The following is a 57,671-nucleotide window of genomic DNA, read 5'->3' on the forward strand; positions in this document are numbered from 1 at the left end:
CCCCGAGCATAAAACCGATAACAGACGCTAAGCACCCACAGTTGTTGCCGTAGAGCACGTAGAAAAAATTTTTCTCTAATAGAAAACAGCTTAGATCATCAGTTATTTAGGTAATCTATGCATTGGTATGAAGAGACTTTCAGAAAAAAAAAGCGAACCATAAATGATCCGCTTTTAAATGTAATATATGATAATAAAAATCTAAACTCTGACTAATTCCTTTTCTTTCAATCCTGAAATAATTGACTTATATGTATTCAATACCAAACCTACGTCCACTGAGTATGAAATGTATTGTACTCCTATTTCCTCCCATTTCTTTGCGCTATGCACACTTTCGACAAAGGTTCCGACAGCTTTACCTTTACTTTTAGCAAGGGTGACTGCCTCTTGCATCTTGTTTACCACTTTTTCATGATTGACTTGACCTGGCACTCCACATGATTGTGATAAATCATATGGACCAAGAAAAATTACATCAACATCAGTATCTAATATTTCTGGAAGATTCTTAATCCCCTCAAGTCCTTCTATATGAACTATAGATATTACGCCTTCATTTGCGGTACCAAAGTGATCTACTTTGTCTATGTTGGTGTAATCTGCAGCTCTTACATATCTGCACATACCTCTCTCTCCTTTTGGATGAAACATGGTTGCGTTTACAACACTCTGTGCGTCAAGCTTTGTGGATATTTGAGGAACTTGAATACTTCTTACTCCAATATCCAATGTACGAAGAATAAGTGTCTCGTTATTTTCTGTTACACGTACGACAGGAATTATACCTCTAGCCTCCGCTGTTCTTACCATGTTTTGAGCTGACTCAACACTGATCGGCCCATGTTCCATATCAATAATAATGAAATCAAACCCAGCCAGAGCTGCCAGTTCCACCATAGTAGGATCAGAAATTTTGCAAAATGGTCCGTAGACCGTTTTACCTTCTTTCAAAGCCTGTTTTATTTTATTCACTTTCATGATAATCTCTCTTTCATTACTGCATCTTTACAAGGCACACAAAAACTGTCATATCATCACCAATCAAAACACCAAGGATGATGAATATCAACAATTCATTTGACCTTCAACTTGTACTATTAAGCCTCTGCAGCTTCCTTTTTTACTGTACTTTCTACTTTTTTTAGTGGTGCAACTGTAACTCTCTTCTTAATTAGATAGTCATCTAAAGCATAAGTTGAGCAGTCAACTCCTAGTCCACTATTTTTAATCCCTCCATGTGGAAGGTTTATATCAAATCTTACTCCGTTAGTTAAGACCTCTCCAAACTCTAGGTTATCAACGAAGTAATTCAATGTATCCTGACTCTGAGAGAATACATAAGATGCTAATCCTGCATCCGTGTTATTAGCTACCTCTAAAGCTTCTTCTTTTGTTGTAAATGGAGTGATAATAGCTACGGGACCAAAAATCTCCTTTTTAAGAATCTCGGCTCTATTGTTATCAAGTCTTATTACTGTTGGTTTATAATAAAATCCAGGTCCTTCAACTTCCTCTCCTCCAGATAATACAACTCCTCCTTGGGTAACTGCTTCCTGAACAATCCCATGAACTTTTGTTACTGATGCTTTATTAGCTAAAGGCCCCATGTCTGGCCCATTTTCTCTTCCGAAACCTATTTTTGCACTTTCAAACTTTTCTTTGATACCAGTTATGAAATCATCTATTACTGATTCATGTACAAAATATCTATTTGGTGCCACACAAATCTGACCTGAGTTTCCCATCTTCAACCCTGCTCCAATTTCTACTGCATCCTCCATATTTGCATCTGGAAATACTACAAACGGAGCATTTCCTCCACATTCCATACTAAAACGCTTAATGGAAGATTTAGTACTCTGCTCAATCAATTTCTGGGCAGTTTCTGTTGAACCAATCATAGTTACAAGCTTAGGAATAGTACTTTCACATAAAGGAATCCCTACGTTATTTCTATCACCAGCCATAACTGTCACTACACCAGATGGAAACCCTATTTCAGCACACATTTCACCAATCATATAAGCAGATAATGGCGAAAACTCAGAAGGTTTCAATATCACAGAACAACCTGCTGCTAAAGCTGGTCCTAGTTTAAAGCCTAGATTTAATAAAGGGAAATTATATGCTAAAAAGGCAACAGAAACACCTAATGGTTGATGCTTTAAGTAGTGAGTATGAGTCCCTGCCCTATCCTCTATCTCAATATCGTCTCTAGTTTTAATTTCCTCAGAATAGAACTGCAAAGAATCTGTTATACTCGTCAAGTCCTCTTCAGAGCTTTCCCAAGTTTTACCCATCTCATGCATAATAGCTTCTCTCAATAGATCGCTGTTTGCCAGTATTTTATTTCTCAACTTAGCAATCCAATCAAGCCTTTCTTCTAAGGGGAATTTAGACCAAGACTCAAATCCCATCTGTGCCGACTTCAACGCTCTTTCAGTATCTTCTGCACTTGCCCAAGCAATTGTTGCACAAGCTTGTTCATCTGCAGGACAGACAACTTCAAACTTCTCCCCATTAGACGCATCAACTAACTGACCGTCAATATATAATTTTTTATATCCAAATTTCATCTCGTGTTATTTCAATGGTTTAATGAATCATCTAAGAGTCTATTATTCTTCTTCTTTTGAAGTGAAAAGAGTTAATCGAACGCTCTAATTCGTTTCCTCCTCATACATATTCCTCTTTTGTTTCTGCAATTAAATATCTGTTCAATTCGTCTTCATTTACATCTACACCTAACCCTGGAGCACTTGGTACAAACAGTTGTCCTTTCTCCATCTGAATTTGATGAGCCGTAACATCATCCCTAAGAGCATTCTCAGTTCTATCCAACTCCATAGTTGGTTTTTCATCATACATTCTCCCAGGATTCTTATCAAGGTTAGCAACTAAATGTACTGCTGCGCTTATCGCAATCCACGTACCCCAAGAGTGAGGTACCAAGTTTTTGTGGTATACAGATGCTAATGTAGCAATTCGTTTAACTTCTGTTATCCCTCCTGCCGCAGCAATGTCTGGTTGTATAATATCTACACTATCATTATCCAGAAGTCTTTTAAATCCATGCTTATAATATTCACACTCCCCTCCTGCAATCGGAATAGTAGTATTTTCCCTCAGCCTTTTATAGCCTTTATAGTCCTCAGGAGAAACAGGTTCTTCAAACCACCCTATATTATACTTTTCAGCCTTACGAGCTAAGTCAACAGCTTCTTTATAATCATAGGCATGATTAGAATCGATCATTAACTTCATATTACACCCTATAGCTTCTCTAATAGCTGATATATACTCAAGATCTTCATCTATGCCGAGTCCAACTTTCATCTTCACAGACTTAAATCCCTCTGCCTTATACATTTTAGCCTCCTCTACCAATTTATTCTTGAGGTCTGGTACTCTTTCGAAATACAAACCCGTAGCATATGGCTCTATTACAGGGTTTTTAACCCCTCCTAACAACACTGAAACTGGTTGGTTCAACAACTTACCTTTGGCATCCCAAAGTGCAATATCAATTGCACTTAAAGCAGCAGTAAAAGACCCACTTCTAGCATAATCCATTGACCTTAAATACATTTCTTGCCAAACAGATTCAGTTTCAAGAGCATTTTTTCCTAAGATAAAAGGCGCAAAAAATTCTATACCTGCCTTGACAACTCCTGCGGGTCCATACCCTTCTCCCCAACCATAAGTTCCATCTTCAAGCAATACCCTAACTATACAAATCTTACGTGTATCATATTCCCATTGAGAGAAATAGAATGGTGAGTCTAGTTTGTTGACTAAAACAAATGGTTCTATCTTCTGTATTTTCATATCTTGTTTGTTGACATAATGTACATAGTAGTATGCCCTAATTCTAAATCCTTACCGAATGATTAAAATGTCTAACCTTTACCGTTATTCTATATTCGGTTGTTCACTACTAGGCCATAACAATTGTCGCAACAATGATCAATGCAATACCAAATAGCAGTACCTTAAAAGGCTTAGCCACACCATCCCATTCACCAGACCTGTATGCCCAAACATTACTTACAATCAAACCTCCACCCATTAACATAGGCCACCCTATCACTGGACCAATATCTCCCATCATTGAAACACCCTGACCGTAAATTGCTAATGCTCCAAACCACGTTAATGCTGCTATTATGGACCAAGTATATGCCTTACCAGATTTTAGGGTAGCAAAAGACCCCCAGCTATTATTTTTAAACAGTAAGAATATGGCGTAAAATGCATTTATTGCAAACCCTCCCCATAATACTACTACCCACACGGCTAAACTTCCATTTCTTAGATTAGCTCCCATGTCTACATCGGTTTGATCTTTAGCCATTACATCGGCGGCTATATCCCTTATTGGGAGGCCTTCAGAGAATCCTATTCCAAGCATAGCAGACATCACCCCACTAATTATAGCTATGATCAATCCAACTTTTAAATTAGACTGATTACTATCTCCTGTCATTTTATCCTTCATGATCCCTGCGTATGCAGCTACGCCTACACCAATTAATAACAATGCATCTCCTCCTAGTACTTTTGGTAATGCCGTCATATCAGGCTGCTCCATTGTAAAATATGGAATCAAACTGCCTACTATAGCACAAAGTCCCAATACAATCCCATAGGTTAAAGACATACCAATATATGGTACACATTTACCAAACATTATACCTCCAATTCCCCAAGCAGCACCGAAAATCATAGCATACATCTTCACATCAGCTGGGGTTGCCGCTATGACATCAAATAAATTTGGAACAAATGTCATGGCTGCCAAGATGGGTAGTAAAATCATTGCTGTAGTAGCATGTACCAGCCACCATGCTTCCCACTTGAGCGGTTCCGTATACTTCATACCTAACCCGAATGTTCCTTGAAAGAAACTAGCAAACACTAGTAAAGTCAGCCCAAATGCAAAAGAATCCATATAGTTATTATCTTATCTCTTACCGACTATTATTTGGATAGTCAATATCATCTTAATTTATCTCTTCCAAAAGTCGGAGATATTTGATTCGATTAATCCTCAGATATTAACAATGATCAGTCAGATATTATCCTTCTTACTATCTTGATAATTAATGACAGTTTACCAATACCCTATAATTTGTTTGACTAAAAATACGTCGGTTAATTACTGTCTATTGAGTTAGAAGAAGACTGCCAAAAACTAACGACATCTAAAAATCACATTCATTTATCTATTTTCGAGATTAAGTTTAATTTGAACCTAAACTAAACAGCCCGCATAAAAATATGAGGGCTGCTTAGTTTAACTACTGTATCATTCTTTGATTACCTATTGGTATCATAATATACCTGAAAGTCATCAACATAATATGTCAGATTAGATGACGCTGTTTTACCAGCAAAATTACCATACTGTAACATACAACGGATACCACTGAAATTAGAACCATCCTCATCAAAGGTAACAGGTATATCTACCTCCACCCAGCTATCTGTAACTCCACCTGTGATTGTATTAAGGTTCAAATCAGCTCTGTTGAAAGACACTCCTTGCAAAATAATTGCAATACCATTATTGGTATCCAAATTAACATTTGTAGCAGAACCATCTATATAGATGTAAAACTTTACAGTTCCTGATCTTGGAGAAGCAATAGACCCTGGTACATTTGTTAATGGCACTCCTTGTGTTTCAAAGAAAAAATTAGATCCTCCTGTTCCTGTCTTGATACATTGATTACTAGCTATGCCATGACCTGACCCTGGAGCTCCTACTCTCTTCCAAACAGCAGCATGTGGATAATTATACAAAAGTGCCTGTTCACTATTATCTTCCTTTGCCATCTCAAATCCGGTATTAAATTCAGAATCGGAAAGTGTTGACTGATTCTCTAAAAACCCTTTAGTCACAGTCACATCTGAAATCATCTGCATTGTCCTCAACCCGGAAGCGTTAGTAATACCTGTACCTGAATAAGTAATCTTTACATCATCATCAAAATATATTGGTTCATCAAGAGTAAGATGAATTATAGAATTTTCAACTTCAAAAGCAGTAGGTATAATATTCAGGCTAGTATAGCCCTTGCCAGAATTAGAAATATTAATACTAAAATCTGTTAAATCTCCAGTTTCTACAACAGGAGCTCCATTAAGCTCAATTGATACAATAGATGAAGATTCTGTAATATCAAATTCACTCACTGATATACTACCAGACACTAAAGGCTTAGTAGAAGGTGAAACATTCACAATGAGCGGAATGAATTTTTCTACCTCTGCTTTAGGGTTATTTCTAAAAGTCCTAAAACTCCCAACTTGAAACGTTCCTAAAGAAGAGTAAGCAAACTCTAGTAGAGCTGTTGTCTCATCATATTCATCTTCAGTACCTATTATCCATTCTCTACCTGAAGGCTCACCTTGAACAGACATATCGACAAAAGTAATTACATCACCATCTTGTACGTCTAAAGTGATCCAATCTGAAGGGTCTCCAGAAGGAAAATCATCTCCATTCACTTTTAAAACTTCCTCACCGTCAAAGAATACTGCAAACTCTGCTTTCAGAGTGTCATAGACTTTAACTGCTATAGCAGTATCAATTATCCATAGTCCTAAACTTTCATCAAATTCTGAAGAAAAAACTCCATCATATTCCCCGGTAGCCTTGCTGTATTCTTGAACACTTGCAACAGAATCTTTATAAGTATTGTACAGTCTTACATAAGTATCTCCAGGTTCTGAAAAAAGAACATTCGCTACAATTTCTTTCGAAACAGTGTCGAGTTTTGAATTGATTTGAGCGTACAAATCCTCTTCTATCTCGGGTTGTTGTTTCAAGAAATGATTTCCTTGCTCTATTCTCCATTCATGACTTGTAACCCCTATAGAAGCATCCAAAAAAGGATAATACTCATTAATAGCAACACGAATCGGTCCTCCTTCTTCATATTGTTCCTGTACTCTCCACCTTGCTGTAACTAGCTCTCCATCACCTGGTGCAACATACTCGTCTTCAACACATCCCAATAGGGCTGCAATAAAGAAGGTAGCATAAACTATATTCAATATTTTATTCATCTCTATTTGGTTTAAAGTGAAGTGTTCGTTTCAAGTTCAGTCTCTGGTATCGGGAAGTATCCATAGGGTTCCGATGCAAACTTCAATGCCGCATCTTGAAACTCTTTCTCAACTACGTTCTTTGTAGCATCTACTGGAGCTGTTCCTTTCATGATCACACACCCTGTAAGGTCGGGAAAAGCAGTAATTGTTGGATAGGCCGTTTGCAAATCTTCTACCCACCAATCTTCTTCACTAAGTGCTTGGTACCTTTCGCCAGCAACTCCCCATCTTCTTAAATCATTTACTCTTTCAAATACTCCATCTAGCCCTATTTCTAATGGACGCTCATGATACATGATAGTATCCATAACCATCTCAGGAGTATAAGCTTCTCCATCATAAGTTCCACCAGTACCACTCACGTCTGTTCCTCTCAAGACTAATTCCCATCTAGACCTAATCACGTTGATCAAATCCAATGCCTTCTGAGCATCACCTGTCTGAGCATAGCACTCTGCTAACATCAAATAAGCATCAGCAAATCGATATAGAACAACATTTTTATCTGAATACCAATTCTCTCCTCTTACATTGTCTAACTCATTTTCCAGTACATCCCAGTTACTATACTTTCTGAAATACCCTACTGTACGTGTATTGAAAGAAGCTGCATTAGCTACGATTGGCTGGCCATAATATCCTGGAAAGGTATCCATTGGTAGAGCTGCCATAGCTTGAGCACGTAAGGATACTATTCTATTCCCATAAGTAACCGCATCGACTTCTTCATTCTTATAGGCATATGCTAACCACGCTGACATAGTGACCTCACCTGAGCCCCCTCCAAAAGGAAATGAAATACTATTATTGTTTCTATTAGCTCCAGGTGAATGAAATCTTGCCCACCTATTATGAGAAGCAGCTTCATGAAACCTCAATAATTCTTCACCTTCCAATTCGTATGTAATTTCAAGTATCGATTCTACATTATGCTCACCAGTAGTACCGTAGACATACAACCTATCATCACCCGTGAGTAAGTCGAATCCAAACTCAGCTTTCCTATCAATTAAATCTTCCAATACAGTAATGGCTGAATCGTACTGATTTTCATATAAATAGCTTTTTGCAAGAAGTAAGGCAGCAGCTCCTTTCCTAACTCTTCCTACACTTTTACCTGCCTCGGCATATTCAAAAGGTAGCAAATCATAAGCTCTCTTAAAATCATTTCTAAAGAATGCTAATACTTCTTCAGAACTAGATAGAGAAGAATTAAACTCCTCTCCTAATATATTATTATCTCTAATTATGATTCTACCATTATTAAAGTTTGAGTGAAGGTAAAAATGCATCAACCCTCTAAAGAAAACAGCTTGTCCCATTTGGCTATTCCATTCAACGGTATTTAACTCCTTTACTTCATCTGGTAAATTCTCCAAACCACTAATAGCTTGATTTGCCCTCTGTATAACAGTATACCATGCCTGCCATCTATTACTTATTTGGCGGGTACTTGCGTTATAAGTATGACTATACCACAATTCATTATTTGCGTTTACAGCATTTCCATTTCTATTATTCAACGGAGAAGTTAAATCCGACCTATGGTTTTCCCATTGTCCTGCCGTTACGTAGTGATTTAGCATTGCATTGTATACAGACGTTACCGTCCTGTCTGTCTCATCAAGATTAGACCAAAAAGAGTCTTGAGTTACACGATTCGGGTTTTCTTGATCCAAATACTCTTCACAGGCTACAATTGTTGCAGCCAATATGATCATTATTATTGAATATAATTTTGATTTCATCTTATTACTGGCTTAAAAGTTTAATTGAATACCTCCCATATAAAGTGCTGATATCGGATAATTGGCACGGTCGAGACCGCGAGTGGCCAACTGATTATTCCCACCACTATCAGGCACACCTGCTACTTCAGGGTTGAATCCATCATAATTTGTAAACGTAAGTGCATTCTGTGCAGAAATAAAGACCCTCAATCTTCTAACATTTACTTTTTGAACTATTTTGTTAGGTACAGTATACCCTAAAGTAACTGTCCTTAACCTAAGAAACGAGGCATCTTCTATCCATGTATCTAAAGCATATCTGTAGTTGTAGTTGCTGGTTCTGAAATCAGCATATGGTGGAACATCAAAGTCTGGATTCTCTGGGCTATAGGTATAAAGCAAATCCTTATGAACACCTCTACTATAAGCGTAGGCCTTTCCCCCATTAAAAACTTCATGTCCCACAGAAGCATACCAGTTCATTGTGAAATCAAACTGCCTCCATTTAAGGTCAACATTCAAACCGACTTCATAATCTGGCATCGCGCTACCTCCGTACGTTAAATCATTGCTGTCTATTGTACCGTCTTCATTAACATCAACAAGTATCCTAGATCCAAAATCAACGTCATCAGGATTGATTTCCTGTTGCTCCGCCAGTTGCTCTTCAGTCCTTACTAAACCGTCAGTTTTATAGACCCAGTAAGAACCAGCTTCATGTCCCAAAGCCAATACAGAAAGAAGATCAGAATTTCCAGGAACAGTACTTCCAGATAATGGTGCAACCTCTGTATCGCCACTAAGCTTGGTCATCTTATTTCTCATCCTAGTGAATGTTCCGTTCAAGTTCCAACTAAAATCTCCTACTCTATCCCGATAGGTGAGAACTAACTCTATTCCTTTATTCTCCATACTACCAACATTTTGGATTACAATATTGTTACCAGCTGCTCCTCCAGGGTCAGTATTGTACGCACCGGCAGATAGAGGAATAACTACTGGAAACAGCATGTCTTCGTTAGTTCTCCAGAAATAATCAGCGCTGAACAAAAACTTGTTTTTGAACAACCCAATATCAGTACCTACATTGGTTGTAATAGATGTTTCCCATTTCACTTGATCATTTGCATACCCTTCTGATACTGCTCCTGGCTGAAGGTTTGAAGCTCCAAAAGGATAATCAAGGTTAACAGTATTAATCGTTGGAGAATATGAATAAGGCCTGATTCTTTCGTTTCCTAATTCACCGTATCCTGCTCTTAGTTTAAAATTATCGGAAACAGAGGATAGTGCTGACCAAAATTCCTCATCTGCTACATTCCATGAAGCAGAAAATGAATTAAATGTACCCCATCTGTTTTCTTCGGAGAAGTTTGAAGAACCATCTCGTCTGACTAAAGCCATGAGATTATACTTTTGTTTATAGTTATACTCTAGCCTTCCTACAAAACTGGCCATATTTATTCTATAATCATCACTGGCAGGGGCTGCAGAAGACCATACCTGAGAGGTGCCGCTAGCATTATCAAACGTCCTAATTAAGCTATTATTTACTCCGTCTACCGTCGCATAAAAAGTTTCATTGGTTCTTTGATCAATATCAACTACACCTGTTATTGTAAAAGTATGTCCTTCAACTTTTTTATTATATGACAATGCCGAATTGATATTCCTTGTAGTCATCCTTTGAGTCAATCTTGACACTTCACTTTGTGACGGCTCTGTCACAATAGCGCCAGTTTCTATATCCTGTTGGTAGATTGGAGGCTCAAACCACCTACTTATTCTATTAGTGGTAGATACTCCAAATACAGTATTAGAACTGAAACCATAACCAATATCGTAGCCAATATTCACACTACCATTAAAACGTTCTCTTGTCAAATCAAGGTCTCGTCTAAGTGCGCTAAGAAAATTAGACTGCCTATCACGTGCATCGGTATTACCTGTACTACTATCCCATTCTACTACGTCCGTTCGATAATCAACCAACGGCAAGAAAGGTTTATATTGTGTCGCCCAAATTAACAGATTACCGACGATCTGATTTTGCTGCTCAGAAGCATAAGCCGCACTGGCCATCACATTCCACTTACCTTTGTTGTACCTAGTGGTAAAACGCGTATTGTACCTTCTAAAACCGGAATTGAATATTGACCCTTCATTGTCATACATCCCCAGCGTAACATTATATCCTATATGCCTAGAGCCTCCAGATAAATTAACATTATAATTTTGGGTAGGAGCGTAATCATTAAGAATCAATTTTTTCAAATCTGTCTCGTTACTTGCCCAAAGTGTCCCTTGCAAACCTGTTAATGGGTTATTCGCACTTCTGTCATAGAGATTAGCATTTTCAATAAACTGATATTGTTCTGCAGTACTCATGGTAGGAACAAAAACTGACTCATTGATTTTTTTCACACCATAAGTTGCTTGAAGGTTGACTGTCATATTACCTTCTTCAGGTTGACGTGTGGTAATTAGTATTACCCCTGCGGCACCCCTTGCTCCATATACAGCTGCAGATGAGGCATCCTTCAGTATATCTATACTCTCAATCTCACTTGGAGCAAGTCTTGGATTACCATCTTGTGGTACACCATCAACAACATAGAGGGGTTCATTCGAACCTGAAATGGTTGTCAACCCTCTAATTGTAATACTAGAGTTTGCACCTGGAGCTCCACTTTGAGAAGTCACATTGACACCTGCTACTCTTCCTTGAAGTGCATTACCTAAATCACTGGTAACAAACTCTCGAACCTCTTCACCATCTACACTTGCAACAGCACCTGAGATTACTTTCTTAGTCTGTTCACCATATCCAATTTTAACAACCTCCTCAAGTAACTTGGTATCTGGTTCAAGTCGAACGTCTATTACAGACGCATTAGCCAAATGTTCTACTTGTTTCATTCCTATAAAGGAGAAAACCAGTATATCATTTTCTTCAGCCTCTATACTGTAGTTACCATCAATATTTGTAACAGTACCTTTAGAGGTTCCTTTGATGATGACACTTACCCCTGGTAAGCCCGATCCATCATCAGCGCTGGTTACATTCCCTGTCACTGTGGCCTTCTGAGCGATTGCTGTTACACTCATCACTAACATCACACATAGCAACAAATACGCATTCCAGACTCTTCTTAGTCTCTCATCATTCATATCATAGTCTTAGTTATAGTAAATAAACTTTTATGGCTTTCAGCCTTCGTAAAGATCATTTAGTAACATCCTCCTATGTTTTGAATAAATCCCAAATGTTTTTGAAATCGTAACAAACCGCCTCCAACACCTTTAAACCACGATTTATACACATCTCGGTCTCATTTTATTTATAATCTACACACTAATTCTGTTGTTCCGTGTATGCATTCAAACAAATAAAAATCAGATTGTTACCATTAAATAACACTTCATTGCTTATCAAAACATTTCGAGTACCGAATTAAGAGTGTTGTATTCATAATACTTTAATGCAACAACATTGTTAGATATTATTATCTAGCTACAAGGTTTGAAATTAAACTCATTATACATACCTGACCTCTTTCTCAAGTCTTCATAACAAAAAACAAGATAAGGGTCCACTATGTTATTTATCTGGTGATATGAATTTACACTTTTTCAATCAATCTTGCTTTCCATATTGACTTGGAGATACTCCATAGTACTCTTTAAATAAAGTACTGAAATAAGCTCGGTTTTTGAATCCAGTCTTATAGCATACTTCAATCACTGTAAATTCTCCAGATATCAAGTACTCAGCAGCCTTCTTTAGACGATAAGACCTTACAATCTCTTTAGGAGTTGTATTCGTAATTGCTTTCACCTTTTTAAAGAATTGATTCCTATTCATATGCAACTCCCGAGTAAATTGGTTGAGATCCATCTCTTCGTTGTCAAGATTATCTTCCATCAATTTATATAACTTCTCAAGAAAAATCTGATCGCTTTCACTTTGCTGCTTCTTTTCTAGGGAAAGTGGAAAATCTACTTTAAATCTCTCTCTAAGCTTTTTCCTATTGAGTAGTATATTTTGTGTAACAGCAAGTAAATGTCTCATCTCAAAAGGTTTAGTTATATAAGAATCTGCCCCCATATCTAATCCTTCAATTCTTTCATCTATGGATGATCTAGAAGTCAACAAGATGACTGGAATATGACTGGTACGAATATCTGCCTTTACATTCTTACAAAGTTCCAGTCCGTTCAGCTCTGGCATCAATATATCACTAATAATGATATCTGGCCATTCTTCTTCTAATGCATCCATACACTCACGCCCGTTTGAAAACGAAACTACTCTGAAATAATCCCTCAGAACTCCTTCTACAAACCCTCTGAGATCATGATTATCTTCTACAAAATAAATTGTAGAAGTATTAAGAGAAGAGTCCATAATTAGATTGGCTAAGTCAAAAGTATCGATTTCTACTTTTTGCTTATCTTCATGACTTTCATCTTCAAGGATCTCTTTTATTCTTTTTTCACTGAACTTATCTTCACGGCTCACTTTGACAGGCATGAAGACAGAAAATTTTGCGCCTTCACCATATTTACTATTCACCTCGATCTCACCAAAATGCATTTCTACTAACATTTTAGTTAATTCCAAGCCTATACCTGAACCTACAGAATATCCATCCCCTTGCTTAGATTGATAAAATCTTTTAAATAGGTTATCAATATCTTCACTATGAATACCTTTACCTGTATCCTCTACTTCAAAGAAAAACCCCTTCTCCGTTAGCCCATACCGAATTGTAATGCTGTCTCCTTTCTTTGTAAACTTGAAAGCGTTATTCAATAGATTATTGAGCACCACTTCCAACTTTTGCTCATCCGCCATTACAAAAAGCTGATTTGCCTCTCCGTCAAGGATCAAATCCTTTCCTGTATCTCTAGCTAGTCTCTCAAAATCCTGTTTTATGTTTGTTATAAAATCAGTGAAATCGAAACTTTGCATATTGAGTTTAAGAAGATTTTGCTCACCTCTTCTTAGGTCATGCACTTGATCCACTAGTTGAAACATTTTCTTAGACTGACGATGGACTAAGTCTATATGATTAAAAGCATCTTGATTATTCTCAAGCATTTTACGTAAAACGGTAATAGCCCCTGAAATCAAAGTAAGGGGTGTTCTGAATTCATGAGAAATATTCATAAATAGTTTGATCCTAGCTGAGTCAAGCTCCACTGCTCGTTTTTTCTCTAACTGCTCAAGTTCAAGGTTGTACTCTAGCTTATTAAAGCTCAACAACACTCTAAATATTATAAATCCTATAACTATGCATAATACAAAATATATTACATATGCCAATGTTGTCTTCCACCACGGGGGATTAACGATAATTTCCAACCTTCTCAGGTCTGACCATTCTTTTTTACTATTTGAAGTAGCTACTTCAAATATGTAATGTCCAGAAGGTAACATACTAAAATTGGCCTTTTTGTTTTGAGAAGATGTTACAAACCACTCTGTATCCTCTGGCAATAATCGATATTTAATCAAATGACTTTCTGCATTAGAATAATGAAGAGATATTAATTCGATAGACAAACTATTTTCATTATAATCAAGCTCTAACACTTCAATATCGTCTAAAGGCTTACTAAGTATCACCTTCTCGTATAATGGCTGGCCTACTTCTATCGGTACATTAGATATACTCAATTCTCCAAATCTTAATTGTGGAGCTCCTTTATCTTGTGCAATGTGTACAGGATCCACATAACAGACACCATTATTTCCGCCAAACAGCATTCTATTATCAGGTAAATTGATAGATGTAATCTCAAAGCTTGATGGTATCAACCCATCTTCTAAATTAAAATTCCTAAACTTTCTTGTCTTCAAGTTGAATTGATTGATCCCCTTATTGGTCGCCACCCAAAGATGTTCGTCTCCATCAAACAAAAAAGACCTGACGTCATAATTGTCTAAGCCATCCTGTTCTGAATAAGTCTTAAACTTTAGATTCCTATTCGATTCAATTACTTGACTAATACCTCCTTGTTCCGTACCGATCCAGAGTTCTCCTGAAGGCAACCTCATAATAGACGATACAAAATAACTGGGAAGCGAACTTTCATCTTTCTTTTCTGGTATAACATTAACTACTTTTGAATCATACAATTCTCCAGTTGTCTCAATCCGAAATAAACCGTCAGATCTAGTTCCTACCCATATTACCCCCTTTTTTTCAGGGTCTGGATATACTACACTAATAATAACTCCTTCTTTGCCAAGAAGCTCTAGCTCTTCTACAGACTCAATCTGCTGCCCTTTAAATCGAAGACGATATAGTGTAGACAAACCTCCCACCCAAAGCTCTCCCTCATCTCCTTCTCCAAAACCTTCTACTCTATCTACAGCAATATTTCCATAATCACCCTCAATGAGTTGAGTCCATCTGTGTTCATTCTTTCTTTTGAAGTATATTCCTCTGTCCCATGTACTCAACCACAGCATGCCTCGCGAATCCAAAAATGCGTGCTTAACAGGTTTAGCAAAATTCTCAAGAGGACTTATACTGCTGTTTTTTACATTAAGTAAATGAGCTCTATTCTCATACATGGCTAGCAATACTAGACTATCATTAACTACAACTGCTTCTCGAACATTGCTCGAAACGTTACTTCTCAACTTAGAGCCTTCCAAATCATTATAAACAAATACCCTATCTGTTGTACTAAATCTAAAAAGCCCCTGATTAAAGCTACCAACCCAACCTCCACTGGAAGTATTAGAAACTATACAGCTCAGCCTCGTGAATTTATTTTTAAAACTAAAGTCCCTTCGTTGAAAACTATTGTATCTCATATTCTCTGGATCAGGAATCATAGTTAGATGATTATTTCGTTTCATCAACCACATCTTCCCTTCCTTATCCACATCAATGTTGATGAAATCATTCACTCCAAGTACTTTATGCAAGTATTTGAATCTAGGCTTTGCATTATTTTCAAAGCTTGTCAATTCTACCATACCTAGAGACCATCCTTGTAATACATACATAAACTGTTTGTGATCAAAAACAATATCAGATGCATAAGGCACATCGTCTTCTACAATTTGTTCAAATTCTATTTTATCAACATCAAAAAGGAATAGTCCTCTATTGGAAGCTATTGTCATGAACTTAGAATTGACAGCCATACAAGCTCGAGGTAAAAAAGTTCTTTTATCCACTGAATCTGGTACGTATGAACCTAAAAAAACATATCGCTCTGCATCGAACAATAACAGTCCTTCTGATTTTGTAAGGCAAATCACATAATAACCTAATTGAGCAATCTGTGTAATGACTGGCCCAGGACGACCTTGTGCGGATTTTTCACTAGTATATATTGTTTTGAATCGTCCCGTGCTATACTCATAAAGAGAGAGTCCTCCTTCAGTCCCAATAAGTATATTATTGTTCTGATCCTGAAATAATGATGATACTCTATTGCTCGTTATTAGCGTATCCTTATGTCCATTTCGATACTCTTTAAACTCATACCCATCATATTTATTGAGGCCATTAAATGTCCCAACCCAAATTAACCCTTTGTGATCCTCTAAAATACATGTCACTCCAAAATGAGAGAGCCCATCCTGCATTGTCAAATGCCTAGATATCCCTATTGCTTCATCGCTAGTCTGAGCAATTATTGTGAAACTCAAAAAACCAAAAAGGGTTAGGATAAATAATCGTATCATCATATCAATTATCTCGAAAAGGGTTATTACTTCCTTTCTATAATTTACCCCCTATGCGATTATTTATCAAGTTAATACTTAAAAGATAGATTGGATTGGACTTAGGAAACCATAAAGAGGTAAAAGAACTCTAGAGCATTATAACAAACTTAATCCAACTCCATCCTTCTTGTTTTTCAATTTGTACTCTATGTTTTTGAACGCGTGTATAAATACGTTTACCTCCTCAATGAACAACATTAATTACTACAGTTATTCATCATAAAAACAACACTTAAATTATCAAATCAGACATCATTGTGACATTATCTAAACCTCTCACTTTTAACCTGAACTACCTTGCTTACTTGAATCTGCCTGTATTTTTATTACAACTATGATGATAAGACAATGAAGAAAAGAATTGTGTTTACACTGATGACAATGGTCATATGGAGCTGTATTAATACTAAGGCACAGGTTCCACATTCTGATCCAGAAAATAAAGGAAACTGGGTACTCAACACAGACCTTAGTGATGAGTTTGAAAGTGACAGATTGGATGAAACCAAATGGCTCATTCAAGGACGAAATGGACAATATCAATCTAATTGGGAAGGTAGACAGCCATCAGAATTTTCCACTGATAACGTACGACTAGAGTGTGGTAAACTAAAATTACAAACGCGATGGCAGCCAGAATATGAATTTACTCCTGATGATTGTACTCGCTTAAACAATGGTGATGAGTATTGCTATGGTTTAGATGCAGATGGATCGACAAGACCAATCACTACAGCTGCAGTAATCAGTCGTAGACAATTTTTACATGGCTATATGGAAATCAAATGCAAAGCTGCAGATGCACCTGTTACCAGTTCGTTTTGGACCACTGGTCGCAATACAGAACTGGACATGTTTGAGATGTTTGGTGATCATATTCAACCAAATAAAGAAAATAAAGGCAAGGAAAGAGAACTAAAAATAAATATGCTTGATTGGTCTCCAGGTACGGGTGGGAAACAAACATTTTTCAGTGAATATCTGATGGATTGGAATGTAGCCGATGATTTTCACACCTATGGTTTTGACTGGACAGTCGATGATATTAAAATGTATGCGGATGGTAAATTGTTCACTACTTGGGTAAGAGGAACAGGAACCAATACTGAACGTATCAAATATATTTCAAATGAGAATTGGACGATCACCAACCCTTTCTTCCTTTGGGTAGACTCTGAGACTTTCCCCTGGCATGGCATGCCCCAGGAGAAAGATTTACCAGCAGATTATGAAATCGAATATATTCGAGTTTGGCAAAAAGCCAATACACCTTATGTGTATAATGATTTTTTTGGATTTGAAGGTGCTACATGGATCAACAACCGAAGTCTATCGTGGAGGATTAACGGAGCCAGTATTCCATACACGGATATCACCAATGAAAAACCTTATTCAGGTAACCGAAGTCTAAAATTTCACCACTCAGAAGAGTTACCAAAAAACACCCAGAACGACAATAAAATTAACATTAATGTCAATTCACCCTCTGGCAGTATTCAGCTAGATCATGGCAATCATACACTATCTATGAGAATCTGGAAATCTACTGATAGTCAATTAACAAAAATCCGAGCCCGATTACAAAAGTCCAATACAAATATAGACCTAGACATTTCCTCTGCCCCTACGGGGCAATGGACAGAGGTATCTACATCATTTTCATTATCCTCTCAGACACCAGAAGATGAAAGCTTAACTCTTCAAATCATAGGTAATCTCGCTGGCACAACTAATACAATATACATTGATGAAGTATATTTTAACGGTAGCAGCCGAGGAAATGCTCCAAATACTTCAGTAGCTACACCATTCCGGTACGATTCTTTTAAAGAAAGAAAATGTCAGACCACAACTGCAATTAACGTCTCCCGCAATGCGAATTTCGAAATTTATCCAAATCCAGCTAAAGGCACTGTCACAATAACGTCTGACATTATCGGGCACATAGCTATTACAAGTTATACTGGAAAGGAAATCAGTAGACTAGCAAAACCTGTACAATCAATCAACATACCAATTGAAAATCTTAAAAGTGGCATCTATTTCATTCATTTATACGCAAAAACTGGCACAGTATCCCTGCAAAAACTAGTAGTGGAATAGACACAATGGCATTTATTTAAGACTAACAACTACATGATTTGTTCTATGAAAAATACGTTTTTTTTAATTGGACTGACACTCGGTATAACTGCTCAGGCTCAGAAATACAAACCATTATCAGAGACTAACAGTAAGGTCAGGTGGAAATACCTCGAGCACGTTAGCGATGAATTTAACAAGGATAAAATCGATGAAAAGAAATGGCTGATACAAGGTAGAAACGGAGAGTTTCAATCTAGATGGATAGGAAGAGCACCTTCGCAGTTTTCTACAGAAAACGTATTCATCAAAGATGGCAAATGTATAGTCAGAACTCAATGGGATCCTGATTTCGAATTCTCAAAAAAGCTAGATAAAGCATCTGGTAAGAAATATGAAAACATCACGACAGGTGCTTTAATTTCAAGAAAGGAGTTTCAATTTGGATATATGGAGATCAAGTGTAAAGCTGCTGATGCCCCAATTACCAGTTCATTTTGGGCAACTGGTAAAGGACAGGAGCTTGATGTATTTGAATTCTTCGGTCAGCATATACAACCTCATAAAATTGAAAAAAGAATGGATAATGAGTTCTTGTGGACGATCATAGACTGGACGAAAAAATCTAACAGAAGAAACTGGAGAGATCACTACATGCTGGACTGGCGGGTAGCTGATGACTTCCATGTATACGGATGCGAATGGTCTCCAGAGTATCTTAAGTTTTATGCTGACGGAAAACTGTTAGGAGAAATCAATAAGAGAAAAGTATTAGCTTCAGATTCAGCATGGATATTGGTCAACCCTATGAAAGTATGGGTAGATTCTGAAACATTTCCTTGGAACGGTATACCTACTTCTCAACATTTACCTGCCGACTTTGAAATTGATTATATAAGGATCTGGGATAGAGACTACGGTATCAAAGAAAATATTACTCGCACAACACCTAAGAAGAATACCTCTATAGTTCAAAATCCACCATTAACAAACCCGTATTCACAAGCATTTGGCTTTGAAGGAGCATTTGAACTTCCCAAAGGGCCTGACAGATGGTTTATACCTAATAATTCCAAACAATTTATCTCATTCACCAAAGAAAAAAGCCATTCTGGTGCAAGCTCACTAAAATTTGAAACTCAAAACGGTTTAGCTCACAATACCGTAATATTCGCCCCATTTGGCTCTGTACAGATACCTAGCGGCACTTATGAGTTGACGATGAAAGTCTGGATTGATGAAAGTAATACGTTAAGTGAAATTCAACCAGTACTCGAAGAGCCTTACCTTCAAATTAAGCCTATCAAACTGAGTAAAACTCAAAAAGGGAAATGGATCACAGTAAAACAGACATTCAGTCGTATGAAAAACTCTGGAACTAAGGACAGAGTTCGGTTAATATTTAAACCCTCTAACACTACTAAGAGAGGATTGGTCTATATAGATGATATCCGAATCCAGACTCGAAATTCAGTAAACTATGCTACCCCACCTAAGGTGACAACTCAAGCAAACGAAAAAGCTTTCAGCTTTGAAGGCCCTTTCGAATTGGATAGAGGTACCGATAGATGGTACATTCCAAATAATGCACGCGACTACTATTCATTCACAAAGGAAAAAAGTATTAAAGGCTCTACATCATTAAAGTTTTCATGTGAGAATGGACTTGATAACCCAGCAGTAATCTTCGCACCTTTTGGTTCCACAAATATTCAGGCCGGAATGCATGAACTTTCAATGAAAGTATGGATTGCACCATCCAACACATTAAACCAATTTCAGATTACTCTTGAAGACCCTTATTTACAAACTGCACCTATTAATCTGAGTAAAGCAAAAAAAGGTGAATGGATAACTATCAAACATACATTCAATAGAAATAAAGCGTCAAATATTAAAGACAGAATTCGACTAGTTATTCAAACAAATGATGTATCAGATAAAGCGTTAATATACTTTGATGACATTAAAATAAAAGCCATCTAATAACACGAAAAAAATATTATGAGATTACTTTTTATTACACTATTCCTTACAAGCACACTAAGTCAATGTACACATGCAAAGGAAAGAAAGCCAAACATATTACTTATTCTTATGGATGACTTAGGCTACGCAGATGTTGGCTTTATGCCCGATGCAGCAAAAGACATCTATACCCCTAATTTAGATCAATTAGCCCAAGAAGGGACAATTTTTACTTCTGCTCATGTTACACACCCCTTTTGCGGCCCTAGCCGAACAAGTATCATGACAGGAAGAATGCCTCATGCTCTGGGCGCACAATACAATCTCGCAGCTTTTTCTGGAAATGGAATTACTACTTCAGAAAAATTCATCAGTAAAGCTATAGATGAAGCTGGATATTACACTGGGATAATAGGTAAATGGCACCTTGGCGAAGAAGAACAATTTCATCCACTGAGTAGAGGGTTTGATTATTTCTATGGTTTCTTAGGAGGTGGTCACGAGTATTTCTCAAATACTTGGATCGACCCAACATCTTTCAACCCTTCCGACTACGAAGCGGGAAATTATCCTGGCAACTATAACCGTCCAATGATGAATGGAAATGAATACATCGCTTCTGACAAGGGTTTGTATTGTACAGATGTATTAACAGATGCTGGAATAGAATTCATAGACAACGCCTCTAAAGATGATCAACCATTCTTCCTTTGGATGTCATACAATGCACCACATACACCTGTTCAAGCTATGCCTTCTGACATAGAAGAATTACAGAAAATCCTGGGTAATAATGCTGCTACTAAAAACAAAAGACTGACTTACACTGCCATGATGTATAATGTAGATTATAACATCAAACGCCTAATTGATCAACTAAAAAACTCTAATCAATATGATGATACAATGATCATATTTTTAAGTGACAATGGTGGTAAACCTCCTGCTGGGGCTAATAATAAGCCATTACGTGGTAGAAAAGGAGATGCCTATGAAGGAGGGCATCGTGTACCCATGTTTATTCACTGGCCAAAGGGTGGAGTCCAAGAAGGTAAAATCACCTCTTACAACTTCTCAACCCTAGACTTTTATCCAACTTTTGCTGCTTTGACTGGTGCTAAAATCGATGATGGTAAAATTACAGAAGGTATTAATGTATGGAACGATATTGTGAACCTCACGGATCCTAGAAAAGATAAACCTCTATTCATTATGAGGCAAATGAATGGTATCAATCGTACTGGTGTGATTAAAAACAATTTAAAACTATACACATGGGGAAATGGAGATTGGCAATTGTATGATCTTTCTAAGGATATAGGAGAGACAAATGATGTTTCTTCTAAATTCAAAAAAGAAGTTGAAACAATGAAAAGATCAATATACGAATGGACTTGGACCCAAAAAAAACCGGCATTCTTTGACTCTCCAAGTTACAAGTTTGAAGAAAACTGGAATAAAAACAATATGCCTAATTTCGGTAAAACCTTTGGTCAGATGTACAACCATGAAGACTACATATCTCCTATCAAGTAATGGTTAGTAAGTAGTTCAATTTATTCTAGACTGTCTCAAAAGGACAGTCTCTTTTGATTAAAAATGCATCAAAACATTTAGCTATAATTTGATCTCAAATAAAAAGATAAATTCTAAGTCATCTATTCTTATACAGATGACTTAGAATACTAGTTAAAGATATACACAATGCATTTAACTTTACATCTGTACCTCGTGTGATAGTCTCAAAAGTCGAACAGTTGGCACAACACTACTTAAAAGAATATCGGAAATTCTAGATTATCAAAGGCAAGTAGGCCATGTAACATTATTACATCCTGTACTTTTAGTATCGTGCACTAGTTTTTCAACAAACCCAATTGGAAAACCAGTTGAACTAACATTGTAAACATTGGTATCAAAATAGCCGAACCCAGAGCCACTATTATAGACTTCATTAAACACCGCCCCTACTGATGGGCCATGATAAACTTGTCCCACTCTATCCCAATAGCTCGGAATACAAACTTTTAAACGCTCCTCACAGGTGAGATAATCGAGGAAGTGTTGTTTAAGATCTGCTGTTTCACCATAGATAGCCTCTACATTAAATACTTTTATATCTTTAAAAACACCTGGCTTTAAACCGTAAACTGCGAAAGCCTTATCAGCAAATTCATTCTTGATTCTCGCTGCCCAAATGCGACCATTATCTCTTAAATACACAGTCTGCACAGAACCAGTACCTACTTGCTCTTCTACTTTTTGTTTCAATAAAGCCTTTTCTTCTTGACTCACTCCATTAATACCATATCCAAAATCGTCTCCAAAGATTTCAACGCCTCCCATATCAGTTCTGACAGCAAAAGCGCAACTAATAGCTTTTACGCCATCAACTTGAATTTTTCCATTATCAATAAAGTGAGGAGAAAACATCACAGGTGCGAGTCCATTTTCGCCTTGAATATTCTCAGCATATATTTCGTTAATACCACCAAATCCTGCTTTCTTCATTGCACGATTGTCAGTTTCCATTCTAAGAGTAACCCCTCCCTCACAGTATAGATTATTGAAGAATATACGATCCGCGGCATACATCTGAACCAACCCATATCCAAACAGCGCATCATATTGACGAATATCTGAGATAACACCATTCGTAGGCCATTTGGTATCTCCATCAGAATCACTAGAAAAATTCACCAGAATGGAAGCAAATACGGTCTTATTATCTTGAATATTGAAATTCGATATCTTAAAGTTTTTCATCCTGTTCAATGAAAAGGCTATGTATCGATCCGAATCATCATCTCTCAGGTCGATAGTGAAACCTTTCCCTGTACCGACTAAACTAATATTCTCTTCATAATTGTCTCTCCCTACGTAGAACAACCTTCGATTAAAACTTCTTTTCCAACCAGAAGATGCGGGGTATATAGTAGCTCCCTCGTCAATTTCTATATGCACGTTAGACTGTAAATTGATTTCTTTGAGATAATACTGCCCAGCAGGAATAATCAACCTACCTCCACTTTCTTCAGCACTAATCTCGTCAATCGCTTTTTGTAACTCGCTACTATCATCACCTTCGTCGCTATTGTTAACATAATAATCCACTACAAGATTTTTAGTCACTCCATAAACTGCTGGGGGGCTGTAAAAGTCTTCTTCTACTACCTTTTCTATCGAAGGTATAAGTTCTTCTTCTTCTTCATTTTGAGTATTCTCATCTTTCTTTTCTTCTTCTTCTTCTTCTTCTTCTTCTTCTTCTTCTTCTGCACTTATCTCTTCAACCGAATCTTCACATGCGCTCAGCATAGTTGACATCAACACAGATAGTGCAGTTAATAACCAAATCCTTTTCATAATTATTACCTTTATCAAAACTGGCATTCTTTCAGTATTTCTTAAATGCCCTTGTTCATTTTAGAAAGACAAGGTAGAGTAGTCGCAACTCTGGGAGTTTGGATTAGGTGCCAATATTGTTTGATTTAGTAAAATTGAAACTGATATAAGCTTAATGAGACCTCTTACTACTCTAATTCTTAACAAAGTCTAATTACCTAATGGTAAATTACAATTTACCATAAACATATTTACATTTAGAATTAAAATATTACAACTTAAGTCTATCAAATTAAATATCCATATTGACATTTTCACATTGCTTATGGAGTTTATCTAATTACCTCTTATCAGATTGTGAATGCTTTTAAGAATAGCCCAAACCATAGATAGTCAATCCAATTTCGTACTAACTAAAAAGCTATTTATTCTGTGTCAAGAATATACATTCAAACTAAATCAGAGATTCTTTGTTAAGTGTAATACACATGAACTTCCGATCTATCAGGGCAAGCTCATCGGGCTTCTCTTTTTCTTTCTTGACTTGAATTATTCGTTTGAATGTGTCAGATCAATTTTGAAATCGATGTTATAGCAATCTGATGCTAAATCAATAATCTTATGTTTATTGAATTTTGGTATTCTAATCATCCTTTCACCAGATACTAATCCTTCAATTTTATAAGCTCCATATTTATCAGTTTTGGTAAAATGTGTTCTTCCTGACTGTACCAAAATTCCTTCTAGCGGAACCTTTTCTTCTGAAATTACTTCTCCTGAAATAGTATATGTACCAGGGTGTTTCTGCAAAACCTCCTCAAACCAATTCATTACTTTGTCCTTGGCATCGGACTCCCATAGCATCCATTGATCTGTATGAGAATGTGTTACTATTTCGTTAGGAATGTCTTTAATTATATCTTGTACCAAGAACTCATTGTGAGTAATCTCTCCAAAATTATTCAAATTGTTAGCATCAAAATAAGCACGGACTTTCCCCGGAGTACTTCCATTTTGACTCGCTAAGGCAGCTCTACCTTTCATTCTTGATAATCGAATTTTAGCAGCATCCTGATAATCCACCAGCGGAGCTCCCCAATTTCCTCGCCATTCGCGCTGACCATCATAGTGATCATGAGAAAAGAAACCATTCCAAACATCGGCAATTTCTTCATTGTATAAACCAATGTAATTAACAGCTATTGCTCCTCTGGAAAAACCACAAATAAACACCTGTGCATGATTACCTCCATAGTTCTCACAGATTCGTCGTATATTCGTAATTGCAAATTCAATAGTCTCTTCTTCTACTCCCCACCAATTGGTCATAGATGACTCTCCATCAACAAATGGCATAACAGCCCAAATAGCCCCAGTATGAATGGCAGCTGCATATCCCAAACTTGCATCCTGAACCAGTCCTGAGGAACCTGTTGCCTTGTGCTTATTACCAGTATATTCAATAATTATTGGATAAGAACCTTCAGAGGTATGTTCCTTTGGTAAATACAAAGAGTAAAAGACATCTGTCCCCTTATACTCTTCTGGTGTCACCCTGACTCTCCTACCTGCAGAGGGTTCTTCCAGTACCATTTCTGGAACTTTTAAGGTCTGTGAATGTGCCACAAAAGCTAACATTATAAGACAAACGATCAAGATAACTGAGTTTTTCATTCAGTAGGACTGGTTCATTTTTTATCCTCTAATGATGAATCACCTCGGCCCCATCTTTATTAATACCCATCTTCTTTGTTAGTTTGAAGTTCTCATCAAACTGATAGCGATACCCTCCACACTCAGCGAAGTAAGTAGAAGTCTTTACGAAGTCAAACCTGGCCATCTTATTGACTTTGTTTGATTGACATTGTTCTTGAATAATCATGAAAACCTCCAGAGGTAGCTCCCCAGTATTTTCATAGCGATAACCATTCATGAATTTGATTCCAGATTCAAAAATACCAATCTGAACCATTCTAGCCTCCTCTGTTTCTACTCCATCTAACTGGAATCTATATTTAATACCAAATGGACTGTCCAATTTTGCAATAGAAGTAACCACAGAATCAATTCTGTATCCGGTCAAATGATGCTGTAACGAATCCATTACCAATTCAGGTACTTCATCCATACCTACTGTCTGTTCAAATTTAGTTTGTGCTTGAATAGTTACCCCTACCATTAAGAGTACAAGTAATAACAATGTTGTTTTCATAATCTATCATCTTAAAATTGAAGCAAAACTGTATTAAACAGATCTGCAAATCACTTAAAGATAAACCACATACCAGTGTAATTCTTTCGATTTAGTCTCTGAGATGATTGATTTCGTTAAAACAGCAATACTTGTATGTTTTTGTCTCTAAAACTGATAATTAGTTATTTATTGAATTAATGTTCTATTACTGAATAAGACATCAAAATGACAAGATCAATAAGTCGACCATCTTTATAGTAGTTCTTTTGAAATAATATTTAACCATCAGATATAAGCTTCTAGCCACTCTGATATTTCATTAAACTAAATATTATGAAGAAAATAACGATTGCAATAGTCGTGTTGTTATATGTATCTGGATGTGCAAAAAAACTCCCCCAAAAACAACCTAACATACTATTCATAGCCATCGATGACCTGAGACCCGAGCTAGGAAGCTATGGTTCGGAAATAGCAGTCAGTCCAAATATAGATGCATTGGCAAGTCAAGGTTTGCAATTTAATAATGCTTATTGTCAGCAAGCCATTTGCGGACCTTCTAGAGCAAGTCTACTAACAGGTCAACGTCCTGCTACAAGTGGTATTATTCACAACTATCTAAAGATCCGCGAATTGAATCCTGATATTATCACACTGCCACAGCACTTTGGTAACAATGGATACAACACTGCATACTGTGGTAAAATATTCCACCATGGTGATCGTGACGATAAAATCTCATGGAATTTCAACCCTGCTAAAAATAAGATACCCCCGTTCAAAAATATCTTCGGAGGATTTGCACTTAAAGAAAATCAAAATGCTAAGAAGAAGAACATTCAAGACATTATAGCTAAGTATGGCAAAGGTAGTGCTGTAAGAGGGTTGGGTAGTAGTGGACCAGCTTACGAAAGCGCAGATGTATCTGACAGGACCTATTGGGATGGCTATAATACTGAGTTGGCCATCGCTACAATGAAAGAAATGCTTAAGGACAGCGCTGACAAACCCTTCTTTTTAGGGCTAGGGTTTAACAAACCACATCTCAACTGGGTAGCACCTAAGAAGTACTGGGATATGTACAATAGAGAAGATATTAAGCTTACTACACAAGTAGAAAGACCCGAAAATGGTTCCGCTATGGGGCTGCACCGATCATTTGAACTTAGAGTAAGACATGGAATTCCTAAATATGGTGATCTAGATGACAGCCTAGCGATTACATTGAAGCATGCTTACCTAGCTTGTGTAAGCTATGTCGATGCTCAGATTGGCATGATGATCGAAGCTCTAGAAGAAGCAAACGTTAGAGACAATACCGTGATCATACTTTGGAGTGATCACGGATGGCACCTTGGTGATATGGGAGTTTGGGGTAAGGCTACAAATTATGAAATAGCTACAAGAGTCCCTATGCTATTCTGGTCTCCTAATATGTCTGAGAAGGCAAGAGGTGCTAAAACAGATGCCTTAGTTGAATTGGTTGATATCTATCCTACTATCTGTGAAGCTGCAGGCATCACTCCTCCAGAACATATCGAAGGAAAGAGTTTCATTCCACTGACCGAAGACCCTCAACAGCCCTGGAAAAAAGCCGTATTTAGTCAGTTCCCAACACCAGCTCTAAGAGAATGGGGAGCTCACCCTCTATCTGATGGTATGAAAGAAACCTACTTTGGCCCATTGATTGAAGACGTGGAGGGTGAAATAATAGAGCAAGTAAAAAATAATTGGGAAAGGGATCTATTTGAAAACTACATCATGGGGTACGCTATGAGAACAAGTCAATATAGACTAGTGATATGGAAAGATAGACGTGACTTCTCTTCAGAACCAATCTTCGTTGAGCTCTATGATCATGATGCTGATCCTCATGAAACAAAAAATATAGGTGCTGATAATCCTGCATTGGTCAAAGAGTTAATAGAAGTTTTTGACCGCGAATGGGAGGCTGCACATTTGAATAAAAGTTAATAAAAATACTCCTTGAAGAAGGTTGATGATTATAAAGAGATGAAAAGAAGAGACTTTTTTAAGAAAACGGGAAAAGGGGCTGTTGCGGCCACTATGATCCCAATGGCTGGTTCAGCTATGGACAAACAATCATTGGGTGACGAACTTGGCGACAGAACATCTGACCAATGGAAACAGGTAGCTACTGGCGAAATGGGGACTCCTATTCGTAAATCGAATATCGATGTAGATGTAGCGGTCATCGGTGGTGGATTAGCTGGAATGTGTGCCGCTATCTCCTCTGCAAGAGGAGGTGCCAAAACCATCCTTGTACAAGACAGACCGGTATTAGGTGGTAATTCCTCAAGTGAGATTCGCGTATTGGTACTCGGTGCTATGAGCATGAAAAAAGAGCGTGTAGACCGTGAAACAGGTATCATAGAGGAGATATTACTCCATAATAAGTTCTTTAATCCTCAAGAGTCATGGTCCGTACGAGATCATGTCCTTTACGACTTCATTACTGCAGAGCCAAACTTAGATGTAGTACTCAATACTCAAGCCATCGAGGCGAAAATGGATGGCGAAAAAATTAAAACAGCTAGATGCTGGCAAAGCACCACAGAGACTGAAATCATGATCAACGCTAGCTTGTTCATTGACTGCTCTGGCGATGGTCTTTTAGCTGCTACTTCTGGAGCGCTATACAGAACAGGGCGAGAAGGAAAGGAAGAGTTTGGTGAGAAATATGCTCCTGATGAACCTGATGGTTGGCAAATGGGTGCTACAATCCTATTAGCATCTAAGGATCATGGTAAACCGATGCCTTTCGAAGCTCCACACTTCACTATTCCTTTTGATGTAGAGAATGCACACCCTAAACGTAAACTAAAGCACTTCCAAGAGGGGTTTTGGTGGGCTGAGGTCGGCAGCGAGAAGGATATCATAGGTGAGTTCGAAGAAAACAGGAAGAAATTAATGGGATATGCCTATGGTATCTGGGATTACATGAAAAATAGTGGAGAATGTCCAGAAACAGAAAATTATGCGTTGGATTGGGTATGCTCATTACCTGGTAGACGAGAATCTAGAAGATTTATTGGTGATTACATTCTCAAGGAACCTGACTTACTCAACTACAAGCATTTTGATGATGCGGTGGCCTTCGGTGGATGGTCACTAGATGAACACAATCCTGGTGGTATTGAAAACATCACGGAGCCTCCTAGTTACTTCCATCAAAAGTTTGAAAAAATCTATGAAATTCCATTCAGAAGTCTTTATTCGAGAAATGTACCAAACCTATTCTTTGCAGGAAGAAACATTAGCCAGACTCATATAGCTCTATCATCAAGTAGAGTAATGGGAACTTGTGCCTTGATGGGACAAGCTGTAGGTACAGCGGCAGCTATGTGTGTCAATAAGAAAGTATTGCCACGTACAGTCACGGAGAAATATATGAATGAGCTGCAAGAGCAATTGCTTAGAGATGATGCTCACATCCCTAATAGACCTGCAAATGATGAAAAGGATTTGGCCAAAAAGGCTTCGGCCATATTCGGGAACTCTACAGTATCTGGTGATGCTAATCTTCTTATAGACGGAGTGTCTAGAGACGAAATCGACAAGATCCATCACTGGGAGTCCGATGGATTGCCTGCTAAACTTCAATTGGAGTGGGACAAACCTATCTCAATATCCAAGATTGAGATCAAATGCGATACGAATGTCAATAGGAACATCATGATGCGCAAGGATCAACAAGACAATGACAAGTTCAGTAGATACGTTCCCATCGAGCTACTGAAGTCTATGAATGCTGAAGTTCGAGTCAAAGGTAAGTGGGTTCAAGTGGGGGAAATAGATAAAAACAAAAAGCGTCTCATCAAATTCAACTTTGAACAAATGAAAGCAAGCGCTATTCGCCTCAACTTAAAGGAGACCTACGGCCATAAAAATGTAAAACTCTTCGAGGTAAGATGCTACAAAAGCTAATATAAATTAACAGTAAGTTGAACAGCGACCAGAAGATCTGGTCGCTGACTATATCCTATTGAATGGACCAGTTGAGTAAACATATCACCTCTTTCATCCGAAGTAACGTCATCCTATTAATGGCGACTTTGTTTCTAGCTGCTATTCCATCAGAACAACAAAGCCCTGCTACCAAGCATACTTTTGTAGTTTTTCACCCGTCTATAGACGACGGTCTACCATTTGAATATGATCTTACAGAAGAATTCAACCACGAGTTTCACACTGAAGTCAGCTCTGTAATATGCTTTACTCATGAATGTAAGATGGTTCCTATCGAAGTATACTGGACAGCTATAGGTGACTTCGTCAAGTATGAACTCATGAATGGCTATGATCTTGAAAAAACTGAAGGAGCCCCATTCACAGCCGAAGATCATGTTAAACTCAATAAGGTATTAAGTAATCCAAACAACAAACTACGCACAGTAGATATTTCTAAAATCAAAGATTATAACCCCGACGAGGTCGATGCGGTATCCTCTGCAACAATCGTCATAGATGAAGATCAAATAGTAAAAGGTGCCGCTTGGACTTGCTATACGCTTTGGCATTGGGTCTATGGTCCTGCACGTCAAAGCATCAGAGATGTAACAGGTGACCGTCTATCCTCCCGAGAATTTATCAAATACCTCAACAGTTCAAGCGTTGAAGACAACATATTCGCTTTTGAGCAGCTTTCAAGAAAACGGTTTTTCAACGACTCGATCACTTCTGAGCTAATTCAGTTAAACCAAAAACAAAGCAAATACTTCACTAAACAAGCTGTATCATACCTTGAATTAATGGAGAGCAAGCTTTATCGAGAGTCTTTAAAGTCATTGTATAAACACAATGACCCTAACAAACGAGTTATTTTTATCAATTCACTGAACAAACAAAATGCATCATTCCCAAATGCCTTTTGGGAAGATTTAATATCAAAGACAGTTGAAAGCAATTCCTATCAAGAGGTCAGTCTATATCTCGACATGCTTGAGCAAAAAGAAATTAATTCTGAGCAAATCAATAACTCTGTCTTGACACTATTAGATCACCAAGATAAGTTGATAGCAAGGCGAGCCCAGTGGTATCTGGAAGGACAGAGCTTGACAAAATACCAATCCAAACAATTAAAAAAGCAAAAAACTAAATAGCAAAAGATAATGATCACATTCTTGGTGTGCATAGGTGTATTGGTGTCTGGATATTTTATCTATGGCACGTATTTAGAAAAGAAATTTGGTGCTAACAATGACAACACTACCCCTGCTCTCTCAAAGGCTGACGGTATGGACTATGTACCGATGAAGTTGAGTAAAGTCTTCTTGATTCAGTTCTTAAATATTGCTGGGCTCGGTCCAATTTTTGGAGCTATAGCTGGAGCACTATGGGGACCAGTAGCTTTTATCTGGATTGTACTCGGGTCAATCTTCGCTGGTTCAGTCCATGATTATTTCTCCGGTATGTTATCTATACGTCATAATGGCGAATCAATTTCCGAAATAGTAAGTCGATACCTTGGCATAGGAATGAAGCACTTTATGAGAGTATTTTCTGTAATCTTACTAATGCTAGTAGGTGTAGTCTTTGTCAAAGGGCCAGCTACTATCCTGACTCAACTGACTGGATTGAACATTACAATTCTGATGGTAGCTATCTTCGCTTACTACCTTCTAGCTACCATGATCCCAATTGACAAATTAATTGGGAAGATATACCCCTTGTTTGGTATGTCTCTATTAGTGATGGCAATAGGCATCTTCATCGTACTAATGATTGGTGACTACCAAATCCCCGAATTAACTATTTCCAGTTTTAGCAATCTACACTACCAACCAGATCAAAACCCAATCTTCCCACTGATCTTTATCACAATAGCTTGCGGAGCCATATCTGGTTTTCACTCTACACAATCTCCATTAATGGCAAGATGCATTTGTAATGAAACAGACGGGAAAAAAGTATTTGTTGGCGCCATGATTACTGAAGGTATCGTAGCATTGATATGGGCTGCAGCATCAATGGCCTTCTTCGGAGGAGTAAGAGAACTAGGTGAGGCTATGGCAGAAAAAGGGCATAATGCCGCATGGGTAGTAAATATGATTTGTAATACTATGCTAGGAAAGATCGGTGGAGTGCTGGCGATCTTCGGAGTAGTAGCTGCCCCAATTACCTCAGGTGACACAGCTTTTAGAAGTATTCGACTTACCATAGCTGATACCTTCAAGTTGGATCAATCCAAAATCAAATCTCGATTGATTATTACCATACCAATATTCATAGCCGCAATCTTATTAACACAAATTGACTTCGCTATCATCTGGAGGTACTTTGGCTGGTCCAATCAAGTATTAGCCACCGTAGTACTATGGTGCATTGTTGCATACATACGATACATGGGTAAGCCTATTTGGTTTGTAATCATTCCTGCCGCTTTTATGACAAGTGTAGTGACCACGTACATATTGATGGCACCCATAGGGTTTAGAATAGACTATCACATATCCATAGTTGTTGGTATAGCACTTTCCCTAGCCTTAAGTACATGGTTCTTCAAAACATCTCCATTAAACAACCGGTCAATCACAAAGCTTTAAATAAAAAAACAGTAATTCCTAAGTATCAAATCAAGTACAGTGTGCAAATATTACCATAAACATAATGTATTTTAACATCAATATATAATAGACCTAACAAACACGACATAATAGTTAACTATTCTATCAGTTTAGAGAAACCCTTTAATTCCAACATCAGTCAATTTTGTATACAAGTTTTAAACTAGGCGACAATAATTATGAAATACGTTCTGTCCATTTTTTTGCTATTAACTATTCTTATATCAGGATCTAAAACTCAAGCTCAAACGATAGAAAACCCGGTCAACTTCAACAATGATTGGAAGTTTACACTATCCGATTCTTCTCAATACAATTTGACCAACTATGATCCTAGTAAATGGAGATCTCTAGATCTGCCACATGACTGGACTATTGAATTAGGTTTTTCTGAGGAGCTAGAAGGTTGTACTGCCTTTACGCCCGGAGGGATAGGCTGGTACTCGAAAACTTTCAATACGCCTAATAACAATCATCAACGATGCTATATCCTTTTTGACGGAGTATATAACAATGCTGAATTTTGGATCAATGGGATAAAAATTGGCGATCATCCATTTGGTTACGCGCCTATATATTACGACTTGACAAGCCTATTAGCTCCAGAAGGTCAAGAAAATAGAATCTCTGTCCGTGTAGACCATAGTAGATATGCAGACTCTAGGTGGTACACAGGATCTGGTATCTATAGAAACGTTCACCTTTATATAGTAGACAAACTGCACATTCCTATTTGGGGGACATTCATTACAACTCCTATGGTGTCAAACAAGAAGGCAACAGCTGCTCTACAAGTAGAAGTAAGTAACACCTATACTGAAGCTAAAGAGGCTCTAATATCCACAGACATTTTGGATCCTAATGGAAAATTAGTGACCACCACAAAATCCACTGTTAACCTTGAGGCTAATTCAAGCGATCAGTTTTTACAGGAACTAAGCATCGACCAGCCAGAATTCTGGGATGTTGACTCTCCCGTGTTATATAAAGCTATAACCAAAATCGTTTCTAAAGGAAGAACTCTTGAGACCCGTGAAACAAAGTTTGGTATCAGAACTTCCGTCTTCGACAAGGACAAGGGCTATTTTTTGAATGGAAAGAACATCAAAATAAAAGGTGTATGTCTCCACCATGATGCGGGGCTAGTAGGAGCTGCCGTCCCAAAAGACGTCTGGAAAAGGAGACTCGAAGCGCTAAAAGATATGGGATGTAATGCTATCAGAACTGCTCACAACCCTGCTTCAGACGAATTCTTAGACCTATGTGATGAACTTGGCTTCTTGGTTCAAAACGAATTCTATGATGAATGGGATTTACCTAAAGATAAACGCTATAACATGCATGATAAGGAAGTCGACTATATAACTAGAGGGCATTCCGAACATTTTCAAACTTGGGCCGAAACTGATTTGAAAAATACTATGAAATCAAGTCGTAACCACCCATCTATATTCCAATGGAGTATTGGCAATGAGATAGAGTGGACGTACCCAGGTAACAGAGGAGCCACGGGTATCTTCAAAGAAACCAATAAAGATGACAAAATGGACTGGACACTATGGAGAACTGAAGTTCCTCCACACACACCTGAACAGGTTCGCGAATTCTGGAAAAAATTCCCAAAACAAACTTTCGATATAGGAACCACAGCATCTAAACTGGCAAAGTGGACCCGAGAATTGGATACCACTAGAGCAGTAACTGCCAACTGTATTCTACCTACTTCAAGTTTTGAAACAGGATACACTGACGTACTAGATGTCGTTGGCTATAGTTACAAACCCCACAAGTACGAATACTTCAAGGAAACATATCCAGATGTAGCGATGATGGGTACTGAAAATGTACCTAGGTACTATGAGTGGAAAGCAATAATGGATAAAGACTATATCTCAGGTATCTTCCTTTGGACTGGAGTAGATTATATGGGAGAGTGTCGTGCCGACTTCTGGCCTACTAAAGTGACTCCTCATGGTCCATTGGATATAGCAGGATTTCCTAGAGGGTCGTTCTACATGTTCAAATCTCTTTGGAGAGATGATATCCCTGTAATCAGTATGTATTCTCAGACAGCTGATAAGTCAATCTACAAAGTCAATAAAAATGGCGAAGTAGTAGAAAAGAAGAAAGGATATTGGGAACTGGCTCCTAGAGAATGGCAAGACGTCAACTCTCACTGGAACTATGAAAAGGGTACAAAAACCATAGTGGAGGTATACTCTAACTGTGAATCCGTAGAACTATTTCAAAACGGTATCTCTCTAGGCAAGCGATTCCTAAAAGATCAAGAAGACTACACCTACAAGTGGGCAGTAGACTACAAGAAAGGAAACATCACAGCCAAAGGAACAAAAGGCCGTGAAATAACTACAGTTTCTCTAGAAACAGCTGGCACTGCGAAGTCTATTGAACTATCTCTTGACAAACGAAGCTTATCAGCCAACAATACTGATGTACTACATGTGACAGCTCAGTTGGTTGACAAATCTGGTAAAGCCGTGAACTATGATGATGAAGATATCACTTTCGAAATTACTGGGAACCATAGATTTTTGGGTACTGATTGTGGCAATACTCATAAATACAACACATTCAAGAGTCATACTATTATGACAGAATTTGGCAAGTGTTTATTAGCCATACAAGCAACTAAAGAATCCTCCACGATCTACATACAGGCAAAAAATAAAGATGGAAAAGTTATCTCTGACAGAGTCAAGGTAGAAGTATTTTCTCTTTAAAGAGGATCGTTAAAACAGTGCACATCGCTCTGTAATTAAATGTCTAAGACAGCATACCCTGATTAAAAGAAATAACCTCGTACTCAAACCACTCTGCACTAAAAAGGTAGAGTGGTTTTATTTTACTCCTGATATTACTTCTATATATTCCGATCATCCAAAATACGATATCAGCACTTAGCTCGATAGCACAATGAACAGTTATAAGTAAACTCGTAATTACAACAGATAAAAACAGTCTACTGATTTTACTCAGTAAGTGCATAAAAGAAGGTAATCATCTAAAAGTAAATCCAATGAAATTCTCTGACCCAAGATCGGGGGGATTAAACCCAATGATCTATCACTCTACTATTAAAACAACCTTTTCCTTGTATTAAGCAATGGGTTATTATACAATATTCTCTATTTCTTAGCTGATATTTTCATCAGTCAAACAATTGGACGCTCAGTCATTTAGTCTCTAGATCTACTCCCTATCTTGAAGTCATAATTCTACCAGTGCAGCGTAGAATTACTTTTTATTACAAACCAAAATATTATGATTATTAAAACTAATACCCTTACAGGTAGAAGGCTGCTTATTATTGTCTTCTCCTTACTAATTTGTTCAACAGTCATAGCTCAAAATGACAACAACGCTCCATCCACATGGCCTAGGCTTAGAAAATTAGGAGAGTTTTACGACGATGAATCTAGAAATATTCCCAGTTCAAGAAAAAAGACACTGACTAACATGCCAGGAAACGACTCTGGTGAATTACAAAAACTGATTGATGAACTCAACGACCTAGGAGGGGGTATTATTACTATCCCTAAATCTGGAATTTGGGTGTTTTCCGAAATCGAACTCAAATCTAATATTCACTTATTTATAGAAAAGGGAGCTGTAATTAGACCAATTGTTACTACCAATAAAAATAACCACTCGCTTTTCAAAATAGGTACAATGAACAAATCTAGAATCCAAGATGTGAGTATTCGTGGAGTCGGAGGTAGGTTTATTATTGACATGAGAAATTTAGCCAAAGAAACTAGACTGACGCCATTTAACGTAAAAGGTGCCAAAAATTTCTATGTCAATAATGCCCTCGTCAAAGACAATGTAACCATTCACGCTGCTATGAATGTCTCTCTATTAAGGGATCAAAACCAAAATTGGATCGCAGCACAAGATGGATGGGTACAAAATATTAATATCACTGGTGCTCATGGAGGATATGGTGCTATTCAAATCAGAAGCGGTCTCCATATACACTTTAGAAACATCAGAGCAACAGGAGGAGTAGCTCTTCGAATCGAATCCGACGATGTAGGTGCTAATGGCAGTCTAAACGCTCCCCAAAACAAAGCAAGGGTCTCTAGAATATCTGGATACAATATCACAGGAGTCAATGGCAACGCCGCTGTTATGTTACAACCTTGGGGAGCTACTAACGGATGGGTAGATGTAGAAAAAATAAACGGTATTAGCTGTATGGCTGCTGTTAGAATCGACAAGGCATACGTTGCGATCAATGCTATTAACATCGGAACATTTGATCCAGACTCTAGAATTACTGATGTCTCTAGCAAGTACGGAACCAGCGCTCAAGTAAAAAATGGAGTACATCCGTTCGTCCCATGTGAACTTAGAACCAACTCTAATATTCTAAGGACAATACCGATTCCAAACATGGACAACGGAGCTTTCTTCAAAGGGCCATGTATATCTCCGATTGTTTATTCAGCCAGTACTACCCAAAATACTACTGACCAGAGGTACTATACTATTAACATTCCTACCTCTACACAATTAAGAAATAATGCGACTGGATTCCCTGCCATCAGTAAAATGATCACACGGGACAATGATAGAAGGGGTAACTGTAATAATAACGCAAGAGAAATAACCGAAACACTCTCGGGAGAGCCTCAGGTTGTCAAACTATATCCCAACCCTGTGTCTAATGGAATAATCAACGTTGAATTGGTTGAGGGATCTAAGGATATGGCAGAACTCATAGTCTTTGATTTCACTGGAAACCAATTATCCAAACACTCATTTGTTGGCTCTAGAGTATTCAGATCGATAGATTTGGGACTTAAGCCTAACAATCTATACATGCTACAAGTAAATGTGAACAATCAAACCGTAGAGAGAAGAAAAATCATTGTTCAATAACTCCTGAAGAATCTTCATATCCAAACAATTCAGTTAGGAGTTTTTAATTACCATCAATATATAGTTAAGTAAATACTTTAAAAGAGACTGCCTCAAAAGCAGTCTCTTTTCATATATCTTCTACACATACTTACTGGGTGACACGCCAAACTGCTTTTTAAACGCTCGACTAAAATGAGCAACGCTTTTAAAGCCCACCCTTGCATAAACATGAGAAACACCGGTCACTTTTTTAAGTAACTCTGAAGCGACTTGAAGACGCCTTAGCTTCAATGCTTCTAGTGGTGAGATACCCAACTCGTTTTTCACCATAGAAAACAATGATGATCTTCCGATTCCAAGCTCTCTCATCAGCTCTTGGATCCCAAAATTGCAGTCTGACAGATTATCATTGAGCACCTGATTAAATCTATCTTGAAAGTTTCCAGTACTAGATTTTAATTCATTCATATATAAAGCCTTAATACCAATTAACTAACAAACAGCCTTCTCTATAAACCATTTTTTAGCAAGTATTGCTCGGATATTTACATACTAGAAAATAATGGACGCTCAGTCAAAGGATCATCCTCTCTCATAGATAGTTTAGGCAATAACAATCCTAAATACCCATCTAGGATTTGACTCTTTAAACGAAAACAAATTATGATAAGACTACGACTAAACTCCATGAGGAGTGTATTTACACTGCTCATGATGTATGGATTGATGACACCAATCGCCCACGCACAGACACAAGGTACCAGACCCAATATCATTGTAATCCTAGCAGATGACCTAGGATATGCAGATGTTGGTTTTAACCGAGACTCCAGTTTCCCTGCGGATAGAGGGATCATACCGACTCCTAATCTGGATGAGTTAGCTGAAGCTGGAATAATCTGTACCAATGCTCACGTTACACATCCTTTTTGTGGACCAAGTAGGACCTCTATCATGACAGGAGTATACCCTCATCGAATAGGTGCACAATACAATCTACCTAACAACATCACGACACCATTAGGTATTCCAGTAGAAGAAACTTACTGGTCTAGACACGTAGACGAAACAGGTTATAACTCCATGGCGGTAGGAAAATGGCATCTTGGTTTTCAAGAAGGAAAATACCAGCCTATGGATAGAGGATTTGACGAATTCTTCGGATTTGGCGGAGGTGGAAAAAACTATTTCCGATCCTTATATGATGGAACATGGTACAAATACAGTAAGAACTCTCCTGAGTACAATAATCCTGCGCTGTACAATACTCCTAAGGACAATCCTAATACGAACGAATATCTTGATCCTCTTCAAAGAAATCGTGAATATGTCGACAGAAAAGAGTTCGCTGAGGACGATTACCTTACCGATGTACTCACAGATCAAGCCATAGATTTCATAGACAGGAAAGCTGACGATGATGACCCTATCATGATGTACTTGGCTTACAATGCTCCACATACCCCATTACAAGCCCCTGCTAACGAAATCGCTCAGTTTAAAACTGATAACCCCAACTTTGAAAACCTAATTCGAAACAGTACCTACATCACACAATCCAGACCCGTCACTAAGCTTCCTGTAGACGAACAAGCTGCTCAAATAGATGTATTGGTCGAAAATAGGATCACTTATGCTACTATGGTCTCTAATATGGATACCAACATCGGTAGGCTAGTTCAAAAACTTAAGGACGAGAATATCTTTGATAACACACTGATCATATTCTTTAGTGACAATGGTGGTTACACTTACAGTAAAGGTGCTGTGAACTATCCTCTCAATGCACTGAAAGGTAGTGTAGATGAAGGAGGACATCGAGTACCCTTCTTCGTACATTGGCCAGATCAAATATCGTCTCCCTCTACTTATGACTTCCAGATAAGTTCACTGGATCTATACCCTACTCTAGTAAATCTAGCGGGAGGAACTATACCTAATACCAAGACCATCGACGGAGTAGATTTCATGGATAAGATGATCGCTGGAGAAGATGCTCGACCCGGCGAAGCCTTATTCGTACTTAGACCTCAAAACGGCTTTCACAATGCCGCTATTATTTCATACCCCTACCGAATCAGTAGAAAAGGTGGAAACGGTTCTTGGAAACTATTTGATGTCAATACCAATCCTGAACAACAGCTAAGCGGAAGTGTAGACGGTACACCTGTCAGTGAAATAATATCATCATTGGAAGACCAAGGATCTACCTGGGTAGCTAGTTTCAAAGATGTAGGACCGGGATGGTTTGACCATGAAAGAGGTAATGGGCATCCACACAGAATACTATGGTATGGTGAGGACAATGCTGGCAATACAGCAGCAGCCGTGTTCCCAGGTCTTGACAATACTTACAATGACGCGTCCCTTGCTATTACTGGAACAGTACAGCCTTACATAGAACAAGGTACGCCTCCAGGACCAGTAGTAACCCCTGACGGCACCGATGAAGTGACTGAACCTGATACTCCTACAGAACCAGAGCCTCCGACCAATGTCGTTTCAGGTATTGAAAGAACAGAAATTGATCTCAGTATTTATCCAAACCCTGTTGAAAATCGACTAATTCTAAAATTTAACCGCCCTGTATCCAAGCTGGAAGTTGAGATCCTTTCAACCACTACAGGCAAGCTAGTAGAATCTATCTCCTTAAGTAATATTCAAAAAACAGAAGTGAATACAAGTAATCTAGAATCTGGAGTCTATTTATTGAGAGTACAAGGAGACCAAGTGTACAGCTCTCAAAAAATCATAAAACTATAAGTACTGTCGAGCTTATTTAGATCTCGCAGATGTAGTAACTCAATACAGGAATAACCTAACCAACTGGTGGGTTATTCCTGTTTTTATTTCAAATAATATTTCAACCTGAGCCTCTTTATTCAACCCAAACTCCGCGTTTCATATACGAATCCTGCCATTTGACTTTAGATTAGATTCATTTAAAAATTAAATGATTTGTTATCGGTCTGAGGCACTGTATTATGAATAGCCAGCTGTTCAACTTGTGATCAATAATCAACCTCTAGATATCAATAACATCCAGATTAGTTACCATAACTTAAATACCTGTCGATCGCAATTGCATGCGATTTTATCTATAAATAGCATCTGTGATGCGACCTCCATATTCAACCTAACCTAATATCTACACTTTCGCGACACCATTATATATAATGGTAAAAGTTACAATGTACAATCACTCATTGTCTATAATCGTATCGGTTAGCCTTGAATACCCAGTATCATTAAAAACACCGCAATGCAATTGCTTGATACTTCTATATAAGCATAGGTTTCAATCGGAAAACATTTGTGATCGAATGGAATTGTTTACTTTGTCAAAAGCTACTTACAGTTTTTTAGTTGAAATATGTGTAATGTGTATATCAGTGTTTAAAAGTTTAGACCATAACAGTAGCATGACTGGATCACAGGTATATGTCATCTAATGTCGCTTGTAATTGATTCTTGCCGTTTATAGTATTGTGTATCTATGTAAAACAAAAACTGAGTGTTACATACTAGGTTGTTCGCATTAACATTAACTCAAAACATTAGAAAGAAATTATGCCCAGTGGAAAACAAGTATTGTTGCATTTTCTTCAAAAATATTCATTGAATTTTCAGAAATCAAATGATACGGAAGAGGTATCTGAAGATATGAGAGTTGCATTTTTACTACACGGTTCTACTACAGATGAGATGTGGTACAACGTTGATAATATTGAATGGGGAACTAAGGTTGATGAAGCAGATAGTATTACCAAACAAGGTTTGAAAGTTAAGAATAAAGCTATTATGCTAAGTGAATTATTTAGATACATGTCTTGGGATGATGAAAAAATCCCTGAAGCAGTATCCAATAGATTCAGTGAATTAACTTTAAAAGAATACAAATCTGCTATAGAAATTATTCAGTTGATTTTAACTAGCATAGAGTACTCTACTGGGTTTTCATCAGTTGAGAATAATGGAAAAATGGACTTTGAAGCTCTTACTAAATATTTAACATCCTACAGAAAGAAAATGAGCTTATTCAGAGAAGACCCCGAGGGCTATCTTGGAATAGAAAAATAAAACTAATCCCGCTTTATAATTTCATTGCTATTGTATCTGTAAACAGCATCTGTGATGCGCCCCCCATATTCAACCTAACCCAATATCTTTAATCACACTACGCCATCAAGTCTATGAATGGTAAAAGTCTACAAAGTACAATCACTCATTGTCTATAACCGTATCGATTAGCCTTGAGTACATAGTAACATTAAGAACACCACGATGCAATTGCTTGATACTTCTGTATAAGATAGATTCCTTACACCAGACTACTAATAGTAATATTGGTATTAATTCCCCTCTTTAAGAAATGGAGAATTAATACCAATGAATTTCAACCCTATTAATTCTTTACGAATCGAATGGTTTGAAGTGGGGTATTTATCAAGTAAATACCATTTTCTAAATCGCTCACATCAATTATTCCATTTGTAACCTCTTTTTTAATCTGACGTCCCATAGCATCAGTCAATTCCACTACACTGATAGGCGTATTGATATAAAGCTTATCAGAAGTAGGGTTTGGATATACTATCACGTCAGATGTCTCTGATTGATCAATTGACGTCACCTCAGCAGAGGTCGTAAAGGTCTTCACCTCTCCATAGACTGTTCCAGAACTGTTTGTTGCAAACGCTCGGAAGGAATACTCCGTATTTGCGGACAATTCAGTTATTGACGCACTAAACTCACCTTCACCTGTTCCATTGGCAACTTTCGTCACCCCATTCCCATCTATTTCGGGCGTATTATTAGTAGCGGTTACCGAGTATATAATTCCTCTATCTGTCACAGATGAGCCTCCTTCATCAGATACATTACCTCCAAGAGTGGCTGATGATTGCTCCACCGAATTGGCATCGGAGGTTGTAATTGTAGGAATCAAAGCATCGATTACAATATCCTTATTTGAACTTAATGATCCTCCAGTCGATCCTTGAGGAACTGTTAACCCTGCATCATTACCTACCAAATCTTTAATAGTTCCCCCATTCAATGTCAAGGAAGACGAGCTTACTACATCCAAATCACTACTTTCTTCACCAGCTTGAACTGTATAGACAAATCTCAACGTGGACACGCTTCTATCTACGTAATCGATCGATTGGTCTGTAGTTCCAGTTTCTAGTGTCAACTGAGGTGTACCTGTTACCACTACTTCTTCATCATATTGGACATAGATATTAATCATATCTCCCACGCGGAAAGTGCCGTTAGTAGCATCCGAAGTGACTTCCAGAACTGTAGATGCTGTTTCATCATTGGTTACACTGAGCTGTGTAGCAGCCGTATTGCCGTTCATGGCAGCATCTGTTGCTTCATCTGCCGCCACATCAATGGTCACAGCACCATCTGCTGCGGGTGTAATCGTTGCAGTATATACCTTGGCACTTGTAGATTGAAAATTACTTGCTGCTCCATTACCTACTGCGATATCTTCCAGCGCGAAGCTCGTCACATCTTCAGAGAAAGTAAAAGTAGCCGTAAATGCTCCGCTAGTCTTTTCAGCAGGACTTGAAATAACGACAGAAGGAGAACTGGTATCGATCACAATATCCTTATTGGCACCTAATGAATTGGTGGATCCGGGGGTGGCCAGCGTCAAATTAGCAGCATTACCCACTCCATCATTAATAGTACCTCCATTAAGACTCAATGCGCTTGTAGAAGTGTAATCCAAATCGGTACTTGCATCACCAGCTTGTACTGTATAGGTGAAAGTAAGAGTAGTCGACCCAGACCCTGATGAATAGTCTATCGTCCGATCTGTTGTTCCAGTCTCTAGTTCCAGCTGTGGAGTACCTGTCACGGTAACGGCTTCGCTGAAGTTAACCAGCATAAAAATAACAACGGACTCTTTATAACTACCATCAGCGAATGTAGAAGATACTCCTGTTACTGTAGGGGCAAGTTTATCATTCAAAGTGACCGTATTATTGCTTTGTGTAGTGGAAGCAACCAGTCCAGCGGCCCCAAAAATTTGATTACTTACCGGAGTCACTGTCAATACTTCAGAACCATTAGGTGTATCGGTTACACTGAAAAATATTCTAACCACTGTCTCACCGCCTGTCAAAGCGGAAGCAGAGCCTTCGGCAGTATTGTCATTTTTCTTTACACTGGAAATTTCTGGAGCAGTAGCTGACCCACCTGAAACACCTAGGCTAAAATCCGCAGCCTCTAAGGCACCGCTTACTCCATTCGTATTGTAGACAGCTTGATTGAAAGTAACATCTATGTAACTGTTGTCTGCTGCCAATGCTGTACTCTCGATAGTTGGATTATTGAACACTGTGGCTGTATTGACCTTAAACACACCAGCAGTACCTCCAGTATTAAGAGAGCTACTATACGACACATAAGCATTGCCATTTCCATCTAGCACTGTAGCAGAAGGTGCCCTTGATTGCCCACTTATGCTCAAAAAAGTATAGTTCTGAATAACCCCATCGTAGTTGGTACTGAGCAACAGCGAACTTGGGTTTCCTAAATTGTACGAATCGGTATATAATGCTAACGCTATTTCCTGATTCGTTTGGTCAATAGCTACTGCGGTACCGCGCCAGTTTACTTCGTTACCATTGCCCGTTCCGACACCATACAGTTTGCTCCATATCGTATTACCATTCTTGTCAAACTTATTTGCCATGACATCCAAGTTAAAACTATGCAATGCATAATGGTCCTCCCAGCTATATAGATAAACATTACTATTTTCATCGGCCAAAAGTCCACCATAGTCATTACGGTTCCGCCAAAGCCTTCCCCATTCTACTGAATAGTCGTCAGTCTTGCTCATTTTAGCTATACCTTGGTGAGAACTGCTACTTAAATCTTGGGTAAAATGAACAAACAGGCCCTCAGAAGTTTCGACAACGGATCTGAATATAACACTGGTTGCACCGCTCCACGGTGTTGTGCTGCTTGTCATTGCCACAGGATTAATATTGTCAAAATTGGGAAAAATGGTAACCCCAAATGTGAACGCAGTCTCGGCAGGAAATGTATAATTAGTGGCATCTGTAGGTGCTACAGTATTTGCTAAAGGTGACCCTGTAAAAAATGGCATACTGGCTGCAGTAGGGTTAGCCTTGGAACCAAAAAAGTCAGGGGAACTACTTCCTCCCTGATAACCAGATATATCGGTTTTTACAATTGTCAAAGCAGGATCAGTTGCCTGATTCCATTGTTGACTAATGCTGAGATCACTCAAGTTTATGGTAAACAATGCGTCCCAAGCCAATAATAATAGGGTATTATTTTGTCCTACTTTGAAATCAGAAAGATTCCGGCTCATACCAGTTTGTTCGTAAGAGAACCCTTGAATGAGAGCACCAGTACCGAGGTTGAATTCACAAATAGCAGGCGATCGCCTTCCAAATAATATTGTCTCTGAAGCAAAGCCGACAAATAAGCGCTCAGTACCGCCATCGTTTACCACTAACATATTCGTCACAAGAACCTCTTGAGTACCATTAATAGCCTCACTTCCGTCAGTGGAATTATAGAGACCAAGTGTATCTGACCAGAGTAGAGTTCCAGAGGAATTGAGCTTGCTCACTGCAAGCATCCTGTGAGTAGTGACCGAAGATGCTACATATACATTGCCAGCGGCATCTGTTGCCACAGCACTCGTTTCTCCTGAATAACTATAAATGTCATCATGCACCCACTGTGGAGTTTGCGCTTGCAAAGCTGACATCATAAAAAAGCATGCCCATAGTAACAGACTATACTTGAAAACTTTGACCATGCTATGCCTGATCAGACGAACTTCTCGTCTTAGAAATGTACTGATTATCATAATTTTGTAAATGGTTTAATAGCTGGTGATAGAGTTTGTAAAAAAATAGATTTAAACTAAATACTATTGGGGATTCGTTACGGATGTGATTACTTGTTATTAAAAAAATAATTAAACTGTTATTTACTACCCACACAAAATCATATGCATGAATAACAATAGAATTTAATCAAATCTTTCGAAAATATAGCTTTTAATAAGAGACAAACAACTATTTCAGTACAGAAAAAACAACAACCTTATTATTGACTTATTTCTAATAAAATAAGAGTGGTGAACTAAAATCAACCCCATTAAGAATTCCCTCTTCATAATGGTTCTTACCTAGGCCTTCTGATTTACAGACTTGACTTCCTTGTTACTTACTTGGTCAAGCAAGAAAGTAGAGTAATAGTTGGTGTAAAGTTCATTTGTGAGACCTATCAAAATATATTGCTGAGCTGTTCAAACACACTATTTTGTAAAACCACCCTATGGATTCCATATATATAGAGCAAGAGAGAGTTTATCAGCAAACCCTACCCATTACCATCTAAGACTCTCAAATAGTACTAGGTGTACTCAAGATTTTATAAGCATTCGACTCAATCCAAGGATCGGAGAATTAAACCTAACAGGCTATCACACGGCGATTTAAGGTCAAGTGATTTATTATCGGTCTCAGGCATTGTATTATGAATAGCCAGCTGTTCAACTTATGATCAATAATCAACCTCTATATATCAATAACATTCTGATTAATTACCATAACTAAAATCTTAGTATCCATAACATACAACTAGATTATCATAATCTACTTCCGAATAACCATAACATAAATCTACACTATCATAATACACAACTTGATTACCATAATAATCATCTCATTTATCATAATACAAATACTTAAATCCATAACACACTCCTATACTGTCATAAGTTAAGTCTCAACCCCAAAAACCTGTATCTGCTAGAGCATAAGACGTTTTGTCTCTTTGCTAAAGCTCTACAACCAAGCTCCGGCACTGGAAAAGACTCTCAAAGCGTTGTTTAACATGCTGACTGCACATAGACAGATAGCAGGAACTCCTGAGCTAGACACCGCTTTCAATGAATTGTCTACTTTGGTAAATAGCTATTAGCAGTTTTTAGCTGAAACATGTATGTTTCAGGGTTTAAGTGATTAAACCCACTTTATCCTCCATTAGAAAACTTTCCATAGACTGAACAACTTCAAGTCAGTCGTTTCACTAGCTTTATAATGTAATTAACGACTCGAAGGCATAAAGAATTGAAAATGCGAAACCAATTAATACTAGCTACACTCACAGATGAGCAGTGCATAGGGATGGTCAAAGACCTGTTAGAGGCTAAAACAGGACTGGAATTTCAGCCTCCAATAGAATCAGCTATTAGACCAAGCCTAATTTCTGTTACCAATACCAATGATGGAGACAAAGCATTTTCTTATCAGGCAATGGTAGAGATTGAAAATGATTTATCTATTAACACGAACAAAGTTGAAGAGATCATTAATCGAGTAAATAATTTCATTAAAGCACGTGAACCAAAACACTTTTACTTATTTCTTCTTCAACCAGTATCTCAAATTGTCAATGACAATCTAACTTCAGGTCTCAATGAAATTATACCGGAAGCCTTCACAATTTGGGATAATGATTTGATTCAAGATTCACTAAACGAATATCCTCAAATCAAGAAAAAATGGAATATTAAAGAATATGGTCACCAAACGACATCAGACTTTGAAACCATTTATGAAAACCAAAAATTCTTTCTAACAGATCATATATGGGGTAGCCAGAATAAGCTTAATCATTTTATTCTAACTAAGTCGTGGCAATATCAATTTCCATCCACCAATAGAGGAACCTGGTCTCAAATAGCCAATGGCGACATAATTATCCTTAAGTCAACGAATAATACTGGAAAGAATCTAGCAATTGAGGTAGTTGCGATAGGTGTAGTTGCAGGACCATGGCTCCAAAAAAACAGTGTAAAGGTCAATTGGAGTGAACCTTTCAATTCAAGGATATTATTACCTAAAGAAGAGGTCTATTCTAATTCAATATTGCTTCTGTCTGAATTTCAGAAAAAACAAGTTTTAGATTTACTCTATGAAGTAAACGGCAGTATCAAAAACACCATAGTCGATCTTTCAAAAAACGTCTCAAAACTGTATGGTTTGAATTCTCGTGAGGGACTTCTTACTGTCATCAAATTAAACGAAGTTCAACAAAAAGATTTCTGGTGGATTTCCTGCAAAGAACAATTCCAAGATATTACATACAATAAAGAATATGGTATCAAACTTTCTATTGGACAAAAAACACCTAAAAAAGGAGAGTTAGCATTCTTTGCTATACTCTCTCCTCATTCAACTGTAGATGGTGTAGTGGAAATCAAAAGATATACAGATGGAACCTTGTTTTTTCATTTCATTTATCTGTTTGACAACAAGCCAAACGCTACAAACTTGATAAGTAAAATAGAAGGTATTGAGAATATTGAAATTTCGTCTAATACAGTACTTCATACTCCTTTTGAGATATTCGATAAACTTCTGGAATTGACAGAAATTGGGACTAAGAAAGAAGAATCCAAAGACAACATTCCATTCCACCTTGATCAAGTAGAAGTAACAGATAGATTAAATAGAGAGTCTGTCGCCAAGTCTCTCTCTCGCTTACTGAACCGAAATATCTTCAACAAGAAAAACACAGCTAACAGGGACAGGGCTTTTATGGTTCATTTACAAGGTGCATGGGGGGAAGGAAAGTCTACTTTTCTAAATCTTCTTACTGATCAATTAGGCACAGATGAAAATAAGTGGATAGTTGTGAACTTCAATGCATGGCAAAGCCAACATATAAGCCCTCCCTGGTGGACGTTTTTGAGCACAATTTACAATGGGGTCAAAGGAGAACTAGGAGGGTTTCCATACAATTGTCTAATAAGGATAAAGGAATGTTGCAGACGAGTTTTTTGGTATAAGAGTTTTTACAAGATTATTCTATTGCTTTTTACAGCGGGTTGCATCTGGGCTTTGTATCACTTCCGGTCTTCTCTTTTTGAGTTTGCTAGGCCATTAGCGTCAAGTGATAATCATGACACATCTACCATAGGTTTCGATGTGAAGCTTTTTAAAGAAATAATCATTGCTTTTGGTGCTATTGTAGGTGCTGTATATTCATTTGGTAAGTTTCTAGCTGATCCTATGTTTTTGACTAGCTCAGAATCTGCCAAGACCTTCATGGAACACGCTACTGACCCAATGAAAAAGGTCAAATCTCATTTTGAATCATTGGTTCATGACGTAGATAGATCTGGTAAACATTTGGCAATTTATATAGATGATTTAGATAGATGTAATGCTGAATTTACTGTTGAACTACTTGAAGGAATACAAACCCTGTTTACAGACAAGAAGGTTCTTTATGTGGTAGCTGGTGATAGACAATGGATAAGTACATGTTTTGAAAACCACTACAAAGACTACAGAGAAGTAGTTCAGCAACCTGCTCAAAAGTTAGGTTATTTATTCTTAGAGAAAGCATTTCAGCTTTCATTGAGATTGCCAAAAGTATCAGGAGACGTGAAGAAAGAATATTGGCGCTTCATTCTAAATATTCAGGAACAAGAAGTTGAAAAGAGAGTCGAGATAACTAAAGACGAACGTCAAGAGATTATTCAGGAATTCAAAAAAACGGTGCCAATTGGCGAAACAATCACAACAGAGAAAAGAGAGGAGTTTAAAAAAAAGTACCAGCTTGAAGATCATCAAGCGGCAGACATTTTTGTGGAAGCATTAGACGAAGATCAGGAAGATATCAAACACATCTTGCAAGATCATCATGAACTAATTGATGCCAATCCTAGAGGAATAAAACGACTAGCGAACCAGTATAACATCTATCGAAATACTTTAATCGTGGAGGATAAGGAATTCGATAAAAATAAACTCTTTCGTTGGCTAATGCTTCAAAACAAATACCCAATGTTTACAGACTGGGTGGAACACAATCTTCACAATCTACGATCTGAGTTCAAATTACCTGAGGAGTTTAAATCATTAGAAAATGATAGTTTCTGGCAATTACTGATGATCGACAAAGAAGGCGAAAAAGGAGGTAGAATAGAAATGGATGAAATAGCAATGTTTATTGGATCTGAAACCACCGTGAATTAAATTCTTATAAATGAATTGTATTCCGCTCCATAGTAATTGCTAGATAACTCTCTATAAGCAAAGGTTTCAATCCCAAAACATTTACGATCGAGCGGGAATAGGCTGCCGCTATATGGAATAAAGTATACCACAAAAACAATTGAACCAAATAATCCCTTACTTTGCATTTGTGAACGAATTATTAGATCATTTACCCCGTACCAAACAAGAAGAATTAGAACAGCTTACCGAGCTACTTTCTGCCTTTAAGGAAGTCGAAATGGTCCTTCTCTTTGGTAGCTATGCACGGGGTAACTGGGTAGAAGATAGCTATGTAGATAAAGGAACTACCTACGAATACCGAAGCGATTTTGATATTTTAGTAGTGCTCACTCATGAAGACTTGCACCAGAAGTTTCGAATAGAAGACAAAGTAAAGATTGACCTCGTAGCTACTAGAAAAGTCAACACGCCTATCAGCCTGATCTTTCATGGTATCAAACAGTTGAACACCTCCTTGGCGATGGGCAACTACTTCTTCCGTGACATCAAAGAAGAGGGAAAAGTCCTTTACGATTCTGAAAAGTTCAAGCTCGCCACTCCAAAAAAACTAACAGAGAAACAATACCAGCAAAAAGCACAAGAGTACTTTGATCAGTGGTTTGAGAGTGCCAATGAATTTCTAATTGACTTCAGCAATGCTTTGAATAGGAATAGCTTAAAAAAAGCTGCTTTTGAACTACATCAGGCTACAGAGCGCTATTACACCACTATTCTACTAGTATTCACTGATTACCGTCCTAAAGACCACAACCTAGAAAATCTTGGTATAAGAGTAGCCATGTGTGATAAGCGGTTTGCTGTTTTCCCTCAGAATACGGATGAGGAAAAGAGGTTGTTTGAACTCCTTAAAAAAGCTTACATTGATGCTCGCTACAAGATGGATGAGTATTCTATCATCAAATCAGAGCTTGAATACCTTGCTGATAAAGTCAATCAACTCAAGCAACTCACCGATCAGATATGTAAGAAGAAAATACAGGAGATCGGATCAAATACAGAAATATGAGCTCTATAAAAATTACGAAATACCATTATCTCATTGCCTTTGTCCTATTAATTAATACTGCTTTTGGTCAAAATACAAAACAGACAAAAATGGAACAACTGAACTTTATGGTTGGCGAATGGATTGGGACATCTAAAGTTTACGAAGATGGTATTGTCTCCAGACAAGGTTCTGCTTATCAAAAAATAAGTTATGATCTGGACAAGAGTATTTTGGTTATTGAATTAAACACCGAGTTGCTTCAGTTGCACACAATAATCTATTATGACGAAAAAGATAGTAAATACTATTACTACCCCTTTTCAAAAAGAGGTGTATCCAAATATACTGCGGAGTATAAGAATGGTCAATTAATAGTGTGGAGTAATGAGACAAATCGATTTACTTTCAGTAGAACTTCGGACGGTGGTTTTAGAGAATACGGAGAGCAACTAATTGACGGAAAATGGACAAAATATTTTGAGGATACTTTTAAAAATTCTCAATAAAAGAACTCATCACAATACGATAATTCCCTTTAGGCATAGGTTTCAATCGCAAAACATTTGCGATCGAGCGGCACCGGCAAGAGTCTTTGCTTGGATTTAATCTATGTCTTTGCTTGGATTGACACTAGTATGATAGACTTGCAATACAACAATTTTATCTTCTCGTACTTGATAAACAACTCTATAACTCCATCTAAAGAATCTCCTAATACTCCCATTATTGTTAGGGTAATATTCGTCTAGTTGATATAGATAAGGGTTCTTAGCTAGTTTTTTAGAGGTTTGGATGATCTCTTTTTTGACTTTATTGGCACTAGAGGGAGATTCTTTTTCGATAGTAGAACAGTAATAGTCCAAAGATGCTCTGGCTATATTAGTCCACTCAACCTTTTTACTCACAGACCTTTTTCCATTTCTTCGATTGACACAGTTCCTCCATTATTAGCTTCATTGATTGCTGCATCAACATCCACTTTATATCCCTCCTGATTTAGCGCACGACCATCAGCGGTATAAGCTACTATCTTATTTTCCTTTTTGAGAAGGTCCGAGACATACTTCTTGATTTTAGATAAAGTCTGGATGTCATCCGTTTCTGCGATGTAGTGATGTAAACCTGATTTGATTTCTGCTATACTCTCCATATCGTACTGTTTGTTACAACGATAACGATTTATTTCATTATTTATATTAATCGCAGTTGATGATATTTGTTTAATTCCTTCTTAGAAGAGTTATCTCTATGACGACAACAATTAATGGCGGGCTCTAATGACCATATAGAATGAGAAACTTTTAGCCACCTAAAAAAACAAAATACCCTTGAAAATCTACCGATTAACAAGGGTTTTGGTACTACAAACAGGGCGATACTCGAACGCAAGAGTCAAGGAAGACATGCAGTTAATTGAGCGGTTGTATTCTAAAATTATGATTGAGGCTGCTTAGATTTATTCGGAGTAAAAATATGTAGCCCACCTATTCGGTGAGATCAGAAAATTTGTAGAACGCCAATTTCATTGTCTTCATAAAAAGCCGAAACATCGGACTTCCTTTTTATCAACAAATCAGCAATAGATTGAGTGCTTTGATTTCCGGTTCGCAGTAAAATAACCTTGGGAGGAACCCCCTTACTCAAAAGTAGGTTAAGGAAATCTTCATCATTCGTTATGATAATCAATTCATGTTTTTGAGCATGTTCCCAAATCTCCATATCCTTTGCTGGATACTTTGGCAATGCGTTATCAACATGAAAAACTTCATCGAAGTGGGGATTCAATTTTTTAATGAGTCTTCAAGATAGGTTAGCATCCAAAAGCAACTTCATCTATGCTGCGATGATCTTGATAATTTGTTCCCTATGAGCAGCGAAAGACAAACTCGCTCTGATGTGCTCTTGCTTAAGTTTGGGGTAATCTTCCAAAATATCTTGTTCACTCATACCAGATGCCAACCAGTTGAGAATATCAGATATAGCTATTCTGGTTCCTTTGATACAAGGCTTCCCAAATCTTACTTCTGGATCAATTGATATGTATCGAGCAATATTATTCACTATGTAAAAGTACGAAAATTCTCTATTACATGTTCTTTAAAGAATCTGACTAAAATCTGACAACTATATTGCAGTTGATCTTTACCTGAATTGAAACAAAAAGCCAGACAAAATTGTCTGGCTTTTTTTGTACCTAGGGCCGGAATCGAACCGGCACTTCCGAAGAAACTGGTGTTTGAGACCAGCGCGTCTACCAGTTCCGCCACCTAGGCATTTTTACTATTCTGGTAGTGCCCTTTCTGAAAAGGGATGCAAACATATTTAAAGATTTTGGATTAGTCAATAGTCAGTTAACAATCAGTCTATTTTTCTATTGACACTATAGGAATTCGCCGAAGCTGGCTTAGCTAGTAAAGCCTTTATTTGCGGCCATACCCCTCTGAAAAATAGCGAGTTTCTATAGTTATTGAGATCCTCTTCTGACTCCCAATAGCTATAGGTGATTACATGAGATTTTTTATGAACATCTTCTAGTATCTCTAGATGAGTACATCCCGGTTGATTTCTAATCTTCACTCCTACCTCGTCTAGCAAGCCAAAAAACTTCTCTTTGCCTCCATCTACAAAGTCAAGTCGTACTATACGTACTATCATATCTTAAAATCTATAAATACTTGATCATTCATACCTAAGCCTAGTAGATCACTACCCCTTCCCTGATTTATTCCGATTTGAAGCTTATCACTTGAATTGAACAATACATAGCACTCTCCCGGAGCCACATCAGAAAAGCCATTATTTAGTTTAGTAATCTTCTCTCTTCTGAAATTCACCTCATACGGAGAATAATTATTGATTTTCATGATCGCATCAAAATCCCTTTTCAAAATATTCGTGATCAAGTTACCATAGTGATCCACTCGGATTATGTTACCAGCGATTTGTTGCTTAGTAGCCTTGGCCTGAGTAGGCATGAACCTTTGAATATCGTCAATACTCTGGCCTATCGCCTGTATATCTATCCCAGTAGCCAATTTAGCAGCAGCACGTGCCATGATATCCTTAGCTGGAAAGGTCGTTTGAATCGAAGAATCTTCATTTAATTCTACTACTGCATGTGGCATAATATCACTGAGCAACGAAAACAAACCAGAATCCTCTCCTACAAAAAAATGTCCCTCTAATTTGAGCGCTATGCACCGAGTCTTGGGAGATGAAGAATTAGAAATCCCTACTATATGAACAGTCCCTTCAGGGAAATCTCTAAAGACTTCTTTTAAGAGGTAAGCAGCATGCCCAATATCTCCCACTTTCACACTGTGAGAAATATCCACGATCGTAACTTCGCGATTAACGCTAAGAATCTGAGCTTTGACGGCTGCTACGTAGTGATCTACGATCCCGAAATCGGAAAGAAAAGTAACAATCGTCATACACGCTAAGGAAAAAAACAGTTATTTTGTCTGATACAGAAAACAAGGTTTGACCGCAAATTAGAAATTTCATTTGGTAGAAAAAATAATTACTCTTGAGAACATTCCGTTAACTGAATTTTTGGGCATCGAGAATGAAAACATTGAAGAAATAGCCGCTGCATTTCCAAAATCTAAGGTGATATCAAGAGGTAACGAAATACGCATACAAGGAACCTCTCCCGAGATCATTCGCATCAATGAGATCATTACTTCCTTAATAGAGCATTATCAAAAGTTTGGTAGCATTAGCCAATCAAACATTAAGTCTTTTCTAAATGATGAAGAAGATGTGTTTGGTCAAGACGAATCAGAAGTTTTGGTCTACGGCACACGCGGATTTAAGATCAGCCCTAAGACTAAAAACCAAAAAACACTAGTAGACACTTCTCGTAAGAATGATCTGATTTTTGCAATAGGCCCAGCAGGTACAGGTAAAACTTATATCTCTGTAGCTATGGCTGTCAAAGCTCTCAAAAACCGTGAAATCAAAAAAATCATCATTACCAGACCTGCTGTGGAAGCTGGTGAAAACCTTGGATTCTTACCAGGTGATCTGAAAGAAAAAATTGATCCATATCTACGTCCAATATATGATGCGCTCAATGACATGATCCCGTCAGAGAAACTGAAGTATTATATGGAAAGTGGAGTAATAGAGATTGCTCCATTAGCGTATATGAGAGGACGTACATTGAATGATGCTTTTATTCTCCTCGACGAAGCTCAGAATACGACTCCTATGCAAATCAAGATGTTCTTGACGCGTATGGGGCCAAACTCTAAAGTGATTATCACAGGAGATATGTCTCAGGTCGACTTGCCTAAAAAACAAAAGTCCGGCCTGCGTGAATCATTGAACATATTAAAGGATGTCAAAGGCATAGGCTTTGTCAAGCTAAGCGGTAAAGACGTCGTGAGACACAAACTGGTTAAAAGCATCATCGAAGCCTATGACAAGGCGGACCAAAAAGAAGAGTAAATAAAACTTTCTGACCTAATTAGTGCCGAGAAACCAACTCTAATTAGCTATCGTTTTGCTATTGATCCTTTTTTTATACTAGATTAGCAGCACGACGAGTTAATCTAATTTTCTATCCTAATTCTCCTAGCTATGTTTCGATGGGCTGCTGTTCCATTTATAAGAATCTCCCTGTTCCTTATTGTTGGTATTCTGATATCACGTCTTGTATACTTTAGCTTTCACTGGGCTTGGATGGCTGTGTTGGTAAGTACATTTTTTCTTATCCCATTATTATTCAAAAATCTTAATCAGGTATGGAAAGGAATTTCTTTTCTACTGGCAATAGTATGCATTGGAGCGTTCATTCAGACCGAAAGAAAAATAGAGCCAGATGACAAACTAGTTGATGCAACGCAGGTCTTTGGAATAATTGACAGCTACCCAATGACTCTTGAAGATAAAAGTATCTATCAACTCCGCATATACTCTTTTCACTCGGACTCTTCTTTCGTAGAAACTCATCAATACTGTAGACTTACCATCGCCGAAGAAAATGATATACATCTCAAATACGGTGACAGAATATTGATAGACCAGTCTCCTTCAAGAATACCTCCGCCTCACAATCCAAATGCTTTTGACTATGCCAAATACATGGCCAACAAAAACACATATTATCAACTTTGGATTAGACCAGCCAATTACAAATTGATAAACGGAGGCCATGGTAATCCAGTACTTAGCAAGGTTTACAAACTCAGATCAAGGTTCGAACAATCCATCAAAAGAAATGTGTCTTCGCCAGAAGAAAGAGCTATTGCATTGGCATTATTATTAGGAATCAAAGATGAGTTATCTCCAGAAGTCAAGCAGACGTTTTCAAAAACTGGAACCATGCATGTTTTAGCTGTATCTGGACTTCATGTGGGAATCATATATCTACTTATCAGTATGATATTCAAAAATTCCAATATTGGATTCCTAAGAATTTGGCTGATCCCAATACTCAGCGTTTTTACCATCTGGATTTACGCATTGATGACTGGTTTTTCAGCTTCTATCCTTAGGGCTTCCATTATGTTCACCCTATTGATTATTGCTAAAGCTGCGAATATCAAAACCAGTACCGTAAATCCGATCGGATTATCTGCGTTTATTCTCTTGATGATCAACCCAAACAACCTTTTTGATGTGGGCTTCCAATTATCATTTTTAGCAATTCTCGGTATTTTAGTACTCTACGAACCGATCCACCGACTAATCACTCCAAAATACTGGATCACGAAAACTGTCTGGAAGGTTGTATGTGTTTCTCTAGCAGCTCAGATATCCACAACTCCTCTTAGCATATATTACTTCCATCAGTTTCCTACCCTATTTTTAGTTTCAAACCTATATGTGAGTGTTCTTATCAACTTACTTATGGGACTAGGTGTCCTTAACACTCTGCTTGAAACCTTTTTCAATTTAACCTTTCTCAACTCCAGCTTTGAATGGCTACTTACCTTGCTATACCAAGGAATTAAATTCATTAATTACATCCCATATAGCAATATTGAATGGCTACACATTTCAGCTTCACAAACTATCGTAAGTTACCTTCTAATTTCCTCCCTAGCTGTATTCTTACTCACCAAGCAGTTCAAATGGCTTTTGATAGCTACCTCACTTTGTTGCGTTTTCTCAGCTGAATCCATCATACTTATCAACCAACAAAAGCATAAACAACAGATAGTTCTATACTCTGACTATAAACACAAAATAATCGATCAGATTCATGGGTTTGATGCAAAACTATACTCTTACGACAGTCTTAATTCTACAAGATTCATTAAAAGTCAAGTCAACCCTAACCGTCTAAGCCTTGACCTACCAAAAGCTCAAATAAATACTTACCTCAATGCCAAAAACTACCTGCTACCTAACAACAATTATGGCTTCATTATTTCTGGAAAGAGGTTTATTGTAATGAATTCCAACCATTCTGTCCCGACAGAGTCTCCAATTAAAACTTGCTACTTAATAATATCTAATATCAGAAAGGTGCGATTAGAAGAATTAGAAAAGAAGTATTCTTTCCAAAGACTAATTATTGACAGTCTACAAGACAACAGCTACGAAACTATTGAAATCAGCAAAAGAGAAAGGATATGAAGCTTATTCGCTTTATGATGGAGCGTTAACGCTATAATGTCAAGTATTTTTGGACCTGAACCTTAAGTGACTCTTTATCAGTGCATAAATCCGGATCAGCATATATTTTCAGCATCAACTCAAACAAGACGTTTTCATCATAGCCTAATTTAGCCGCCATTCTAGCACAAAACTTAATTTCTTCATTGTAGAGTTTACCGTCAATCTTCATTAGCTGAACTACCGAGTAGATAACATCAAACTTCTTATCACTAGTAAGAGACGATAGGTTGTCTAGAGGAAGATTTTGTTGAAAAGATTCTTTTATTTCGTGCTCAGAGAGACCATTT

General features: G+C 37.7%; 37 protein-coding genes and 1 tRNA gene (1 of these 38 running past the window's edge). 17 read left to right on the forward strand and 21 right to left on the reverse strand.

Annotated elements, in window-relative coordinates:
• Positions 1-201: 201 nt before the first annotated feature.
• The 8 genes from DKG80_RS12740 to DKG80_RS12775 form a co-directional block, all read right to left on the reverse strand.
• On the reverse strand, positions 202-981 hold the full coding sequence (locus DKG80_RS12740; RefSeq protein ID WP_109831745.1) for an HpcH/HpaI aldolase family protein: 780 nt from the start codon (positions 979-981) through the stop codon (positions 202-204).
• 119 nt (positions 982-1,100) lie between these two features.
• Positions 1,101-2,579 (reverse strand): aldehyde dehydrogenase family protein, encoded by a 1,479-nt coding sequence (locus tag DKG80_RS12745; protein ID WP_109831746.1) that lies wholly within the window; start codon positions 2,577-2,579, stop codon positions 1,101-1,103.
• Between the two features lie 100 nt (positions 2,580-2,679).
• Positions 2,680-3,831: a mandelate racemase/muconate lactonizing enzyme family protein gene (locus DKG80_RS12750; protein ID WP_109831747.1), complete on the reverse strand. Its 1,152-nt coding sequence runs from the start codon at positions 3,829-3,831 to the stop codon at positions 2,680-2,682.
• 109 nt (positions 3,832-3,940) lie between these two features.
• Positions 3,941-4,954, reverse strand: coding sequence for an L-rhamnose/proton symporter RhaT (locus DKG80_RS12755; RefSeq protein WP_109831748.1), 1,014 nt, complete (start codon positions 4,952-4,954; stop codon positions 3,941-3,943).
• Between the two features lie 368 nt (positions 4,955-5,322).
• The gene (locus DKG80_RS12760; protein ID WP_109831749.1) at positions 5,323-7,077 is read right to left on the reverse strand and encodes a hypothetical protein; all 1,755 of its coding nucleotides are present in this window, start codon (positions 7,075-7,077) and stop codon (positions 5,323-5,325) included.
• An 11-nt stretch (positions 7,078-7,088) separates the two neighbouring features.
• Positions 7,089-8,867 (reverse strand): RagB/SusD family nutrient uptake outer membrane protein, encoded by a 1,779-nt coding sequence (locus tag DKG80_RS12765; RefSeq protein ID WP_109831750.1) that lies wholly within the window; start codon positions 8,865-8,867, stop codon positions 7,089-7,091.
• A 12-nt stretch (positions 8,868-8,879) separates the two neighbouring features.
• Positions 8,880-12,020, reverse strand: a complete 3,141-nt coding sequence (locus tag DKG80_RS12770; RefSeq protein ID WP_109831751.1) for a SusC/RagA family TonB-linked outer membrane protein — start codon at positions 12,018-12,020, stop codon at positions 8,880-8,882.
• A gap of 466 nt (positions 12,021-12,486) precedes the next feature.
• Positions 12,487-16,563: a hybrid sensor histidine kinase/response regulator transcription factor gene (locus tag DKG80_RS12775; RefSeq protein ID WP_221409127.1), complete on the reverse strand. Its 4,077-nt coding sequence runs from the start codon at positions 16,561-16,563 to the stop codon at positions 12,487-12,489.
• 390 nt (positions 16,564-16,953) lie between these two features.
• On the opposite strand from DKG80_RS12775, the gene DKG80_RS12780 reads away from it, so the two are divergent.
• Genes DKG80_RS12780 through DKG80_RS12790 form a run of 3 tightly spaced genes read left to right on the forward strand, consistent with a single transcriptional unit; the run spans position 16,954 to position 22,191 of the window.
• Positions 16,954-18,708: a T9SS type A sorting domain-containing protein gene (locus DKG80_RS12780; protein ID WP_109831753.1), complete on the forward strand. Its 1,755-nt coding sequence runs from the start codon at positions 16,954-16,956 to the stop codon at positions 18,706-18,708.
• Positions 18,709-18,753: 45 nt separating this feature from the next.
• On the forward strand, positions 18,754-20,673 hold the full coding sequence (locus DKG80_RS12785; RefSeq protein WP_162555865.1) for a family 16 glycosylhydrolase: 1,920 nt from the start codon (positions 18,754-18,756) through the stop codon (positions 20,671-20,673).
• A gap of 18 nt (positions 20,674-20,691) precedes the next feature.
• A complete protein-coding gene (locus DKG80_RS12790; protein ID WP_109831755.1) occupies positions 20,692-22,191 on the forward strand; it encodes a sulfatase-like hydrolase/transferase in 1,500 nt (499 codons plus the stop codon).
• A gap of 264 nt (positions 22,192-22,455) precedes the next feature.
• On the opposite strand, the gene DKG80_RS12795 is transcribed toward DKG80_RS12790, so the two are convergent.
• The 3 genes from DKG80_RS12795 to DKG80_RS12805 form a co-directional block, all read right to left on the reverse strand.
• A complete protein-coding gene (locus DKG80_RS12795; protein ID WP_109831756.1) occupies positions 22,456-24,018 on the reverse strand; it encodes a glycoside hydrolase family protein in 1,563 nt (520 codons plus the stop codon).
• 528 nt (positions 24,019-24,546) lie between these two features.
• Positions 24,547-25,671, reverse strand: coding sequence for a carboxypeptidase-like regulatory domain-containing protein (locus DKG80_RS12800; RefSeq protein WP_162555866.1), 1,125 nt, complete (start codon positions 25,669-25,671; stop codon positions 24,547-24,549).
• Positions 25,672-25,699: 28 nt separating this feature from the next.
• A complete protein-coding gene (locus tag DKG80_RS12805) occupies positions 25,700-26,209 on the reverse strand; it encodes a hypothetical protein (RefSeq protein WP_109831758.1) in 510 nt (169 codons plus the stop codon).
• A gap of 315 nt (positions 26,210-26,524) precedes the next feature.
• Between DKG80_RS12805 and DKG80_RS12810 the strand changes: the two genes are divergently transcribed.
• From DKG80_RS12810 to DKG80_RS12840, 6 genes are all read left to right on the forward strand, one after another.
• Complete coding sequence (locus DKG80_RS12810) at positions 26,525-28,165, forward strand: sulfatase (protein WP_109831759.1); 1,641 nt, start codon at positions 26,525-26,527, stop codon at positions 28,163-28,165.
• Between the two features lie 12 nt (positions 28,166-28,177).
• Complete coding sequence (locus DKG80_RS12815; protein ID WP_245907009.1) at positions 28,178-30,139, forward strand: FAD-dependent oxidoreductase; 1,962 nt, start codon at positions 28,178-28,180, stop codon at positions 30,137-30,139.
• A 62-nt stretch (positions 30,140-30,201) separates the two neighbouring features.
• Positions 30,202-31,314 carry a hypothetical protein gene (locus DKG80_RS12820; RefSeq protein WP_162555867.1) on the forward strand — a complete coding sequence of 371 codons (1,113 nt, stop codon included), beginning with the start codon at positions 30,202-30,204 and terminating at the stop codon, positions 31,312-31,314.
• Between the two features lie 9 nt (positions 31,315-31,323).
• Entirely contained in the window at positions 31,324-32,757 is a 1,434-nt protein-coding gene (locus DKG80_RS12825; RefSeq protein WP_109831761.1) for a carbon starvation CstA family protein, read from the forward strand.
• A 200-nt stretch (positions 32,758-32,957) separates the two neighbouring features.
• On the forward strand, positions 32,958-35,519 hold the full coding sequence (locus DKG80_RS12830) for a glycoside hydrolase family 2 TIM barrel-domain containing protein (protein WP_109831762.1): 2,562 nt from the start codon (positions 32,958-32,960) through the stop codon (positions 35,517-35,519).
• A gap of 541 nt (positions 35,520-36,060) precedes the next feature.
• Positions 36,061-37,683 carry a T9SS type A sorting domain-containing protein gene (locus tag DKG80_RS12840; protein ID WP_109831764.1) on the forward strand — a complete coding sequence of 541 codons (1,623 nt, stop codon included), beginning with the start codon at positions 36,061-36,063 and terminating at the stop codon, positions 37,681-37,683.
• A gap of 120 nt (positions 37,684-37,803) precedes the next feature.
• On the opposite strand, the gene DKG80_RS12845 is transcribed toward DKG80_RS12840, so the two are convergent.
• Positions 37,804-38,133 (reverse strand): helix-turn-helix domain-containing protein, encoded by a 330-nt coding sequence (locus DKG80_RS12845; protein ID WP_109831765.1) that lies wholly within the window; start codon positions 38,131-38,133, stop codon positions 37,804-37,806.
• Positions 38,134-38,328: 195 nt separating this feature from the next.
• Here DKG80_RS12845 and DKG80_RS12850 point away from each other — a divergent pair, with 195 nt between their 5' ends.
• On the forward strand, positions 38,329-40,428 hold the full coding sequence (locus DKG80_RS12850) for a sulfatase-like hydrolase/transferase (protein WP_109831766.1): 2,100 nt from the start codon (positions 38,329-38,331) through the stop codon (positions 40,426-40,428).
• 855 nt (positions 40,429-41,283) lie between these two features.
• Positions 41,284-41,745 (forward strand): hypothetical protein, encoded by a 462-nt coding sequence (locus DKG80_RS12855; protein WP_162555868.1) that lies wholly within the window; start codon positions 41,284-41,286, stop codon positions 41,743-41,745.
• Positions 41,746-42,070: 325 nt separating this feature from the next.
• Here the strand turns inward: DKG80_RS12855 and DKG80_RS12860 are convergent, their stop codons facing one another.
• Positions 42,071-45,532, reverse strand: coding sequence for an Ig-like domain-containing protein (locus tag DKG80_RS12860; RefSeq protein WP_109831768.1), 3,462 nt, complete (start codon positions 45,530-45,532; stop codon positions 42,071-42,073).
• A 974-nt stretch (positions 45,533-46,506) separates the two neighbouring features.
• Between DKG80_RS12860 and DKG80_RS21170 the strand changes: the two genes are divergently transcribed.
• The 4 genes from DKG80_RS21170 (at position 46,507) to DKG80_RS12875 (ending at position 51,257) form a co-directional block, all read left to right on the forward strand.
• The gene (locus tag DKG80_RS21170; RefSeq protein WP_162555869.1) at positions 46,507-46,653 is read left to right on the forward strand and encodes a hypothetical protein; all 147 of its coding nucleotides are present in this window, start codon (positions 46,507-46,509) and stop codon (positions 46,651-46,653) included.
• 155 nt (positions 46,654-46,808) lie between these two features.
• Positions 46,809-49,721, forward strand: a complete 2,913-nt coding sequence (locus DKG80_RS12865; RefSeq protein ID WP_109831769.1) for a KAP family P-loop NTPase fold protein — start codon at positions 46,809-46,811, stop codon at positions 49,719-49,721.
• Positions 49,722-49,890: 169 nt separating this feature from the next.
• Positions 49,891-50,769: a HEPN domain-containing protein gene (locus DKG80_RS12870; RefSeq protein WP_109831770.1), complete on the forward strand. Its 879-nt coding sequence runs from the start codon at positions 49,891-49,893 to the stop codon at positions 50,767-50,769.
• 89 nt (positions 50,770-50,858) lie between these two features.
• Complete coding sequence (locus DKG80_RS12875) at positions 50,859-51,257, forward strand: hypothetical protein (RefSeq protein ID WP_162555870.1); 399 nt, start codon at positions 50,859-50,861, stop codon at positions 51,255-51,257.
• A gap of 96 nt (positions 51,258-51,353) precedes the next feature.
• On the opposite strand, the gene DKG80_RS12880 is transcribed toward DKG80_RS12875, so the two are convergent.
• The 7 genes from DKG80_RS12880 to DKG80_RS12910 form a co-directional block, all read right to left on the reverse strand.
• Complete coding sequence (locus DKG80_RS12880; RefSeq protein ID WP_109831772.1) at positions 51,354-51,656, reverse strand: type II toxin-antitoxin system RelE/ParE family toxin; 303 nt, start codon at positions 51,654-51,656, stop codon at positions 51,354-51,356.
• Entirely contained in the window at positions 51,653-51,901 is a 249-nt protein-coding gene (locus DKG80_RS12885) for a hypothetical protein (protein ID WP_109831773.1), read from the reverse strand. Before DKG80_RS12885 ends, DKG80_RS12880 begins: the two co-directional genes overlap by 4 nt.
• Before the next feature lie 347 nt (positions 51,902-52,248).
• Positions 52,249-52,545: a DUF5615 family PIN-like protein gene (locus DKG80_RS12890; protein ID WP_317048736.1), complete on the reverse strand. Its 297-nt coding sequence runs from the start codon at positions 52,543-52,545 to the stop codon at positions 52,249-52,251.
• Positions 52,546-52,584: 39 nt separating this feature from the next.
• Positions 52,585-52,812 carry a DUF433 domain-containing protein gene (locus DKG80_RS12895; protein WP_109831774.1) on the reverse strand — a complete coding sequence of 76 codons (228 nt, stop codon included), beginning with the start codon at positions 52,810-52,812 and terminating at the stop codon, positions 52,585-52,587.
• 130 nt (positions 52,813-52,942) lie between these two features.
• Positions 52,943-53,024, reverse strand: a tRNA-Leu gene (locus DKG80_RS12900).
• A gap of 85 nt (positions 53,025-53,109) precedes the next feature.
• A complete protein-coding gene (locus DKG80_RS12905; protein ID WP_109831775.1) occupies positions 53,110-53,406 on the reverse strand; it encodes a putative quinol monooxygenase in 297 nt (98 codons plus the stop codon).
• Positions 53,403-54,185, reverse strand: coding sequence for an SAM hydrolase/SAM-dependent halogenase family protein (locus DKG80_RS12910; protein ID WP_109831776.1), 783 nt, complete (start codon positions 54,183-54,185; stop codon positions 53,403-53,405). The genes DKG80_RS12905 and DKG80_RS12910 overlap by 4 nt, the downstream gene beginning before the upstream one ends.
• A 73-nt stretch (positions 54,186-54,258) precedes the next feature.
• Here DKG80_RS12910 and DKG80_RS12915 point away from each other — a divergent pair, with 73 nt between their 5' ends.
• Both DKG80_RS12915 and DKG80_RS12920 read left to right on the forward strand, forming a co-directional pair.
• Entirely contained in the window at positions 54,259-55,206 is a 948-nt protein-coding gene (locus DKG80_RS12915; RefSeq protein ID WP_109831777.1) for a PhoH family protein, read from the forward strand.
• A 132-nt stretch (positions 55,207-55,338) separates the two neighbouring features.
• Entirely contained in the window at positions 55,339-57,342 is a 2,004-nt protein-coding gene (locus DKG80_RS12920; protein WP_109831778.1) for a ComEC/Rec2 family competence protein, read from the forward strand.
• 31 nt (positions 57,343-57,373) lie between these two features.
• On the opposite strand, the gene DKG80_RS12925 is transcribed toward DKG80_RS12920, so the two are convergent.
• Positions 57,374-57,671: the 3' portion of a tellurite resistance TerB family protein gene (locus DKG80_RS12925; protein ID WP_109831779.1), read on the reverse strand. 98 nt of this gene lie beyond the right edge of the window; 298 of the gene's 396 nt are visible here — the last part of the coding sequence; its start codon lies off the right edge, out of view — the gene reads right to left on this strand; the stop codon is at positions 57,374-57,376.

Origin of the sequence: Reichenbachiella versicolor (assembly GCF_003171675.1) — a bacterium.
GTDB classification, from domain to species: domain Bacteria; phylum Bacteroidota; class Bacteroidia; order Cytophagales; family Cyclobacteriaceae; genus Reichenbachiella; species Reichenbachiella versicolor.

Excerpts from the sequence above, each read along its gene's own strand:
- DKG80_RS12845 (WP_109831765.1), bottom strand. The coding sequence starts at position 38,133 with ATGAATGAATTAAAATCTAGTACTGGAAACTTTCAAGATAGATTTAAT.
- DKG80_RS12820 (WP_162555867.1), top strand. The coding sequence starts at position 30,202 with ATGGACCAGTTGAGTAAACATATCACCTCTTTCATCCGAAGTAACGTC.
- DKG80_RS12875 (WP_162555870.1), top strand. The coding sequence starts at position 50,859 with ATGGAACAACTGAACTTTATGGTTGGCGAATGGATTGGGACATCTAAA.
- DKG80_RS12760 (WP_109831749.1), bottom strand. The coding sequence starts at position 7,077 with ATGAATAAAATATTGAATATAGTTTATGCTACCTTCTTTATTGCAGCC.
- DKG80_RS12795 (WP_109831756.1), bottom strand. The coding sequence starts at position 24,018 with ATGAAAAGGATTTGGTTATTAACTGCACTATCTGTGTTGATGTCAACT.
- DKG80_RS12800 (WP_162555866.1), bottom strand. The coding sequence starts at position 25,671 with ATGAAAAACTCAGTTATCTTGATCGTTTGTCTTATAATGTTAGCTTTT.
- DKG80_RS12780 (WP_109831753.1), top strand. The coding sequence starts at position 16,954 with ATGAAGAAAAGAATTGTGTTTACACTGATGACAATGGTCATATGGAGC.
- DKG80_RS12785 (WP_162555865.1), top strand. The coding sequence starts at position 18,754 with ATGAAAAATACGTTTTTTTTAATTGGACTGACACTCGGTATAACTGCT.
- DKG80_RS12840 (WP_109831764.1), top strand. The coding sequence starts at position 36,061 with ATGATTATTAAAACTAATACCCTTACAGGTAGAAGGCTGCTTATTATT.
- DKG80_RS12810 (WP_109831759.1), top strand. The coding sequence starts at position 26,525 with ATGAAGAAAATAACGATTGCAATAGTCGTGTTGTTATATGTATCTGGA.
- DKG80_RS12825 (WP_109831761.1), top strand. The coding sequence starts at position 31,324 with ATGATCACATTCTTGGTGTGCATAGGTGTATTGGTGTCTGGATATTTT.
- DKG80_RS12745 (WP_109831746.1), bottom strand. The coding sequence starts at position 2,579 with ATGAAATTTGGATATAAAAAATTATATATTGACGGTCAGTTAGTTGAT.
- DKG80_RS12755 (WP_109831748.1), bottom strand. The coding sequence starts at position 4,954 with ATGGATTCTTTTGCATTTGGGCTGACTTTACTAGTGTTTGCTAGTTTC.
- DKG80_RS12860 (WP_109831768.1), bottom strand. The coding sequence starts at position 45,532 with ATGATAATCAGTACATTTCTAAGACGAGAAGTTCGTCTGATCAGGCAT.
- DKG80_RS12740 (WP_109831745.1), bottom strand. The coding sequence starts at position 981 with ATGAAAGTGAATAAAATAAAACAGGCTTTGAAAGAAGGTAAAACGGTC.
- DKG80_RS12850 (WP_109831766.1), top strand. The coding sequence starts at position 38,329 with ATGATAAGACTACGACTAAACTCCATGAGGAGTGTATTTACACTGCTC.
- DKG80_RS12910 (WP_109831776.1), bottom strand. The coding sequence starts at position 54,185 with ATGACGATTGTTACTTTTCTTTCCGATTTCGGGATCGTAGATCACTAC.
- DKG80_RS12770 (WP_109831751.1), bottom strand. The coding sequence starts at position 12,020 with ATGAATGATGAGAGACTAAGAAGAGTCTGGAATGCGTATTTGTTGCTA.
- DKG80_RS12905 (WP_109831775.1), bottom strand. The coding sequence starts at position 53,406 with ATGATAGTACGTATAGTACGACTTGACTTTGTAGATGGAGGCAAAGAG.
- DKG80_RS12830 (WP_109831762.1), top strand. The coding sequence starts at position 32,958 with ATGAAATACGTTCTGTCCATTTTTTTGCTATTAACTATTCTTATATCA.
- DKG80_RS12765 (WP_109831750.1), bottom strand. The coding sequence starts at position 8,867 with ATGAAATCAAAATTATATTCAATAATAATGATCATATTGGCTGCAACA.
- DKG80_RS12805 (WP_109831758.1), bottom strand. The coding sequence starts at position 26,209 with ATGAAAACAACATTGTTATTACTTGTACTCTTAATGGTAGGGGTAACT.
- DKG80_RS12885 (WP_109831773.1), bottom strand. The coding sequence starts at position 51,901 with ATGGAGAGTATAGCAGAAATCAAATCAGGTTTACATCACTACATCGCA.
- DKG80_RS12750 (WP_109831747.1), bottom strand. The coding sequence starts at position 3,831 with ATGAAAATACAGAAGATAGAACCATTTGTTTTAGTCAACAAACTAGAC.
- DKG80_RS12920 (WP_109831778.1), top strand. The coding sequence starts at position 55,339 with ATGTTTCGATGGGCTGCTGTTCCATTTATAAGAATCTCCCTGTTCCTT.
- DKG80_RS12775 (WP_221409127.1), bottom strand. The coding sequence starts at position 16,563 with ATGATACGATTATTTATCCTAACCCTTTTTGGTTTTTTGAGTTTCACA.
- DKG80_RS12865 (WP_109831769.1), top strand. The coding sequence starts at position 46,809 with ATGCGAAACCAATTAATACTAGCTACACTCACAGATGAGCAGTGCATA.
- DKG80_RS12790 (WP_109831755.1), top strand. The coding sequence starts at position 20,692 with ATGAGATTACTTTTTATTACACTATTCCTTACAAGCACACTAAGTCAA.